At 44.1% G+C, this 57,671-nt stretch carries 57 protein-coding genes (2 of these 57 cut by a window edge); 13 read left to right on the top strand and 44 right to left on the bottom strand.

Features of this window, described 5'->3' with window-relative positions:
* Together IX95_RS09335 and IX95_RS09330 are read right to left on the bottom strand one after the other, a co-directional pair.
* Positions 1-661: the 5' portion of a glycerate kinase gene (locus IX95_RS09335; RefSeq protein WP_038159070.1), read on the bottom strand. 476 nt of this gene lie to the left of the window's left edge; the window shows 661 of its 1,137 coding nt (coding positions 1-661); it begins with the start codon at positions 659-661; the stop codon falls past the left edge of the window.
* A gap of 121 nt (positions 662-782) precedes the next feature.
* Positions 783-1,886, bottom strand: coding sequence for a sugar diacid recognition domain-containing protein (locus tag IX95_RS09330; RefSeq protein ID WP_038159068.1), 1,104 nt, complete (start codon positions 1,884-1,886; stop codon positions 783-785).
* A gap of 791 nt (positions 1,887-2,677) precedes the next feature.
* Between IX95_RS09330 and IX95_RS09325 the strand changes: the two genes are divergently transcribed.
* A complete protein-coding gene (locus IX95_RS09325) occupies positions 2,678-3,310 on the top strand; it encodes a winged helix-turn-helix domain-containing protein (protein WP_038159067.1) in 633 nt (210 codons plus the stop codon).
* A gap of 1 nt (position 3,311) precedes the next feature.
* The gene (locus IX95_RS09320) at positions 3,312-3,767 is read left to right on the top strand and encodes a hypothetical protein (protein ID WP_038159064.1); all 456 of its coding nucleotides are present in this window, start codon (positions 3,312-3,314) and stop codon (positions 3,765-3,767) included.
* 27 nt (positions 3,768-3,794) lie between these two features.
* Here IX95_RS09320 and IX95_RS09315 read toward each other — a convergent pair whose 3' ends face one another.
* Complete coding sequence (locus IX95_RS09315) at positions 3,795-4,721, bottom strand: LysR family transcriptional regulator (protein WP_038159061.1); 927 nt, start codon at positions 4,719-4,721, stop codon at positions 3,795-3,797.
* Between the two features lie 118 nt (positions 4,722-4,839).
* Between IX95_RS09315 and IX95_RS09310 the strand changes: the two genes are divergently transcribed.
* Positions 4,840-6,003 (top strand): MFS transporter, encoded by a 1,164-nt coding sequence (locus tag IX95_RS09310; RefSeq protein ID WP_038159059.1) that lies wholly within the window; start codon positions 4,840-4,842, stop codon positions 6,001-6,003.
* A gap of 35 nt (positions 6,004-6,038) precedes the next feature.
* On the opposite strand, the gene IX95_RS09305 is transcribed toward IX95_RS09310, so the two are convergent.
* From IX95_RS09305 to IX95_RS09250, 12 genes are all read right to left on the bottom strand, one after another.
* On the bottom strand, positions 6,039-7,445 hold the full coding sequence (locus IX95_RS09305; RefSeq protein ID WP_038159375.1) for a tryptophanase: 1,407 nt from the start codon (positions 7,443-7,445) through the stop codon (positions 6,039-6,041).
* Between the two features lie 273 nt (positions 7,446-7,718).
* Entirely contained in the window at positions 7,719-8,630 is a 912-nt protein-coding gene (locus IX95_RS09300) for a VirK/YbjX family protein (RefSeq protein ID WP_038159057.1), read from the bottom strand.
* 87 nt (positions 8,631-8,717) lie between these two features.
* Complete coding sequence (gene ompV / locus IX95_RS09295) at positions 8,718-9,494, bottom strand: outer membrane protein OmpV (RefSeq protein ID WP_038159055.1); 777 nt, start codon at positions 9,492-9,494, stop codon at positions 8,718-8,720.
* Between the two features lie 82 nt (positions 9,495-9,576).
* Positions 9,577-10,884, bottom strand: a complete 1,308-nt coding sequence (locus tag IX95_RS09290) for an ATP-binding protein (RefSeq protein ID WP_038159052.1) — start codon at positions 10,882-10,884, stop codon at positions 9,577-9,579.
* A gap of 22 nt (positions 10,885-10,906) precedes the next feature.
* Positions 10,907-11,623 (bottom strand): response regulator, encoded by a 717-nt coding sequence (locus tag IX95_RS09285; protein WP_038159049.1) that lies wholly within the window; start codon positions 11,621-11,623, stop codon positions 10,907-10,909.
* A 124-nt stretch (positions 11,624-11,747) separates the two neighbouring features.
* Positions 11,748-12,998 (bottom strand): aromatic amino acid transporter, encoded by a 1,251-nt coding sequence (locus IX95_RS09280; RefSeq protein WP_038159047.1) that lies wholly within the window; start codon positions 12,996-12,998, stop codon positions 11,748-11,750.
* Positions 12,999-13,133: 135 nt separating this feature from the next.
* A complete protein-coding gene (locus IX95_RS09275; protein WP_051912519.1) occupies positions 13,134-13,640 on the bottom strand; it encodes an outer membrane protein in 507 nt (168 codons plus the stop codon).
* 129 nt (positions 13,641-13,769) lie between these two features.
* Positions 13,770-14,390: an IbrB-like domain-containing protein gene (locus IX95_RS09270; protein ID WP_038159045.1), complete on the bottom strand. Its 621-nt coding sequence runs from the start codon at positions 14,388-14,390 to the stop codon at positions 13,770-13,772.
* Between the two features lie 12 nt (positions 14,391-14,402).
* Positions 14,403-15,632: a DUF3440 domain-containing protein gene (locus IX95_RS09265; protein WP_051912517.1), complete on the bottom strand. Its 1,230-nt coding sequence runs from the start codon at positions 15,630-15,632 to the stop codon at positions 14,403-14,405.
* Positions 15,633-16,003: 371 nt separating this feature from the next.
* A complete protein-coding gene (locus IX95_RS09260) occupies positions 16,004-17,218 on the bottom strand; it encodes a hypothetical protein (protein WP_038159042.1) in 1,215 nt (404 codons plus the stop codon).
* A 388-nt stretch (positions 17,219-17,606) separates the two neighbouring features.
* A complete protein-coding gene (locus IX95_RS09255) occupies positions 17,607-17,951 on the bottom strand; it encodes a DUF3316 domain-containing protein (protein ID WP_038159039.1) in 345 nt (114 codons plus the stop codon).
* A 231-nt stretch (positions 17,952-18,182) separates the two neighbouring features.
* Positions 18,183-19,106 carry a LysR family transcriptional regulator gene (locus IX95_RS09250; protein WP_038159036.1) on the bottom strand — a complete coding sequence of 308 codons (924 nt, stop codon included), beginning with the start codon at positions 19,104-19,106 and terminating at the stop codon, positions 18,183-18,185.
* Between the two features lie 373 nt (positions 19,107-19,479).
* Between IX95_RS09250 and IX95_RS09245 the strand changes: the two genes are divergently transcribed.
* Together IX95_RS09245 and IX95_RS09240 are read left to right on the top strand one after the other, a co-directional pair.
* Positions 19,480-20,391: an omptin family outer membrane protease gene (locus IX95_RS09245; RefSeq protein ID WP_038159033.1), complete on the top strand. Its 912-nt coding sequence runs from the start codon at positions 19,480-19,482 to the stop codon at positions 20,389-20,391.
* An 83-nt stretch (positions 20,392-20,474) separates the two neighbouring features.
* On the top strand, positions 20,475-21,281 hold the full coding sequence (locus IX95_RS09240) for a phytochelatin synthase family protein (RefSeq protein WP_038159030.1): 807 nt from the start codon (positions 20,475-20,477) through the stop codon (positions 21,279-21,281).
* 56 nt (positions 21,282-21,337) lie between these two features.
* Here the strand turns inward: IX95_RS09240 and msrQ are convergent, their stop codons facing one another.
* Positions 21,338-21,937, bottom strand: a complete 600-nt coding sequence (gene msrQ, locus IX95_RS09235; RefSeq protein ID WP_038159028.1) for a protein-methionine-sulfoxide reductase heme-binding subunit MsrQ — start codon at positions 21,935-21,937, stop codon at positions 21,338-21,340.
* Positions 21,937-22,944, bottom strand: a complete 1,008-nt coding sequence (gene msrP / locus IX95_RS09230) for a protein-methionine-sulfoxide reductase catalytic subunit MsrP (protein WP_038159024.1) — start codon at positions 22,942-22,944, stop codon at positions 21,937-21,939. The genes msrQ and msrP overlap by 1 nt, the downstream gene beginning before the upstream one ends.
* A gap of 177 nt (positions 22,945-23,121) precedes the next feature.
* On the opposite strand from msrP, the gene IX95_RS09225 reads away from it, so the two are divergent.
* Entirely contained in the window at positions 23,122-23,319 is a 198-nt protein-coding gene (locus IX95_RS09225) for a DUF2986 domain-containing protein (protein WP_006962417.1), read from the top strand.
* Here the strand turns inward: IX95_RS09225 and IX95_RS09220 are convergent.
* From IX95_RS09220 to nirB, 5 genes are all read right to left on the bottom strand, one after another.
* Complete coding sequence (locus IX95_RS09220) at positions 23,299-23,781, bottom strand: LabA-like NYN domain-containing protein (protein WP_006962420.1); 483 nt, start codon at positions 23,779-23,781, stop codon at positions 23,299-23,301. The genes IX95_RS09225 and IX95_RS09220 overlap by 21 nt on opposite strands.
* Positions 23,782-23,878: 97 nt before the next feature.
* On the bottom strand, positions 23,879-24,637 hold the full coding sequence (gene cobA / locus IX95_RS09215) for a uroporphyrinogen-III C-methyltransferase (protein WP_038159021.1): 759 nt from the start codon (positions 24,635-24,637) through the stop codon (positions 23,879-23,881).
* A 145-nt stretch (positions 24,638-24,782) separates the two neighbouring features.
* Positions 24,783-25,631, bottom strand: coding sequence for a formate/nitrite transporter family protein (locus IX95_RS09210; RefSeq protein WP_019276488.1), 849 nt, complete (start codon positions 25,629-25,631; stop codon positions 24,783-24,785).
* Positions 25,632-25,756: 125 nt separating this feature from the next.
* Positions 25,757-26,080, bottom strand: a complete 324-nt coding sequence (gene nirD, locus IX95_RS09205) for a nitrite reductase small subunit NirD (protein ID WP_021457103.1) — start codon at positions 26,078-26,080, stop codon at positions 25,757-25,759.
* Between the two features lie 12 nt (positions 26,081-26,092).
* The gene (gene nirB, locus IX95_RS09200; RefSeq protein ID WP_038159019.1) at positions 26,093-28,648 is read right to left on the bottom strand and encodes a nitrite reductase large subunit NirB; all 2,556 of its coding nucleotides are present in this window, start codon (positions 28,646-28,648) and stop codon (positions 26,093-26,095) included.
* A 532-nt stretch (positions 28,649-29,180) separates the two neighbouring features.
* Here nirB and IX95_RS09195 point away from each other — a divergent pair.
* Together IX95_RS09195 and IX95_RS09190 are read left to right on the top strand one after the other, a co-directional pair.
* Positions 29,181-30,725 (top strand): methyl-accepting chemotaxis protein, encoded by a 1,545-nt coding sequence (locus IX95_RS09195; protein ID WP_038159016.1) that lies wholly within the window; start codon positions 29,181-29,183, stop codon positions 30,723-30,725.
* A 448-nt stretch (positions 30,726-31,173) separates the two neighbouring features.
* On the top strand, positions 31,174-32,217 hold the full coding sequence (locus IX95_RS09190; protein WP_038159013.1) for a GGDEF domain-containing protein: 1,044 nt from the start codon (positions 31,174-31,176) through the stop codon (positions 32,215-32,217).
* Between the two features lie 19 nt (positions 32,218-32,236).
* Here IX95_RS09190 and IX95_RS09185 read toward each other — a convergent pair whose 3' ends face one another.
* From IX95_RS09185 to IX95_RS09165, 5 genes are all read right to left on the bottom strand, one after another.
* Positions 32,237-32,902 carry a DUF2726 domain-containing protein gene (locus IX95_RS09185; protein WP_019275108.1) on the bottom strand — a complete coding sequence of 222 codons (666 nt, stop codon included), beginning with the start codon at positions 32,900-32,902 and terminating at the stop codon, positions 32,237-32,239.
* A 97-nt stretch (positions 32,903-32,999) separates the two neighbouring features.
* A complete protein-coding gene (locus tag IX95_RS09180; RefSeq protein WP_038159010.1) occupies positions 33,000-33,806 on the bottom strand; it encodes a hypothetical protein in 807 nt (268 codons plus the stop codon).
* 36 nt (positions 33,807-33,842) lie between these two features.
* Positions 33,843-34,604 carry a substrate-binding periplasmic protein gene (locus IX95_RS09175; protein WP_006962436.1) on the bottom strand — a complete coding sequence of 254 codons (762 nt, stop codon included), beginning with the start codon at positions 34,602-34,604 and terminating at the stop codon, positions 33,843-33,845.
* Between the two features lie 107 nt (positions 34,605-34,711).
* Positions 34,712-35,392, bottom strand: coding sequence for a response regulator (locus IX95_RS09170; protein ID WP_006962438.1), 681 nt, complete (start codon positions 35,390-35,392; stop codon positions 34,712-34,714).
* Positions 35,389-37,008, bottom strand: a complete 1,620-nt coding sequence (locus IX95_RS09165) for a sensor histidine kinase (protein ID WP_038159007.1) — start codon at positions 37,006-37,008, stop codon at positions 35,389-35,391. The genes IX95_RS09170 and IX95_RS09165 overlap by 4 nt, the downstream gene beginning before the upstream one ends.
* A 347-nt stretch (positions 37,009-37,355) precedes the next feature.
* On the opposite strand from IX95_RS09165, the gene IX95_RS26825 reads away from it, so the two are divergent.
* Positions 37,356-37,580, top strand: a complete 225-nt coding sequence (locus tag IX95_RS26825; protein WP_019275111.1) for a hypothetical protein — start codon at positions 37,356-37,358, stop codon at positions 37,578-37,580.
* 46 nt (positions 37,581-37,626) lie between these two features.
* On the opposite strand, the gene IX95_RS09155 is transcribed toward IX95_RS26825, so the two are convergent.
* The 11 genes from IX95_RS09155 to IX95_RS09105 all read right to left on the bottom strand — a co-directional run bounded on the left by IX95_RS09155 (position 37,627) and on the right by IX95_RS09105 (position 48,988).
* The gene (locus IX95_RS09155; RefSeq protein ID WP_038159004.1) at positions 37,627-38,796 is read right to left on the bottom strand and encodes a tetratricopeptide repeat protein; all 1,170 of its coding nucleotides are present in this window, start codon (positions 38,794-38,796) and stop codon (positions 37,627-37,629) included.
* Positions 38,793-39,410 (bottom strand): energy transducer TonB, encoded by a 618-nt coding sequence (locus IX95_RS09150; protein WP_021457092.1) that lies wholly within the window; start codon positions 39,408-39,410, stop codon positions 38,793-38,795. The genes IX95_RS09155 and IX95_RS09150 overlap by 4 nt, the downstream gene beginning before the upstream one ends.
* Positions 39,410-39,814 (bottom strand): ExbD/TolR family protein, encoded by a 405-nt coding sequence (locus IX95_RS09145; protein ID WP_019275114.1) that lies wholly within the window; start codon positions 39,812-39,814, stop codon positions 39,410-39,412. The genes IX95_RS09150 and IX95_RS09145 overlap by 1 nt, the downstream gene beginning before the upstream one ends.
* A complete protein-coding gene (locus tag IX95_RS09140; protein WP_006962451.1) occupies positions 39,811-40,368 on the bottom strand; it encodes a MotA/TolQ/ExbB proton channel family protein in 558 nt (185 codons plus the stop codon). The genes IX95_RS09145 and IX95_RS09140 overlap by 4 nt, the downstream gene beginning before the upstream one ends.
* Positions 40,368-41,726, bottom strand: a complete 1,359-nt coding sequence (locus tag IX95_RS09135; protein WP_038158997.1) for a MotA/TolQ/ExbB proton channel family protein — start codon at positions 41,724-41,726, stop codon at positions 40,368-40,370. The genes IX95_RS09140 and IX95_RS09135 overlap by 1 nt, the downstream gene beginning before the upstream one ends.
* 1 nt (position 41,727) lies before the next feature.
* On the bottom strand, positions 41,728-42,492 hold the full coding sequence (locus IX95_RS09130; protein ID WP_006962454.1) for a DUF3450 domain-containing protein: 765 nt from the start codon (positions 42,490-42,492) through the stop codon (positions 41,728-41,730).
* 175 nt (positions 42,493-42,667) lie between these two features.
* Positions 42,668-44,764 (bottom strand): TonB-dependent siderophore receptor, encoded by a 2,097-nt coding sequence (locus IX95_RS09125; RefSeq protein WP_038158994.1) that lies wholly within the window; start codon positions 44,762-44,764, stop codon positions 42,668-42,670.
* 287 nt (positions 44,765-45,051) lie between these two features.
* Positions 45,052-46,440, bottom strand: a complete 1,389-nt coding sequence (locus IX95_RS09120; protein ID WP_038158991.1) for a histidine kinase sensor domain-containing protein — start codon at positions 46,438-46,440, stop codon at positions 45,052-45,054.
* A gap of 2 nt (positions 46,441-46,442) precedes the next feature.
* Positions 46,443-47,108, bottom strand: coding sequence for a response regulator transcription factor (locus IX95_RS09115; protein ID WP_038158988.1), 666 nt, complete (start codon positions 47,106-47,108; stop codon positions 46,443-46,445).
* A 116-nt stretch (positions 47,109-47,224) separates the two neighbouring features.
* The gene (locus IX95_RS09110) at positions 47,225-48,001 is read right to left on the bottom strand and encodes an MBL fold metallo-hydrolase (protein ID WP_006962462.1); all 777 of its coding nucleotides are present in this window, start codon (positions 47,999-48,001) and stop codon (positions 47,225-47,227) included.
* Positions 48,002-48,115: 114 nt separating this feature from the next.
* A complete protein-coding gene (locus tag IX95_RS09105; protein ID WP_038158984.1) occupies positions 48,116-48,988 on the bottom strand; it encodes a DMT family transporter in 873 nt (290 codons plus the stop codon).
* A 464-nt stretch (positions 48,989-49,452) separates the two neighbouring features.
* On the opposite strand from IX95_RS09105, the gene IX95_RS09100 reads away from it, so the two are divergent.
* Positions 49,453-49,848, top strand: a complete 396-nt coding sequence (locus tag IX95_RS09100) for a SulA-like leucine-rich domain-containing protein (protein WP_038158982.1) — start codon at positions 49,453-49,455, stop codon at positions 49,846-49,848.
* A 196-nt stretch (positions 49,849-50,044) separates the two neighbouring features.
* Positions 50,045-51,148, top strand: coding sequence for a phosphoribosylaminoimidazolesuccinocarboxamide synthase (locus IX95_RS09095; protein WP_038158979.1), 1,104 nt, complete (start codon positions 50,045-50,047; stop codon positions 51,146-51,148).
* 44 nt (positions 51,149-51,192) lie between these two features.
* On the opposite strand, the gene IX95_RS09090 is transcribed toward IX95_RS09095, so the two are convergent.
* Positions 51,193-51,534 (bottom strand): DUF7709 family protein, encoded by a 342-nt coding sequence (locus tag IX95_RS09090; RefSeq protein ID WP_038158976.1) that lies wholly within the window; start codon positions 51,532-51,534, stop codon positions 51,193-51,195.
* 567 nt (positions 51,535-52,101) lie between these two features.
* On the opposite strand from IX95_RS09090, the gene IX95_RS26820 reads away from it, so the two are divergent.
* Positions 52,102-52,401: a helix-turn-helix domain-containing protein gene (locus IX95_RS26820; protein WP_235202605.1), complete on the top strand. Its 300-nt coding sequence runs from the start codon at positions 52,102-52,104 to the stop codon at positions 52,399-52,401.
* Positions 52,402-52,464: 63 nt separating this feature from the next.
* Here IX95_RS26820 and IX95_RS09080 read toward each other — a convergent pair whose 3' ends face one another.
* A complete protein-coding gene (locus IX95_RS09080; protein WP_019275127.1) occupies positions 52,465-52,959 on the bottom strand; it encodes an EF-hand domain-containing protein in 495 nt (164 codons plus the stop codon).
* 47 nt (positions 52,960-53,006) lie between these two features.
* Positions 53,007-53,573: a nucleotidyltransferase family protein gene (locus IX95_RS09075; protein WP_038158972.1), complete on the bottom strand. Its 567-nt coding sequence runs from the start codon at positions 53,571-53,573 to the stop codon at positions 53,007-53,009.
* Positions 53,574-53,737: 164 nt separating this feature from the next.
* Between IX95_RS09075 and IX95_RS09070 the strand changes: the two genes are divergently transcribed.
* Positions 53,738-54,649 carry a LysR family transcriptional regulator gene (locus tag IX95_RS09070; protein ID WP_038158967.1) on the top strand — a complete coding sequence of 304 codons (912 nt, stop codon included), beginning with the start codon at positions 53,738-53,740 and terminating at the stop codon, positions 54,647-54,649.
* Here the strand turns inward: IX95_RS09070 and IX95_RS09065 are convergent.
* The 3 genes from IX95_RS09065 to IX95_RS09055 all read right to left on the bottom strand — a co-directional run.
* Entirely contained in the window at positions 54,646-55,515 is an 870-nt protein-coding gene (locus IX95_RS09065; protein WP_038158963.1) for a YjjW family glycine radical enzyme activase, read from the bottom strand. The genes IX95_RS09070 and IX95_RS09065 overlap by 4 nt on opposite strands.
* 9 nt (positions 55,516-55,524) lie before the next feature.
* On the bottom strand, positions 55,525-57,066 hold the full coding sequence (locus IX95_RS09060) for a YjjI family glycine radical enzyme (RefSeq protein ID WP_038158961.1): 1,542 nt from the start codon (positions 57,064-57,066) through the stop codon (positions 55,525-55,527).
* A 152-nt stretch (positions 57,067-57,218) separates the two neighbouring features.
* A protein-coding gene (locus tag IX95_RS09055) for a methyl-accepting chemotaxis protein (RefSeq protein ID WP_038158957.1) crosses the window boundary here: on the bottom strand, positions 57,219-57,671 show its end. Its footprint extends 1,431 nt past the window's final position; the window shows 453 of its 1,884 coding nt (coding positions 1,432-1,884); the start codon falls outside the window, past its right edge — the gene reads right to left on this strand; the stop codon is at positions 57,219-57,221.

Genomic DNA, 57,671 nt, shown 5'->3' with positions numbered 1-57,671 from the left:
CCACATCTTGCTCAGTTGCCCCTTTTTGTGGTCCAAATACAGCGGATGCACCTTTATCACCACAAAGAGGGTTATCTACATCACACGCGACGACCACTTCACATTGCTGCAGTCGCGGATCCAGCTTGGAAGTATCAACACTTCCTAGGTTTGCTAGGCTTGCACCGCCAACAGGCACAAACTCTTCGCCTGTTTTATCTAAGAAAGCAACACCTAATGCAGCAAGCATCCCAGCGCCAGCGTCATTAGTCGCGCTGCCCCCCAATCCAACAATCAGCTTGGTTACACCTTGATTTAACGCGTGCTTAATCAGCTCACCAGTTCCGAAGCTGGTTGTAATCTTAGGGTCTCGTTTTTCTGCTGTGGCAAGGTGTAAACCACTTGCTTCAGCCATTTCGATCACAGCGGTTTTGTTGTCACCCAACACGCCATAGAAAGCTTGCACTGGCTTACCTAATGGTCCAGTTACCTCAGTGAATACTTTTTGTCCTGAAGTGGCGTCAATTAAAGACTGAACCGTACCTTCACCACCATCTGCTACTGGCACTTTTAAAAACTCAGCATCAGGCCATACTCTTTCCAACCCCGCCTGGATTGATTGAGCGACTTCTATTGCGGACAAACTTTCTTTGAATGAGTCTGGAGCGATAACAATCTTCATACTGGCCTATTCCTTTCCACTGATGACTGTAGACATTATGGGACAAAAAAAGAGCCGCATCATTGTGCAAATTAACAAAATACAAGCTAAATAAAACTTAATTATGGTAAATATGCACAATCTAACTAAGCTTACCAAGCTGAATCGCCAGATAAAGCTGCGCCATATGAGAGAAATCTGTTGTCTCAAATCCTGTAATTTCAGTGATCTTGTCCAAACGGTATTTCAGAGTATTTCGGTGGATAAACAATTTGGAAGCCGTGTCATTTGCGCTGCCATTTGCATCAAAGTAGGCCTCCAAGGTCGCGATAAGCTGGCCTGATTTATCATGCTCGACCAAGGTCGCTGTCATTTGTGACAGTTGCTCTCCCTGCCAAGTACCATGTAATGGCGCTAACAAAACAGGCAATTGATAATCATCGAGAAGGTACACCGCATTCTTGGGACGTGCCGCCTTCCCTATTTTCATTACCTGAAGCGCCGAGTTGTAAGCGGTTTGCCACTCCTCAAGACTGCGGGCAAATTTTCCTGTTGAAACCTTTAGATTTCGACATGGTGTTTGCTCTAACCAGTGAAGCCACTCATTTACGCTATCTGCACTCAAGGGCTGTTCTGTCGGAACAAAAATGACTAAATGGCGTGCTGACAAATGAGCACAAAGGTGATGACCCGGTTTTTGGTAAAGACGTTCTGTGAGTGTTGCTGTGGAGCTATCTTGAGTAGGCATCTCGACCAGTAACAACTCCCATGAATCACTCGGATTCACTGAGATTTGTTCAGCACCATCTCGCATTTCGGAGGAAGACAAGCGCCCTGTTAGACAAGCTAAGATGAACTCATCTCTGTATCGTCTATCACGTTGAACTTTTTCCAATAAGTCGGCTTGGTCGATGATAAGCTCAGCCGTCATTGCCACAAGCTCAGCTACACCACGAATCTCATTAGGTTCACCAGTGATGCCAACCACACCTAGAATGGCATTTTTATGTTTGAGAAGAAGGTTAACACCAGGTTTGACGCCAGAGAGGAGTTTGCAGTCTTCTGAGGTCACTTCAACTGAAGCCTTTCTGCTTAATGCCAACAATGCCCCGTCGTGTGTCTGACCTATACGCGAGCTTTCTCCACTTGCGACCACAAGACCTGCATTGTTCATCACGTTAATGTTGTAGCCAATAATCGGCATTGTGCGATCAACAATTCGTTGAGCGAGTTGAGCATCTAGCATGATCGTCCCTGAACTCTTTGATTTCTTATACTTTAGAGAGTCTGACAGATCTCTAACCTTGCTCCTACAAGATTTTCATTGTTTTGCACAAAAGTGACAAACGGGTGTCTTGCGTATGTAGCCTGCTAGCATTGCTAATCACAATATCGATTCCTCACTTCCAGCATTGTCCTTTACTAATTAGTTAGTTTTTATCAACTTTAAAGTTATCTAATAGATAAATACAATATAAATTAATCATTTATTAGTAACAAAGACACCTATTAATTTTAATATATAAAACGTTAGTATTTAACTAGGTCAAAGATATTGAAAACTCTAATATGCCGTTCTACCCAATCATTTTTGGATATGTGTGATAACAAACTAGTTTCAGGCGCTAATGTTCACTGTACATTTAAATTATTAAAAGACGATGCAACATGGATGCAAGAATATTTAATTGAAAAAGGAGGAAAGAGACTTTCCGTAACATTGTTCCTACAAGATATTTAAGTTATTAAGATATATATCCCATTTTCCAGGGCTTCACTTCCTCCCCTACTTACCGAAGCCCTCTTTTTGATAATTTTTAACCTGATTGTCGTAAATACGTCAGAAATATTCTAAATGAGCTCTACATATCGTTACAAAACCCATCTCTGTAAGGCGCTATGATCGTGCTTCAGATCACTAAATAAGCATATAGTTATACTAATTTAGATATAAATTAGTCTTCATTTATCAAAATAATAATTACAACATCTAAATGATACAGATGAGTAATGCATGCTTTTGTAGAAGGAAAAAATATGACAAAACCACATATAGACAGTTTTAGTCTTCCTGTTGGTAATTGCATCCTATGTCGAAGCGATACGGGTGCGCAGATTGTGTTAGATGCAAATAAATCCTTTTCTATCACTATTCCAGAAAGTAGCGTGTTAAAGAAGCTAATAACCGAAAAAGATAGCGTCGTAAGCAAAGATGACTTAATTGTCGAAGCATGGGGAAGACCTGATATTATAGGTCCAAACTCCCTGCCTGTCGCCATAACAAATTTAAGAAAAGTTCTGGAAATGGACAATATAAAGATCGTCAACGTTCCAAGAAAAGGCTATAGGCTAGATTTCTCTGAACATGAACCGATACTAAAACCTGTTGAAAAGGAAAGTAATAATCTTGAGCCATTGGTTTTTGAGGCTAACCCTATTTCGGAGTCCATTTCAAAAGCCAAACTATACCTATGTTTTCTCACCATTATTATTACTCTTTATAGCGTTTTCTATATTGTTTTTTCATGGGTTAGCCTTGATTGCCATACATACAACAATAAAGCCACGGTATGTACTGTTAAGGGAGAAACATTCAACCCTAAAATAGTGAACGGTAAGTCAGGTCATTACTTTTACTCGTCACATAGCGGTCTTATGGAGGTAGAGTAAGATGGTAAAAAAACTCGTACCCATCTCTTTTATCACTGTTGGCGCGTTATTTCTGATTCTTACTTACGCCTTCTTGAATGGTTCTACCTGTCAGTATTCAATCAATCTTCATGTTCCTGATGACGAACGAGATGTATTCATGACCTGTTATCGCGGCAAAGTGGTAGCTCTGCAAACCAAGCAAGACCAACAAGGGAACTTCCTATCAAAATGGAAGGTTGAAGCCAGACAATTGAGAATTGGTGAGCAAACTGTTTATTTTGTCTATTCAAGGACAAAGCTCATCGATGACAACCAAGAAGATTCCAATGACCACTTCAACCAAATATCCTCAGGTTATCGCTTCCTGTTTTACCGATTGATACGCCAAGGCAATGATATTTATATATTTCAGTCTTTCCCACGCTTTTATATTCACAAAGGGCAGATAGAAGGAAAACTGGATATTTGGGAGTAGCTTTCACTTGCTAAGCAGGGTTGCTGATTACCCTGCTTCTTCACAAAAAACAGCGTTCAAATATTTCAGAAACAGCTTTAGACGTTTAGGCTGATACTTACGCTCGCGGTACACAACATAAAGCTCAGAATCGTTCATAGAGGTGATTGGTTTAAAGTCGACGCGAAAATCTGGTAGAAGAATTTGCAATGCCCCTGATCTAACATCGGCTTCAACATCTAACCTCGATTTAAGCGCAATTCCACTACCTTCCTTAGCCCAATGCCTTATCACTTCACCATCGTCAGAACAACGGAAGCTCAAAACCTCTTGGGATGAACTTGAACGAGATTCCCTGTGCTGGAAGTGCCAGAGCTTCATTTCTTGCTCATTCCTCAGCAAAGACAAACATTGGTGTGACTGAAGTTGTTCAGGTTCGTTTGGCAAACCGTACTTATCAATATAAGCAGGAGAGGCTACTAAAACACGCTCACTCACTGCTAGCTTTCTGGCAATCATGCCACTATCAGGAGGTGAGCCATAGCGAATCTGGAGATCGACGTTGCTTTCAGACAAGCTAAATAAGTCATCATGCAACAACAGATGAGGTACTACTTTGGGATAGAGCTGCTGAAAAGTATCGATAACTGGCATCACAAATTGCTTGCCAATGTCTTTGGGGGCTGAAATTCGTATTTGCCCTTCTATCTGAACCGTCGTGTTGTGCAGTTTTGCTTCCGCTTCACGGACACTTTCTAATATCTGCAGACAAGACTCATAATAATTGAGACCGGAATCTGTTAGCGCAATATGCCGCGTACTGCGGTTGAGAAGCTTCACTCCGTGCCTCTCTTCAAGCGCTTGAAGCCTTGATGTCACACTCGCTGGCGACAGACCAAGTTCCCTGCCAGCACTTGCCAACCCCTGATGCTTGACGATCAGAGTGAACAATTCCATATCCGCGAATTTATCCATTTTCTTTCTCTTTATCATTATTCAGATTGGTTGAATTATGATTTCAATTTTCACCCAATTATCAATAATGAGCAAATACATAAAATGAAATCATCAATTTCATTACCGAGATACAATTATGACGAATCAGAAAATGCCATTGCAGGTTTGGATACTCACTCTCTCTGCATTTGCTATTGGCACCGCAGAGTTTGTAATTGCCGGGATACTCACCCAAGTTTCCGGCTCTATGGGAATCACCGAAGGACAAGCAGGTTATCTTATCAGCGCCTACGCTCTTGCTATCGTGTTCGGCGGACCGATTCTTACTATCTATCTGGCTAAATTTAATAAAAAGCCCGTCTTGCTGTTTTTAATGTTGCTATTCATCGCAGGAAACTTAATTTCTGCTTTTGCGCCAAACTATACCGTGTTGATGGTGAGCAGAGTCATTACTGGATTGGTACAAGGGCCTTTTTACGGCATAGGTTCCGTTGTCGCAACTAGCCTGGTGGCAGAAAAAATGGCAGGTCGTGCTGTAGGTCAAATGTTCGCAGGTTTAACACTCGCGAATGTGCTTGGCGTTCCCGGAGGTACGTGGATAGGGCTTGAGCTTGGCTGGCACACAACATTTATTACGGTTTCAATACTCGGCATTGTTGCATTCTTGGCCATTGCTTTATTTATCAAGCCCGATCACGCTCAAGCTCAGTCTGACGTGAAAGATCAACTCATGGCTTTTAAGAATCCGATGCTGCTAATTAGCCTTTCTATTACTGTGCTTGCTTGGTCAGGTTTCATGACCTTTTACGGCTATATCGCCCCTATTGCTCAACATGTCGCAGGTTACTCTTACCATGCTGTAACTTGGATTTTGGTCGTCGTCGGTTTTGGCCTGATTGTCGGTAACCATCTTGGCGGGCGTTCATCAGATAAAGACTTAGCAAAGGCATCACTATTTTGGTCTGTTGCCATGGTTCTATCACTAATCGTTGTTGGTCTGGTATCAGAGAATCAATGGCTGTTCGTTGTCGCAAGTTTTATTTTCGGCATTGCTTCTTTCGCCAATGTACCAGCAATGCAACTGCGAGTCATGAAGCACGGTGGTAAAGGACAGGAACTAGCGGCAACTGCAAATATCTCTGCTTTTAACTTGGCTAACGCATTTGGAGGGTTTATTGGCGGAACTATTTTGGACAGTCAACTGGGAGCCAGTATGATCCCTTACGCAGCCATTATCGTCCCTCTGGTAGGCATATTACTTATTAATGCCGCAAATAAGCGTGACATGCTCGCCCAGTAACATAAAAAGCCGACTCATTGTCGGCTTTCCTCGTTTTATACAGGCTCGAATTCAGCATTAAAATGCCTCAGAACAGGTGGTTCATATGTAAACTTCAATCCCTCCATACCGGAAGCCTTTTCTTTCACTTCTTTGAAGGCATCAATCACATAATCGAGGTGTGCTTGAGTGTATGTTGCTCGTGGTACAGCAAGCCGAAGTAGCTCCGTCGGACAAGGTAATTGCTCTCCAGTTTCAGGATTTCTTCCTAACAATAACGAACCTATTTCAGCACCACGTATTCCTGCTATCTTGAAGAGTTCACACGCTAATACATGCCCGGGAAATTGCTCAGCGGGGATATGAGGCAAGATCTTACTTGCATTAATAAAGGCAGCATGGCCCCCAGCTTGCTGACACTCAACCCCCAGACTTTCCAGCCCATCAACGAGATAACGAATCTGCTGTAATCGAGAAGCTAGCCATTCTTCGCGCATACCATCATAAAGCCCAACAGCCAGCCGCTCCATTGCGCCGCCCTCGAGGCCTCCATAAGTCGGAAACCCCTCCTGTAGAACACATAAAGTCCGACATTCTTGAAAAACATCAGAAAGCTTATCGTCTTTAAAGCCCAGCAGTCCACCCATTGGAACCATCGCGTCTTTCTTTGCCGACATAGACAAGATGTCGGCATACTGGAACGATTCACGGGTAATCTCCGCGATTGTCCAATCTTTGAATTTCGGCTCTCGCTGCTTCACAAAGTAAGCGTTTTCTGCAAACCTAGCGCAGTCCATCACGACAGGTATGTCATAACTTTGCGCGATCTCATATACCTCTTTGAGATTTGCTACAGAGACGGGCTGCCCGCCCGCAGAGTTACAGGTAATAGTGCTCACAATATAAGGAACATTTTTGGCACCAATTTCCTCTATTGAATAGATGAGCTTTTCAATATCAAAGTTGCCTTTAAAGTTCGCCTCAACTGAGGTATCGAATGCTTCTTCCGTTGGAACATTTACTACTCGACAACCGTGTCGCTGCGTATGTCCTTGAGTAGTATCGAAAAAGTAGTTTGAGATCGCAGCCATATGTTGACGCTCTAAACCTTTTTCACGCTCACGCTTATTTATTAGCGCAGGTACGTAAAGCTGCTCCGCCCCCCGCCCTTGGTGAGTTGGAATAGTGTGTCGATATCCGAAAATATCCGCCACCGCTTCTTTTAAAACAAAATAGCTTCGACTTCCGCTGTATGCTTCATCACCTTTCAGTGTCGCCGCCTGCATGTTTTGGGTGACAGAGCCAGTCCCACTATCAGTGAGCAAGTCAATAAATACATAGTCGCTATCAAGCAAAAATGGATTATAGCCAACTCTTTTTAATGCTTCTTCTCGTTCTTGGCGCGTTGTTTTACGTACAGGCTCTACCACTCGGATTCGATATGGTTCCGGAATATAGTCCATACGTTTGTCGGTGCTATTAACACACTTAGCTTTACAAGATTCTGGTGGATTTGGCATAAAATTTACCTTCTGTTTTGTTTATGTTTTTAGTAAGCGTCTAAGTCGCATATGCTTCAGTCGCTAAGCCAAAACATAGGGTCGAAAGCTAAAACAGAAGATTAAGTTATGTGTAAATTATGCTTAAATCATTGGAATTACACTGCCAGACTGAAACTAATATCAGATATTAAAAAACCCGATAATCATCGGGCTATTTTAGTTAAATCTACTTAGTCAGCACAGCAGTTCACCAAGACGCTGACGAATTGTTGTCTGGGTATCTTCAAGCCAGGCGTAACGTTTTGTGTAAAGGCGTCGCTTCGCTTTTTTCAATGAGCTTGGATCTTTACGAGCAGGACAAAGAGGTATTTGATACAGATATTTTGATACCTCTACACCACCATATTCTGCCCACAATTCAGAATAGTTATACGTGATGCTTGAGCGCTTAGAGCCTGTATATCTTAGTGCTTGGTAGACATGGCCCTTATTAGTAATGCCATACACCGATTCAACACCCCACTCACGTGCAAGTATAAGCAATACCTCAAGCATGAGCGCTTTGGGGCGAAGCCCATGCATTCCGCGCGTCAGGCTTTTAATAATTTCACCACGACCAGTGATATGATCGCCCGGGCCTTGCAAGGCTCCAATGTGGATTTCGCGTTTTGGCGACGATGAGATATTGAAGGCTAAAGTGAATAAGTCCTGTTTGTTCTCATCGACCAACTTCAAAGCCAAAGACCCTTCCCTTTCAGGACCCGCACACAACATGAGTCTGCAATCCTGAATATCCATCAAGCACCAACCTTCTTCAGAATAAAAGTCGAGGAATGCGCGCCCGTACATTTGGTGTAGCGTCTGAAAGTGCTCATAGATTTTTGCAGCCCTTTGTTGAGGGCGCCACTTGAGACAAACGAATGGTTTTAGGGGCTTTTCAAACATCCTTGGGTTTGTCTCTTGGATCGGACGAAACTCCGGCTGATCAAACAACTGCTGCATTTGTTTCAACACATTAGGTTTGAACATTGACCACAAACAAAAACGGGCGTTATAGCGAAGCTTTTTCACCCCACGGATATCTGGGTAAACACTCTCAGCAACGCGAGGGAGGGATTTAACAAAATGGAAGTAGTTGGCAGACATAGATTCACTAACACTCAAACGCAGCGGTTAAAAATAGAAGGAGGAAAGCCTGACGGTCAGTCAGGCCTTGGGAGATAGTTGCTGAGATCAGAAACGGTATGCGACGGTCGCGCCAACGGTCCACTGGTTTGCGCTATCAACAATTGGAGAGTCCGCAATGTTGTCGCCAAGACGAGTGTAAGCCGTCGTCTGGGTAAGCTCCCAACTGTCATTAATTGGAAGGACAAGCTTGTAGCCTAAGTTGTAAGATACATCACCGCTTCCCTTGTACGCCTTGCGTGCTTGAGTCGCTTCTTTGTCTTTTACGCCAAAGTAGTAGTCCACGTAATCTTTGCTTTGATAAGTCAAACCAGCAAATGGGACTAGGTCCATGCTGCCAACACTCATTGGCAAGAAGTAAGTTACACCCGCTAGGTAGCCATCGTAAGTATCGGTAACATCATGCTGAGCGTAAGTAGAAATGGTGCCTTGAGATAAGTGGAAGTCAGCGTTGATACCAAGGTCCAGACTCGCTTTACGCTTGTCCATACCTTTCAGGAAATCTGAAGTGTCATGGTCATACATCAAGCCAGAGGAACCCAAGTAGGCACTCATGTTGAACATATCACCAGTATTACCAAGGAATCGGTAGTTGATCCCTTGCAGGCTCGCATTGAAATCTTCGCCTTGGTAACCAAAGTTACCAAGAAGCGTCGCGTTATGTTTCTGATCCTTGTAGAGATCGCTTACGCCTGCTCCACCTAGTTCAGCAATCCAGCTATTTTCTTTGGTATAAATGTTACCGTTTCGAATGTATGTATCACCGGCGGCATGTGCCGCTGTTGCCGCTACTAAAGTTGAAACTAGAATCGTTAGCTTTTTCATCGTTTTGTCCTTGTGTTAACTTGTTATGAACACTGTACAAAACGATTCACCCTGACAATATCTTTACTTTGTCACGCCTTTGTCACCGTTTGTCAGACTCATCTGACATACGTGGGATTTGTAGAGTAAATTTAGCTCCACCAAGTAAACTTGCACCCACTTCGGCGCGTCCTCCATGACGTTCAACGATCAATTTAACAATCGCCAGTCCTAACCCAAAGCCAGTGTTGGCTTTGTTCCTAGAGGGGTCTGCACTATAGAAAGGGTCAAAGATAAAGTTCCAGTGATCGGTGGGAATTCCTGGACCATCATCTTCAACAGTAAATAGGATGGTTTCATTTTCTAACTTCGCCGAAAGCTGGATTTTCTGATCCGCATAGCGCAACGCGTTAGAAAGCAGGTTATTGACTGCCCTTTTGAGCAGTGCGCTGTCTGCCTCGACAAACAAATTGTCTTGAACCTCTAACGACACCAAGTTCATTTTAGTGTCAGGCAGTTTGTTCGTCAGTCCGTGCATAAACGGGTCGAGCTCAATGGCTTCAATGTTAAGCGCTGAGTCTGGGCGCTCTACCTTGGCGAAATAGAGAAGCTCATCGACCATTTGCTCCATCTCTTCCGTATCTTCAATGATGCTGGCGATTTTATCGTGCTGATCCTTAGTTAGACTCTCATCCTGGAGCATTTCAGCCTGCCATTGAATGCGGAAAACGGGAGTTCTTAAATCGTGGGCAACGGAGTTGGTAAGTGAGCGGTTACTGGTAATAAGATCGGAAATCTTATCAGCCATGTAGTTAAAACTATCATTGAGAGAGCCTACACGATGTCTACTGCCCGTTGGCGCTCTAGAGTTGAAATCACCTTGCGCAAATTTTATGGTAACCTCTTCAAGAGTACGAACTCGCCTGCTTAAGAACCAAATAAGTCCCGAGGTGTAGATAAAGAAACCGCCCAGAATAAATCCCCAGAGAATATCGTCATCAAACTCTATGGCTTTGCGAAGGTCAGACTCGACGTCAGGTTGAACTCGGTAGATGGTGTCTGGTGACGATAACATGAACCAGAAATCACGCTCGTCGTCATAAAATGTGAATGGGTGAATACGGTCATTAGTGAAGTAGTTTTTCACTTCCTCCGGCACATCAGAGCTCGGAAAAGCCGTCAATGTTTTCGCAGTATTGGCGATAAACTCATTCAGAACTATCAAAGCTTGATCTTTACCCTGATGGTCTGAAATTGTCATTAGGACGTCCCTAAATGCGGCGCCCTCTAAGTCTTCTAGAACATAGTCATAGTCTGTATTAAGTTGATAAATAATGATTTCATACGCCACCAGACTCAGGGTGAACAACACCAACAACCCGAAAAATGCCTCAATGTAGATTCGGCGCATACCTCATTATCCTCAAAAATTTTTACCAACTATCTGGTACGAACAAATAACCTTTACCTCTGACAGTGATGATGCGTTTAGGTGTCGCGGAATTGTCACCCAGTTTTTTTCTCAAACTGACCACTTTGTTGTCGATCGTACGATCCAAACCATCGTATTCGATACCTCTCAACGTTTGGGTCAGAAAGTCGCGCGATAACACTTCATCCGGAGCGCTAGCCAGTATCCAAAGCAGATCAAAATCGCTGTCAGACATGCTGACCTGAGCACCATCAAGAACACACACTTTGCGCGCTTGATTCAGGCTTAGTTGGCCGTATGTCAGAGTATTCACTGGTTTGGAATCTACCTCAGCAGACTGTTCCCCAACTGGGCCTCGCCTTAATAGCATCCGCATGCGAGCGAGTAATACGCGTGGTTTTATCGGTTTGCTGACAAAATCATCGGCACCAATTTCAAGTGCTGCAACATGGTCAAAATCATCATCACTTGCCGTCAACATTAAGACTTTACCGGAGTATTTCGCTCGAATCTGTCTACAAATTGTCAGGCCATCCATTCCCGGCAGCATCAGATCAAGTAAAAGTAGATCCGGCTGTTGCTCAACAATAGCATCAACAGCACTGCTACCGTCTTCGAAAGTAGTGACTTCAAAATCTTGTTTAACGAAGTATTCTTCCAGCATTGAGCGAAGCTTTACGTCGTCTTCAACAATAAATAAGGATTGCAAAGAGCTCATCGACTATATAACCAGAGTTCTGAATTTGAGATTGAGTAATATTAGCTTAAAGCTATAAGGATTACCGTAACAAAGATGAGCCCAATAGATTTATTTTGAACACAGTTCAATTATGAGACGGACGTTAGCTCCCATAAGTTGGCAGTCCACCGAAAAAAGATACGATTTGAATAAAAATGATGAGCGCGCCAAAAATTGATACACAAATCAACACCCAGTCACCACCAATGACTCGATAAGATGAATTCGGGTTCTCACTCAGCACTGGATTTCTTAATCTGACTTTTCTGACTAACATCGCTGGAATAATGCACGCCCAAATGGCTGCTGCCGCAGAGGCATACCCAATTGCGACTAAAAAGCCAAATGGGAAAAGTATCGAAATGACCAATGGAGGAATAAATGTGGCGAGCCAAGTCTTTGTTCGTCCTATCTTGTTGTCTTCAAACTGCAAAGCATCCGCTAAGAAATCAAATACACCTAGCCCAACGCCAATGAAGCTCGACAGAATGGCGGCGGCTGAAAATGCACTGATAACCTTATACAAAGCTGCTGTAGACACTGATGTCTTTAGGTGCTGGAGTAATACATTGATATCTCCACCCTGAGCAATGATTTCTGGAAATTCGGTTCTAGATAGATTGCCGTAAACGCTAATAAGCCAAATTAGGTAAGTACAAAGCGCGATAAAAGTGCCACCTAAAATCGCCTTTTGAGCTCTACGCTCATCCAAATAATAGTCACGCATACTCGATACTGTGTGGTGGTAACCAAATGAGGCCAGCGCCACAGGCAATAAAGCAAATACGTATTGACCTTGAGCGAAATGGCTCTGGTTAACTAAGGTATAAATATCAATACTTTGAACTAACCCAGTAACAGAAAATACGAAACTAAACCCCATAAACAGCAGAAGTACGACCGAAATTCGATCAACCACTTCAGTCGAGTGCCAAACAAAAATAGAGAAGAATACGACAAATAATATAGAAGCCAACTTTGGTTCAATTCCAAAATATTCATGAATGATCAAGCCTGATGAAGTAATATAGGCGTAAAGCAGAATACCTCCGACAAAATAAATCATTACATTGTTGATAAAGCTAATACGCTTACCAAGTAAATCTTTAGTTACCGAAGAAAAAGACGACCTATAAGGGTAATCTTTGAGTGCTTCTAACAACAAACAACCACTCGCCGACATAATCAGCATTGTTATGCTCAACACAATAACAGACCACAAGGTCCATGCACCTGCTCCAGCAGCTGGCAACCCCAACATCCCTGCTCCAATACAAACACATGCAATGATGCAGGCTCCGCCGAAAATCGATGGTTTCTTTTGGCTTTGAACATTACTTTCAACATAATCCATATTTTCACCTTCTTTAATTATCTAACTTTTTATTCTGGTCATTTTTAAAAGGAAAAAGCGCCAGAGATGTAACTCTAGCGCTTGGATTTATGTTGCAATTAATAATTATTTATTAATTAAATATTAAATTAACAACTAGTCGAATCGATAATTTAACCCTAGATTGACGCTATCTTGGTCAATATTGATGTCATTATTGGTCAAGCCGAATGAATGTCGATAGCTCGTTTCTATCGCAAAGTTTTTATTAATGTTGTATCCCAGGTTAATCCCCGCTTCGGGCCCAAAGTCTGTTACTTTTAATAAATCACTGTTATATCTCGCGTAATTAACACCGGCTTCTGGAGCGATGTAAGCTTTTTGATCAAGAAGTGCAAACTTTTTATCAACAGCGAACGAATAGTTATCAAGCTCCTCACCATGATTAGACAAACTCGTGGCGCTTCCCTTGATACCAAAGTTTTCCATATCCGTCCCAGCCTGAGCATGCAGGCCATCCATGTTCTCACCGTAATGATTTAAGTTCACATGAGAATGGTCATAACTCATCCCAAAGTAGGTGGAGTAATTCCCCGAACTAGCAGCATTAACACTTAGTGGTGCGCAAACAGACATAACAATTAACAGTAGAGACTTCTTCATTTCTTTAACCTCATTACTTTCTAATTGCGCAATTTATAAAATAAAACACCATTCAATTACAGGATCATAATTGAAACAATATATTCAAGAAATGTAAGGATTCGTTCAATATTGTTGATGCAGAAGCAGTCACTCCCAAGACTGTGAAAAATGCTGATCTTTGAATTCAGCCGCTAATCCGCTGACTTGCTGCATTCTTAGTACTTCATCCTTATCCATGCCAAGCTCTCTACCTATACGTTCATTACTCCAATCAAGTTGTCGAAGTGTCATGACCAAACTGGAGGTGAGCTCAACCTGATGGACACCTCTCGCAATGTTGTGTCTGACCGATGTCGACATGCTGTTTTCTAATGTTTTGTTAAAAACAACACACGGAATATAGCCTGGAATAGGTTGAAGTTCTGGATGAGATTTCAATAGTTCAAAACGATGAAAGCCATCGATTAAAACGTAGTTACCTGCTCGTTCTATCCGATTAACGATAATTGGCATCGTTAATCCATCTATTGCAATAGAGTGTTTTAGGAGCTTCCCTTCAGGTCGAGCCATTTTATTGGGGTTATAACTATTGGATTCGATGAGATGGATAGCCAATAGTTGAACATTACATACTGGAGGTAGCGCAGGAATGGACTCAAAAAGGCAGGATGAAACACTATTGTAGAGCGCAACCCACGCTCCGATATTGTCAAGCTGTTGATTGAGGCGACTCACGTGATTGAAAAATGCTTTACTTTCGCTGGTCATCAGACTATCTCCCTAAAGCATCTCACGGACACTGCTATCAATACGCATAGTGTTAGCCGCTCGGGTATAACCAAAAGATAGACCTCTACACCAATAGTCATTTTTTATCAGTACCTTACATATCCTCCTCCAGCTCGGAACTTGTTTTTTTGACTCAAGTTTTCTGTCTGCTGCATCTGGAATGTAATGAATTCCTTTATCCGGACCATGTTTTCGCCACCACCACAAAAACTTGAATATTCTCTCACGGTAATGCCGCTCCAAGTGTGGGGGCATGGTTTTCAAGAGATACTTGCTGTATTCACGATAAGTAAAACCGTCTGGCAACTCAAAGCGATAGTAACCTAGTACTCTTCCCTGCTCTTTGGTATAACGAGCCCCAAAATTGCAACCTTCAACTCTTGAAAGCAATTTAATCCAGGTTTCAGGCTCAATCATCTGATATAACCACAAGCCTTTTCGTTGCTCATCCCCAAAAGGCTGACATAATCGCTGTTGAGAAAGTGGAACTCCTGCTTTTTGCATCGAATCGTAAACATGGTTGTAGTCCCAACTGAAACGTCCATTGGCAACCCAGATATCAGACACTTTCCAATCATAAATGGGATAAGCCATAAAAACGTCTTTCTGCATTTTTGTTGTCCATAAACGACTTTGGTACTTCTCTTTTTTTCGATTTTTGACTGTGTTAAAACGATTAAGTGATTCATCAGCTCTCAAACCGATGAGTACCGCGATTTTTTCTGCTTTACATTGTTGATACCAGCTAGCAAATTCGAATACAAAATCTTCAAACTCCATACCTGTATAAAAGAATGGCCAAGCTTGCTCGCTACTTATCACACCCATAGAGTTGGGAAGTTCTCTGATCCAACGGTGTTTGCTCTCGGGATCCCAGCATAACCATTTAGGCTCAAACTGCGAGACAGAGTTACGCAAACTTATAGGTAAACAAACCCAATATGGACGAATCTTGTTGGACTTAACCATGCGTTTAATAAACCTTTCCGTCTCAATGTACTGAGCTTCAAAGTCAACAATTAAAACATCAATAGGTAAGCGGCCTCTTCGTTCGCCTTCTTCAATAGCTAAATTAAGCAGAACTCCAGAGTCTTTACCTCCAGAAAAAGATACATAGAAGTGATTAAAATGGTCAAATATATAGGAAACCCTGCTTTTAGCAGCTTCAAATACATCCTCATCTAGCCATTGTTTTTTACGGCCTGTATTGAGCTTGGTCATTTCTTCAAATCCTCATAAACATGAGTGGCGAGAATTGTTTAGCGAGTAAACAGAAGTAAAAAAGTTTAATAGCTGGAAATTCGCTTCAACAATGCAATAAATATAACTAAGAACAATAATCCACGTAGCATATTGGCACTTATGAATTAATCATTATTTAATCCCTCAAAATTTCTTTAGAAAGATAAATAATCCTTAATAACTAATATATCGAGCTGTAGAAGCGTAAGCTTAACTTTCGTGGAGTAACGACAACTGCTCACTCCGGCGTCTTGTGGTTCGTCGTTACTTCCTTTCCGACAGAGCTAGTTTGGACAATTAGAAGTGATTAGCTGTGTGTTTTTGGGGTGACTCTTCTCACCCCACTTTTTTTATTGTGCTGGTGTGTCGAGTAATTCTGAAACACAGGTAGGCAGTGACTTTGTTGTCGGTAACAAACTCGTCACTTGACCTGTCTGCATATACACATGTCTTAAATGAAGACCTCCCTTATCTTGAGATCTAATATGTACATTTCCTGAAGCGTAGAAGCCTGTAACAGGCCAGTCATATGTTGAACCAATAGACATTTTTGACAACTCTATAAGCTCTGCCTCTGTGACTCTTCGCCAATTACTTCTGCCATTAAATTTGATAGTGGCCAAATCAGCACAATAGCGATCATATTGACCGTAGTCTCCTCCAACGATTGTCGACGTATCTTCCACTCTTTCGTCATACCCATCATTTCTCATTAAAGAAAATTGGTTAGTACCACTGCCCCCATCAACCATTATGCCTGAACGGGTATATCCCGAATTATAGGGTGTGTCATCAAAGCTATACCACATAAGACTCATAACACTTGCTCTGGGTGGCTCAGTAAACCACTTTCCATCAGCTTCACCTGAACTGCCTACGATAATGTGCAAGCACTTTTCTGTTCGGTGAGCCTTATCTGTATTGCCTTCCACTCCGCAAGTCTCCAGTTTTCTCGGTGTCTCGAATTGAATCACTGGGGTGAGTAAACCATTGTACTCTGCTTGAGCACTAAACTTACCTTTAGCACCAGCAATCAATCGGCCTTCAGAGCCGATGGTATAACAAGGCTCTCCATTGCACTCTTCTGAAATAGCATTCCACGTTACTTCAGCAGTAACATCTTGCAGCTTTAGGTCTTCGTTTAATGCATAAATCTCGACTTGAAAAGGACGTCCTGACAGTTCTTGATTTTGTCTTTGAACGTGAGGAGCAGAATTTGGTGGCAACTGTGGGCGCGTAAATTGATAATATAATTTTGAGGCATCCGTTGGAGCATCTGAATCCTCCGGACCACTGCCGCTAGATTCATTATCGCCCTGTTCTGCATCTGGAGTTTCTACACCATCGCCAGACTCTGAATTATCTTCAGAGTCAGATGTTTCGCTACCTTCTCCACCTTGCTCATTAGATGGTTCATCAGCTTCCGCGTCTTGATTTTCATCATTGTCTTGAATGGAATTGTTATCTTGGTTTTCGTCTGTGCCTGATGATGTACCTTGCGTTCCGCCGTCAGCTTCGCTTTGTGACAGCTCTCCACTATCACTGCAGCCTGACAGACCAATCATAAGACTCAAACTACACGCTAATAAAAATAAACTTGAACGATCTTTCTTGTATTTTATATTTATAATTAGAACTCATATTTAACCCTCACCTGTTAATTTAGATATTTACTTGTTCGAAACTGAGCAAGAGAGGTGAGAATATTTATTCCTATAAATTTAAACGAATAAATATATTTAATTTATAAAAATAAAAACCATAGCATCTTTGTTTAAGATACTAATTTATTGTTATTTATATAAATTATAGAGATTGAATTAAATGGCTGGCTGATTCAGAGAGACGAGAAGTTAATGACGTTATAGATTGATTTGCGGTTAAAAAGCATTCGGAACATAAGCCCTAGGGAGGTCCTTATCTCCTAGGCTTAAGGCAGTAAATAGACTCATATTAGTCTTTTTGTCTAGCTCTGTATTGGTAGTCGTAATTTACTATTGAGCTATATTTTGCTTCACCATGCTCAGTTGCAAACTCGTCAACTTTAACATCGAAATTAGCGAGGCTGACGTGACCTATAGTCGAATAGCCAATATTGGTCACTTCATTCTTCAGCTCGGCTTGAGATTTACCTTTAATCGAATCAGACAGCTGATGACCAGCTTCATAAGCGGCAGTTTTGCTATCAAACGTACCAGCAAGAATACTCTCTCCTTCGCTTACATTAAGCACTGATGAAGAAGCGAAAGCAGAAGTTGCTAGTAACATAGTTGAAGTAAGAGTAATTAAACGTTTCATAATTATTTCCTCACATTTTGTATTTATTAACATTGGTTAAACAGAATGTTTCTCCAATCAACAGAGCTCATTTTATATTGCACGACCGTGCTGTAAATAGGCATTCTGTCTATTCATTGTGGAAAATATTGCACCAATAGATGTCACCCCAATGTAACTAAATGGTTGGATTTTGTAGGTAGAGTGAAGAAAAAAAGAGCGCCTGATAGGCGCTCTAGATCGAACTGGGTATCAATGAAACCGTTGTTCCCAAATTGGCGGAGAACCTATGATTTCTTCAACAGCTTCAATGAAAAATTTAACCAAAGGCGGCTGATTTCGATGTGAATACATGGCGTAAATACCGCTCTGCGTGTAAATATCAGCATAGGGTAGCAGCTTCACCAACCCCATCTCATTGAGAGGTTCTGGCATCATAAAATCACAGATTAAACCATAGCCGATACCTGCTTTCATACCTTCTATCATCAGTTCGGCTTCGTTAACGAAGTACTTACCGTTCATTTCATATGAGGCGAGTTCATCTCCATTTGTCCCGCTAGGCATTTGGAATTGGTCTGCGGTCATGCTGCCATTGGTATACACAATAGCAGGTAGAGAAATGAGCTCCTCTGGCGTTTCTGGGTTGCCATGAAGTTCAACAAACTCTCGAGAAGCAAGAAGTGAAAAGTCATTCGGTGCGATTTTTTTGGCTACAAGGTTTGAATCCTGAAGTTTGCCGATGCGGAACACAACATCAAAACGCTCACCAATCACATCCACCCTACGATCATCCAAAATCAGTTCAATGGTGATTTGCGGATACTTAGCCATAAACTTTTCGATAGCAGGCTGAAGGTACATACGACCAAAAACTGTCGCACATGAAATTCTTAAGTGGCCCTTGGGCTCATTGTGGTAAGTATCTGCAATATTGCGGGTGTCAGCCAATAACTCTCTGACTTTTCTGGCTTGATGAACAATATCCTGCCCTGCTGATGTCAGCGCTAAAGAACGTGTCGAGCGATTGAGCAGACGCACACCCAGTGTCTCTTCCAGTTTTTTGATCTGCTTAGACAAGACAGAGCGATCCATATGTAAACGTTCAGCTGCTTTTGCAAATGACCCTGACTCCGAGACCTCAAGTAACATTTCCAGTCGATTTGCAAAGTCCATACTACCTCCAGTTTAAAGCTGCCTTTAAAAGCCAAGCTTACTTATTGATAAGGCAGATATATTAACTCAAAGAGTTACATAATGATTATAGACTTATTGTCTATAGTTCATTTCTTTAGTGTCCATAATTACTATTCGCGGCGAATTCTCCTTGATACAAAGGGGGTTGATGTAACACAAACTAGCTCTCTGATTTTTATTCCTCTGTATTGACCTCAATCTCAGGTAATCACCTGATATTTCGTTTTTCGTCCAATTTTTATACTCCACTCCAATTTCATGCTGATTAGTCAAGCTAGTAAGCCTCTGGAATTCACCACTATTTCAATCATTTGGCTAAACACTTGCCCATACCGGAGTATTTAAAACACTTATGAAACAGTTAACTTTGATGCTAATTCCGCTCGCTCTGGCTCCTAAAGCTATGGCAGCAAGCGATACGAATAATGTCACGCTAGAAGGATCTCTTGGCGTCTTGAATGGCTCATCAACGGAACTGGTTTACGACAGTACAGGAAGGAAGCTGAGTCAGCTTGACTGGGAGATCGATAATGTCCCGATCATCAAGCTAGGTGCTGCTTGGGATATTAATGAGAATTGGACGTTAAGGGGTAGCTTTTGGTCTGTGCTGACTGATGATGGCGACGCTCATATGGAGGACCGCGATTGGCTTAATGCTAATCAATCATCACCGACAGACATATCCATAAGCCCAGACACTAAGTTGCGAGATGCTCATGAGATTGACATCAATGCAACCTTCTGGCTGCTTAGCCAAAGCAATTACAAAGTCGGTGCTCTAGCGGGCTATCAATATAATCTCTTTAAGTGGGACGGCATTGGTGGCACTTATTCCTACAATAATGGGGCTGACGTAGGCTCATTCCCAAACGTTGTAGGCATAGACTATAAGCAGGAATTCAGCGTGCTATATCTTGGACTAGCTGGAGAATACAAGCTGGATAAATCGGACTTTGGTGCACAACTTAAATGGAGCCCATGGGTTGATGCGAAAGATGTAGACCATCACAACATGCGCGATCTGACCTTCTATGAGCAAAGCAACCGTAATTCTGATTTTATCTCGTTATCGCTCAACTATGGTTACCACTTTACGCCAAGCATGAAGCTATATGCCGAATATGTTTATACCAAATACTCTGAAGCGAAGGCAGATACCACCATCGTTGACAACAGCTCTGGTGACTCTGGAGTAGTACCCAATGGCGCTGGCTTGGATAACCACAACTCAACCGTTTCAGTTGGCCTGAAATACACATTCTAGTCACTTGAAAATGACTCAGAACGGTGCATTCGTTTGCGCCGTTCTTTTCTAAATTCCCCCAATCATCATCGGAATACAATCTCATGAAACACGCTATTAAATGGTCTCTGGCAGCTTTGATTATTAGCTGCAGCTTTAACGCACTGGCGGCAAAAATTGTCTATTGGGACGATGCTGAATCTTTTGAACGTTTGGTTTCGTCAGAAAACAAGACAGACTTTGCGCGACTCTCGGTTTACTACCAACCGCAAGAAAACAAAATGTTCTGTGGTGTCGCATCGGCTGCGATGGTGCTAAATGCACTGCGTGTTGATAGAACACCAGAGCAGATTCCACTTGATTCAAGTCAGTTCTCTACGTTGGAGTCCGGCTACCTGCCAACTGGCGGTGGCAATGTCGAGCACTCAGATAAATCCTATGTCAGCTGGTCTCCCCTATTTCACCGTTATACTCAAAACACCGTGTTAATCCACTCACCGAAATCCAGAATTGAAATCCTAGGCAAGCCCACGAAAGGCAGCCAGTTTAACGACTATGGGTTGCAACTTTCTCAATTCGTCGATCTGGTTAAATCCAATGGCGCTAAAGTCGTCAGTTACGAGCTACAAAACATTGACGATATCGACACAATTAAGGCCAATATGGTCACGGCACTGAGTCAGCCAGAACATTATTTGGTGGTTAACTACGCTCGAAAAGGTGTCGAGCAAAAAGGTGGTGGACATTACGCGCCAGTGGCGGCCTATGATGGAGATTCGGATTCATTTCTCATCTTAGATCCTAATAACGCTGACTACTTGTGGCATTGGGTCGATGCCACCAGCATGATTAAAGCGATGAATACAATCGATGTCGACAGATACCGCGGCTACGCCATTATCTCCGACTAATAAAAAGACCAGCAAACCGTTTGGTTGGCTGGCCTTTCAACATTTCGATTACACGATTAGCGAAGTAATCGCTGCTTAAGTGTTTTCCAGCGAATCGCAAGCAACACGAGAGCTATCAGAATATAGAACGTTGGTTCAGTGACCTCTGATTTTACCGACCAATAAAAGTGTATGGGTGCAAGCAGCAAGGCTAAATAAACCCAATTATGTAGCTTTTGCCATTTTGCTCCCAGTCTACGCTGCATCGCTTTGGTCGATGTTACAGACAGCGACAACAATATCAGCCACACAGCTCCACCAACGGTGAGGTAAGGACGCTTGATGATCTCCGAAGCCAGTAGACTCCAGTCCAAACCCAGATCCAGCGTCGCATAAGCGACTAAATGTAATACCGCCCAGAAAAAGCTATATAGCCCAACCAATCGTCTGACTCTGACTAACGCCCCTTGCTTAGTCCATTTCGCTAATGGTGAGACCAATAAAGAAACAAACAGCGTATTGAGTGCACTGATACCCGTGTAGTGGATAATGCCCTGTACTGGGTCTCCACCTAAACCACCCGCGAAAGCCTTGAGCACCAACAGCAGCAAGAAACTCAAAGACACACCATGGATAACTACCTTCAGCCATGTGATCGCCCTTGGAGACAACCTCATCAATAGAACTTCCTTAAGTCCATATTCTTGTAGAGATGAGCGACTTCTTCCTCATAGCCATTGAACATCAATGTAGGCTGTCGTCGGCTACTAAATAAATTACCTTCACCGATAAAACGTTCGCTCGCCTGACTCCATCGTGGATGATCGACCTGTGGGTTTACGTTGGCATAAAACCCATATTCATGGGGTGCTAGTCTATTCCAAGTGGTTGGTGGCTCTTGATCTGTCAAACGAATGCGCACTATAGACTTGATACTCTTGAAGCCATATTTCCATGGCACAACTAAACGCAAAGGTGCGCCATTTTGGGGAGCTAAGGTTTTGCCATACAAACCTACTGAGATAAGCGTTAACGGGTTCATCGCTTCATCCAGTCTCAGGCCTTCAACATAGGGGTAATCGATACTGCCACCCCAAGAGTTTTGCCCGGGGAACTGTTCAGGGTCGTAGAGTGTTTCAAAAGCAACGTATTTCGCTTCACTCTTCGGGTTAGCCATTTTGATGATGTCAGACAACGGAAAGCCAATCCAAGGTATATTCATTGACCATGCTTCTACGCATCTTAGGCGATAGATGCGCTCTTCAAGAGTAAACTTGTTGAAAATGTCTTCATAATTCAACGTTATCGGATTACCAACTAACCCATCAACTTTGACGCTCCAAGGATCGGAAACAAAACCACCTGATTTTTCCGCAGGATCAGACTTCCCTGTTCCAAATTCATAAAAGTTATTGTACTTCAGTACTTTGTCTTCAGGTGTTAATGAAAGGTCAGCTTGATACTTATCCGGCTTTGAGGCAGATAAATCAATACGGCGGTCTTGAGCAGGCTCCTCTTTTGAGGAGAACAGATCCAAAACACCCGCCTGAGAGTTCGCCGCCAACGGCACACCGACAACAGCAATACCCAGTTTTTTTAAAATGTCTCTTCGCTCTTTATACACCGACTCTGGTGTTGCCTCGTTTTCAGATAACGCCCAGCGATGATTTTTCTTTATCCACATAGTCTTCCCCTGATACGACTTACTCACTGAGCAAGAAACAAATCGATTGTTCAATGATTTAACCAGACCGTGCTAACACCAGATCTCTTTCATCAAAAACGCAGATAATCTTGTTAAGGTGAAGTGTGGTACAAAGTCTGTTACTATGCGCGCCCCTCTGAATACTGGGCGACAACGATGAACCGTAAGAAGAAAATTAACCAGATCCTAAAAGCGAAGCAGAAAAAGCAAAACGCTAAGCTACATAAAAGCAACAAGCCTCGCTACATTTCAAAAGCGGAAAGAGCAAAGCTTGAAGCAGAAGAGCAAGAACAGCAAACCGCTGCACAAGCGGAAAATGAAGAAAGCTTAGACTCAGGTTCGTCTGAGCAATAATTCCTCTTCAATCGGGATGAACTTATCGCACACGTCGATTAGTGACTGTGCGCTAAGGCCCGGCACACCAAATACATCCACTTTGGTGCCAAACCTTTCCTGGACTCGTTTGACTAACACGTCAAAGTCGCCATCTCCAGATAACAGAATAACTCGGTCAACCTTGCTGGCAGCTTCGTACACATCCAAAGCAATACCCACATCCCAATCGCCTTTGGCACTGCCATCTTGTCGTTGAATAAATGGCTTCAGTTTAACGTTAAAGCCAATACCGCGAAGGATATGATGAAACTGCCTCTGTTTCGGGTCATGTGAAGCAATCGCATACGCATGAGCCTCGGTGACGTCTCGACCTTCCGTTGCAACGTACCAAAACTCATTGTAGTCAAAGTTTGCGCGGTACTTTTCTCGTGTTGTGTAGTAGATGTTCTGGACATCAACGAAAATGGCGACTTTTTCCATCAGGAATCCTGTTTAATCAATAACGCAGGCATAGTAACAGTTATTGAACTCAAGCTGTTGGTTTTCTATGGATTCTGATGCGAAAGGCAAAGACTCTTTAATTAAACCATTTAAGCTTATCGTGCAGCGAGGTCACGCTACCAACAACAATAAGAGCAGGGCTGACTGCTCCCTCTGCCAACTTGGGTAAGTCTTTTAGTGGCCCAGTGAATACACGCTGTTCGCTGCGTGTTCCGTTTTCAATAATGGCGCAAGATATCTGTTCATCCAGACCATTTTCGATAAGCTTGGTAGTAATTCGCTGGCTCTGCTTTAGACCCATATAAAATACCAGTGTGTTGTTAGATTGGGCCAGTGATTGCCATTCAATTTCCCGACCATCTTTCTGCACATGACCAGTAATAAACTGAACGCTCTGAGCGTGGTCACGGTGTGTCAACGGAATACCTGCGTATGCAGTTGCGCCAGCAGCCGCTGTTATGCCCGGTACCACTTCAAAGTGAATTCCATGGGCAGCCAACTCTTCCAGCTCTTCACCACCACGACCAAAAATAAATGAGTCCCCACCCTTGAGCCGAACAACACGCTTTCCTGCCAGTGCTTTTTCCACCAAAATCTGGTTGATTTTATCCTGAGGCACGCAATGAAAATCAAGCTTCTTGCCGACATAAACCATCTCAGCTTGAGGATTGGCTAACGCCAATATTTCTTTAGAAACAAGGCGGTCATAAACGATCACTTCTGCTTGCTGTATCACTCGGTAACCTTTCAAGGTTAGTAAATCTGGATCACCGGGACCAGCGCCAACAAGAGAAACAAAACCACGTTTTGGAGAAGAGTTAGGGTGAGCACTCATAGCCGTACCTGCTGATTCAAATTTGGATATAAAAAGTAGCGCTCAATCAAAGTACTCATCGAATCACGACTTTTTATCGCCAAACCTTTAACCATTTAAAAGGACTCTGCGAAGGCCCCATGCTGCGCTATGGGGCCACATCAATTTATTTCGCCATTGCAGGCTTAGCTTTAACTTCCTGCTCAGAATCAATTGATGGAGCAGTTTTCGCGTGAGTCAGGTAAAGAGGAATACAAGTGAACAACAAGCCACCAACGATGTTACCCAGAATCGTTGGAATAAGGTTGAAGTTCAGCCAAGTTGCAATACCGAAATCGGCACCAAGAATCATACCCAGTGGGAACAAGAACATGTTCACAACCGTATGCTCAAACACCAAGGCAAAGAAGATGAAAATCGGTAGCCACATTGCGGCGATCTTGCCAGCTACACTTCGGGCAGTCATGTTACCAATCACACCAAGGCAGACCATCAGGTTACAGAAAATGCCACGCACAAAACAGGTAATCCATCCGTCCATTCCCATGTTTTCAAAACCAACGGTACGCGCTGTTGATACCGCGATAAATTTCTTAACTACGGCATTTGGGTCCAATGAGAAATTGCCCGTCAAGGAGATAGCAACCAGGTAAGCAACGATCAGTGAGCCAATCAAGTTGCCAAGTCCAACTAATCCCCAGCAACGGAAAATGCGGTTCCAGGTGATACCTGGTCGGTTATCAAACTTGGCAAGAGGTGCGAGACCAAAAACACCGGTGACCAGATCGTAGCCCATCAGACTTAGGATACAAAAGCCGACTGGAAACACTAAAGCACCCACGATGCCGATGCCTGTCTGTACGATAGTCGTAATGGCGACTACAACAGCCAAAGATAAGATGATACCCGCCATTGTGCCGCGCAAAATCAAGTCACGCGTACTTGTTTTTGTTTTCGCTTCGCCGACATCGATCATGGTTTGTACGAATTCGGCAGGTTTTAATGCTGAAGACATAGCTACGTCCTTTTTAAAATTGAAAGTTAAAAGTTGAAATTGAATAGTGAAAGGCTCGTTGCTTCACCTGCTCCCCTATGGAAAGCAACAAGCCTTTAAGCTATTAAATCTCTTCAAACACCCGGTTAAGCAGAAACTTCAACCTGACCTTTAATAACGCGTGTTTTGTATGCTTTGACACTGAAGTTTTCGTCTTCCATACATACACCCGTTGATAGGTTAAAACGCTGTTTTTTCAGAGGACTAGCGACCCACAACTCCTGCTTGTGTTCAACGATCAATCCACGGGAAAGGACATTTGACTGGTAGAACGGATCAGTGTTGCTGATAGCCATCACTTCTTCAGCGTGAGAAGGGCGAAAAATGGCAACCTGCTCCCCAGAAACCAACGCACACACGCCAGTACCCGGGGTGATATCTTCAATACTGCATACTTTTGTAAATGCCATGATGTTGTCTCCCTAAACTAACTCGACGTGAAGGATGTCACCCTTCTCTTCTGGATGTTTTTCTGTGTACGTCGCCGGACGATGCTGTTCACGCTCTTGGACAAAGACAACATTGCTATCGCGTTCATCTGAGTTTATGAAATGTGCGAAACGTTTTAGCTGAGCTTCGTCGTTGATAGTATCAGTCCATTCACAACGGAACTCTTCTACTAACTTGGCTACATCGGCTTCCAGTTGTGCATTGATACCGAGTTTGTCGTTGACGATGACTTCTCTCAGGTAATCAACACCACCTTCCAGATTTTCCATCCACACAGAAGTGCGTTGCAGTGGCGCTGCCGTACGAATGTAGAACATCATGAAACGATCGATGTATTTGATGAGGGTGTCCTTATCGAGGTCGCTCGCTAGAAGGTCAGCATGTCTTGGCTTCATTCCGCCATTACCACACACGTACATATTCCAGCCTGCGTCTGTCGCTATGATACCTAAGTCTTTACCTTGTGCTTCTGCACATTCACGCGTACAACCCGATACACCGAATTTCATCTTATGCGGGGTACGGATGCCCTTGTAGCGGTTTTCGATCATCACACCAAGGCCAACAGAATCTTGGACGCCATAACGACACCAAGTTGAGCCTACACAAGTCTTTGCCATGCGAAGCGCTTTGGCATAGGCCTGCCCTGTTTCATAGCCTGCAGCGATCAGCTTCTTCCAAATTGCAGGTAGGTCGTCTTTCTGAGCGCCAAACAGACCAATGCGCTGAGCACCAGTAACTTTGGTGTAAAGGTTGTACTCGGCAGCAACTTCAGCCAATACCTTAAGTGCCTGAGGCGTCACTTCACCACCAGCCATACGAGGAATCACAGAGTAGGTTCCGTCTTTTTGCATGTTACCGAGGAAGTTGTCGTTAGTATCGTGAAGTTTGACCAATTCAGGTTTTAGAATGTGCTCACCCCAGCAAGATGCGAGGATTGAGCCTGCTAGTGGCTTACACACTTCACAGCCGTATCCCTTACCGTATTTTTCCAACAGCTCATCAAATGTTTTGATTTCTTCAATACGGATAAGGTGGAACAGCTCCTGGCGAGAGTAAGCAAAATGCTCACACACATCATTTTTTACTTCGACACCTGCTTTGGCTAATTCAGCGTTTAGCACGGATGTCACCAGTGGAATACAACCACCACAACCCGTTCCAGCGCCAGTTACCGCTTTGATTTCACCAATAGTGTGATGGCCTTGAGCCACGGCTTCAGCAATCTTGCCTTTTGTAACATCAAAGCAAGAACAAATAACCGCTGATTCAGGAAGCGCATCAGCCCCTAGCGTTGGCTTTTCTGCCCCAGCATGAGCCGGAAGAATTAGCGTATCTGGATGTTCTGGAAGCTCGATCTCATTGAGTTTAAGCTGCAGCAAATCACCGTAATCAGATGTGTCACCTACCATCACCGCACCAAGCAACTTCTTACCGTCTTCAGAAACGATGATTCGCTTGTACACTTCCTGCTCTTCGTTTTGGTAAACGTAGCTCTTACATCCCGGTGTACGTCCGTTTGCATCACCGATTGAGCCTACTTTGACACCAAGCAGCTTCAGTTTCGCAGACATGTCCGCGCCTTCAAACTTGCTGTCGTTACCTAACAAGTGATCAACGGCGACTGTCGCCATCTTGTAACCCGGTGCCACAAGGCCATAAAACGTGCGATTCCAAGATGCACATTCACCGATAGCATAAACATTTTCATCAGTTGTCTGACAGCAATCATTAATCTCTACACCACCACGTGGTGCTATGCCTAATCCCATTTGGCGAGCAAGTTTGTCTTGAGGGCGGATGCCGGCAGAAAAAACAATAAAGTCCGTCTCTAACTCGCTACCATCAGCGAATCGCATTACGTTTCTTGCTGTTTTGCCTTCCGGTGCAATCTCTAGGGTGTTTTTGCTAACGTGTACCGTCACGCCCATACGTTCAATTTTCTGACGTAATTGATCACCACCAGCCTGATCTAACTGCTCAGCCATCAATTTCGGAGCAAACTCTACTACATGAGTTTGCACACCTAATGCTTTCAGTGCACCTGCAGCTTCAAGGCCAAGTAAGCCACCACCAATAACGACGCCAACTTTGCTGTTCTTGGCACATGCTTCGATCGCTTTAAGATCTTCGATTGTACGGTAGACAAAACAGTCTTTGCTCTCGTGGCCCTTAATTGGTGGAACAAAAGGAAAGGACCCCGTGGCCATGACAAGTTTGTCATACTGAATTTCACGTCCAGTGCTTGAATAAACGGTCTGCTTTTCACGATTGATGTTGATAGCGCGTTCGCCCATCAAGATGTTGATATTATGCTTTTCGTAAAAGCCTTCCTTTACAAGCGAAAGCTCATCTGCAGTATGATGGGAAAAGTAAGAAGAGAGATGGACACGGTCATAAGCGACACGAGGTTCTTCACAGAAGACAGATATTTCATATTGAGAAACATCCGTCTTCTCAACGAGGTCTTCTATGTAACGGTGCCCGACCATGCCGTTACCTATAATGACCAGCTTCAACTTGCTCATAGTACTTCCTAAGGGTTAGGTTCTTATCACTATGTGCATTGTTAAATGTGAAAGAAAATTAATATATGATGTAAATCAATTACGAAATTGAACTACCCTAAAGGGGTAGGAGCAAGATTTAATCAGCCTATTTATGTATTAAAATTACAATAATGAATTCCTAGTCCTCTATAAGACTTAGTAATGTTTACTTTATGTAAACACTTCTTCACAGGAGCTCTGAACGATAAAGCTCGGGTTAACAAATTGAATACAATTGCAATCAAGCACATATGAATAATTGGAATTAATATCTCAACAAAAAGAAACAACATGTAACAAGGTTATTTTTGCAGCAATTATTTGCGAACAGTCAAACTTCGCTGAGCAGTTTGTGAATAGTTAACTCAAATTGATTTAGGTCATTTATAGAACTTTTGCCCTAGGGATAGCATGGCGCGGTAAGTCAAGGAAAAACCAGAAGTAATTTAGCAAATGGTAATAGACCGCTAGCTGAAATACGCCGCCATACTATTTGAGATAACCAATAAAAATGAACAATCAACAGCTCAACAAAGACTATTGCGCTAATGCCAATCTAATATCTACCACGGATCGATCCAGCCTTATAACTCATGCCAATCAAGACTTCTGTGATATTGCAGGCTATTCAACTGACGAATTAGTGGGCAACCCCCACAATATGGTTCGTCATGGTGACATGCCCAAGCAAGCATTCGAACAGATGTGGACCTACCTTAAACAAGGGAAAAGTTGGATGGGTCTAGTAAAAAATCAATGTAAAGATGAAGCTCACTATTGGGTATCCGCCTTTGTAACTCCGATTAAAAACCCTGAAGGTGACATCGTTGAATATCAGTCGGTTCGTTCTAAACCCGATTCAGAACAAGTTGAGAGAGCTGAAGCGCTTTATCGTCGGCTACAACAAAATAAATCTACAACAAAACCTAGGCTGCCACTGCACAAACTCACATTAGGCTCTTCTACGTTACTGGCATTATTGTCGCTTTTAATGCTGGGTACGACCCAGAGTGTTCTCAGTGCTGCAATTACCTTAGTTGCGGCAATGATGACATTTGGCCTCGCGTACCAGTACCGACGTAGTAAAAGCATGGCAGCTCTGGCCCAGCAAGCCTATAGCAACCCATTGATGGAAAAGCCCTATACTAACCATTTCGATGATTACTCTCAGGTCGAATTAGCGCTGAAAATGAAGCAAGCCGAACTGCGGGCAGTGACCGCTAGGGCAACGGAAACGTCCGGAGAAATCCTGATTTCAGCAGAAGACGAATTTGGCACGATTCAATCAATCGGACAAAGCCTAGACCAACAATGTCATGAAACGGAGCAAGTTGCCGCAGCTGTTGAGCAACTCACCCACTCTATCAATGAAGTCGCAAGCGGCGCATCTGCGGCTTCAATGCTCGCTGAAGAAGCCGATCAAGAATCTGAAAAAGGGCTAAGCAGCATACATTCCACCATTGCGGAAGTGACTGCTCTTGAAGCTGAGCTGGCGCAAGCACAGACAATCATTAATCGGCTATCTCAAGACAGCCAAAAGATAGACAGCATTTTAGAGGTCATCACTGCTATTTCAGAACAAACGAATCTACTTGCCCTGAATGCCGCTATCGAAGCAGCGCGAGCGGGAGAAGCTGGCCGCGGATTTGCTGTAGTCGCGGATGAAGTGCGAAATCTGGCGTCAAAAACCGGTTCCTCTGCAAGTGAAATTCATACCATGATTCGCCAGCTTCAGGAAACGGCCGAAAGTGCAGTAGGTGCAATGGAAAAAGGTATTGCTCTTTCAAGCCGCTGCAAGCACCGTGCGGATGAAACGGGTGATGTTCTCAGCACGATTTCAGACAAATTGAATCAAGTCACCGACAGCAGCATCCAAATCGCCACTGCGGTCGAGCAACAGGCGAGCGTTACGCAAGAGATCAACCGCAACATCATCAACATCAAACAACTCGCCGATGACACGTCCCAAACGTCACAATCTTCAATCGAACGAACCAGTCATTTGGTTAACAACCTAGAAGGTCTGGAACGTTTAATGAAACAGTTCCAGAAATAATTGGAGAGCCTTCGGGCTCTTTTCCCTCTCCATCACCAAGCCCTGATAACTACAAAAAGATCACTAAAATAGGGTCAAATCTGTTTAACAATCTTATCAATGATACAGGCTTAGACCTATTAGGGCTCATAAGTGGTATTTCTCTACATTTTGTCGCATTTTTGTGACTTTAAATACGAATTCAAAACCATTAACAAAAGTGATACTAGTTCCACTATTTGATAATTTTCTGATTAAGTATAGACTGGTAAAAAGATGATATAAATTGACTATTTCTTATACATTACATTAACTTGCGCACATAATACCTGTATAGTTTTAATACGCTGTATCATTTATAGTCTTTAAAGTGTGATCCTTGTTCAGTCTTATGCTTGATTCCCCATACGAAAAGCATACTATTGTCTGATATTCATACTTAGGCATATTCCTACAAAGGCTACTCAAGATGGAGCTTGACATATTTAACCCTTCCAGACAGTTACGTCGAGCAGTCTTGTTCTGGCTAAGTATGCTTCTTGCCCTGATGTCATTGATTATTGCCACTCTTAATGTGTTTTTTGGCGTTTATCACCTCTTGGCGATCATTCAGAGTCTTTTTTGTAGCTTTTCTCTCTATGTCGCTTTCAATAGCTACCGAAGCACTGCTTCCCTTTTACTCTCAAACTGCTACGTCTATAGCATCATAGGTTTGGTTTATTTCACGACGCTGACATACCCGATAGAAAATGGTTTGTTCCTCTGGAGTTTTCTCTACCCGGTTCTGTTTTACCTTATTCTGGGTAAACGGTATGGATTTGTTGCGACCATGATGGGCTTCATTAGCCAGCTATTCCTTGTGGTTGATAAATCGTTCGTCGATGGTGTTGTTAGCTATTTTGAGCTCATCGTTAATTTTGCTCTCGCCTATCTGAGTGTCTGGCTCGCCAGCCACATTCTCGAGGTCAAGCGTAAGACATCAGAGGCATCACTGGGGCAGCTTGCTTCACGTGATGCTCTCACTAGTGTCTATAACCGCCACGCCTTAATTCATAACTTTGACCGCTACCGACAAGAAAGTGAAACACTACCTTTGTCGCTTCTGGTTTTGGACTTGGATTACTTTAAACAAGTCAATGACGAATTCGGCCATGACATTGGTGATAAGGTGCTCGTTCAGACAGCAGCACTCATTGATGGATTAAGCGATGAACACTTGGTGTATCGCATTGGTGGAGAAGAGTTCTGCATCGCTCTACATAACACTAATATTCAACATGCCATGATTAAGGCTGAACAAATCCGAATGGCGATTGAACGCTACCGATTCAACAACAATGAGCAGCCAATATCTCTCACGGCGAGTATTGGGATTTATCAGTGTGATCTCTACAATGATCTCGAAAGCGTACTGAAAGAAGCAGATAAAGAGCTGTATAAGGCCAAGAAGAACGGGCGTAACCAAGTCATGGTATGCAATCAAAAAGAGCAGGCCATAATGACCTGCTCTTGATAACAGTTACTTTTAGTAATTAGCCTTCTGAGTCATCTTCATCAAACACAACATTGTAGTTTTCTGTATAGGTACACTGAGGTTGGCGGCTACAGGTAAAGAAACGACGACCTTTGAACTCCCCTTGAGAAGCAGTCTTAATCACCATAGGGCTGCCACAACGCTTACAGAAACGTATCTCTTTCTCTGGTTCGATCAAATCGATATGAGACGCCAGAAGACGACGCAACTTGCCAACCTGATAGCTGTGTTTAACGGAAGTGCCGATTAAGGGAATGCCTGACGACTTACACACGTGCATTAATAGCTTTTGGCGTTCTATTTTGCCTTTATCGAGTGTCCTGCCATCATCCAATTCGATTGCTACACGAACCTGAAGTGTGCGCGGGTCGCAAACCACGTAATCAAAGTAACTCTTAGCAATGCGGTTATTGGCGATAAACCACTGCTTTTTATCAGTAGCCAGAGGGGCAACAATATTTGCCATGTTTACTTTAGCCATGACAATGCCATGCTGGCCTACAGCAGTCATCAGAGCATTGTAAAATGCCGATTCCTGCATATTCATCAAGGGGCCTTTTTTCTTATAGGCACTGTCTTTTAACTCATCTTGTTTCAAATAACGTTTTTGCACAAAGACAAAAAATAAAACCAACAAAACGACAACGATGAAAACACTTTCCATTTCGCTTTATCTACTCCACCACTTAGGAAATGTATGAAACTCTTAAAGAATTTATACGCTAACTTAGGGGATATGTCAGTGTTTATGTAGGAATGGCTTATTGTTTGTGGGATCCAGCCTCGGGTAAAGCCAGATTGATCACCACCCGATCATCGGGTTTAATTTGTTCATACGTCTGCTGCCAGTACTTACGTACCAATCGATCTATCAGGCCACTGTTTTTGGCTTGCTTTAACGCTTGCTCCAAAATCTGGCGATAACCCGCAGCTTCATCTGATAGATAGAAATAAAAGTCTTTCTCGTAATTTAAAAGTAGGCGTTGTTCTATCGCTAGGTGGGGGTTTTGTGCTGCTTCTCCTAGAATTTCGGTCATCCCTCTCGGAAAGTAGTTCACATCGCCTTTTGGAGTGAGTTTGGAGTAAAGTGCCCTCCACTCACCATCTTCTAAATGCACTGGCAGTTGATTAGCCTGCCAAATCGCCACATCGTACCATTGCATTCCCATCCCTGCGATCAGACCTGAATCCTGCAAGTCTTTCAAGTTCCTGATAGTGTTAAACTCATTCTGCAATTGAGGTGGAATGAGCAACACACGTTTACCAATCAGACCATTGGTTAGCGGTACCTTGACTGGTACATACTGCTGATTTCTTTCTTCTGTCTCAATCAGCCAAGTTAAAGACAGCTGATTACTTTCAACCATTTTAGTCGCACGCTTTTGAGGAATATGATCTTGAGGAACTGATATTGTGACCTTGTAACCTGCATCGCCTAATGCTCTGTAAAGCAACTCATGATAGAAGACATGACCGCCATCCATCTGAGATGGCAAAGTAAGTTCAATTTCATTTTTTGCAAAAACGTGCTGGCACATCATGCACAGCAAAATGACGATTATACGCATACCGCCGCTTCCTGATTTGATTTCAACCAAAGTGCTTTAGCGATAGGTATCAACAATCTCCTGATACTTAGACATACCCGCTTCACCGATGGTATTTTTCATTTCATCGATACCGCGTTGTAGCTTCTCAGTTAATTTTTCATCTACCGCTAAATTAAAAGCATAGTAGAGTTCCCCTTCTCTGAGCACAAACACTGCCTCAAAATCGCTGGTGTCGTATCCGATTTGCTTGATCCACCACTTAGCGACGTTTTCTTCATATGCCCAAAGATCAATACGCCCTTTAGCCAGTTGCTGAGCTAAAGTCTCAGCTACAGAGTTCTCCTGCATTGAATCTCTCGGCACGCCAAGCTCTAACATCAGCTGTTCACCCACGTCGTCCCGAATGACTCCAATCCGATATTGAGCAAAGTCGATTGTGTTCTCGATACTGATTTGACGGGACTTTTTCGCCATAACGACGATCCGCGTTTCACTCAAAGGTCCCACCCATTGGAACAGGTGTTCACGCAACCTTGTCCTAGTAGTCGAAAACAGTACCGCATCAGGCTTAATCAGTGTGGTTCGGTATGCCCTAGCCCACGGCTGAACCTTGATATCTTCTTTCTTGATTTCTATCCCCTCAGATTTAGCAGCAGCAATCAGCAAATCGATCGAAATGCCTTTTGTTTCACCATCTTGGGTAAAGTTGTATGGTGGGTATTCTTCGGTCAAAAACTGAAGTTCATTGAGCTCTATCGCTCCAATCGGAAATGAAAACAACAAGAGCGATAGAGACAGGCTGAGTAAAGATTTCATAGCCGCCTCTAACAGTAAATAGTGTCACATCTATCAATAAACTTTAGAGGCGGATGCAAAATACGTCTAGGTAATTTGGGCGAGAATTTTCTAATCGAAAGTTGTAGTTACGATCGCTTATAGCAGCGTTCGGGTCTCCCGACCGTGCCGTAGTTAAGATCAGCCACTAGTTCACCAGAGCTGATAAGGTATTCTAGATAGCGTCTAGCTGTTGTACGGCTCGCACCAATGCGTTCTCCTGCTTCATCTGCTGTGATACTTTCTGCACCAGAAAACAACGCACGTATTTTGTCGAGAGTGACACTGTCGATACCCTTAGGCAACCTTTGAACACTGGATTCTGCAGTAGATGGGCTCTGTAGCATCTTGTCCACCAAATTTTGGTCAAGATCCGAAGCGCTCGTGAACTGATGCTTTTGTACTACGTATTTCTTCAATGCTGCTTCCAGCCTTGGGAATACAACAGGCTTAAGTAGATAGTCGACAACACCACCACGCATCGCCTGTTGCAGTGTATCGACATCACGAGCTGCGGTAATAAGAATGACATCGCAGCTTTGGTTGCGGGCACGCAGTTCCTGTAAAAGCTCCAACCCTGTTCCATCCGGAAGATACACATCAAGTAACAAGAGATCTGGGTTCAACACATCAAGCTGTATCTCAGCTTCGACTTTCGTAGTGGCAATCCCGATAACCTCATAGCCTTCCATCTGTTCCAGATAACGTTGATGTAATTGAGCAATGTTGAGATCGTCTTCAATAATCATCACTCGTGTTACGGATGTCATACCTGCTCTTCCTTCGGTAAATACACTGTCATTCTAGCTCCATGCTGTTCGTTATTCGTGATTTCCAGCGCGCCGTGATAGCGCACTGCTAATTCATTCACCAAGTAGAGGCCCACTCCTCTGGTCGACTTGTCTTTGGTTGACACACCCCGTTCAACCAAATGCTCTACTGAAAGATCTTCGGGTAAACCACAACCTTGATCCGTGACTTCGAGAATGATTTCATTCCCGAAATCACCAATGGAAACTTCAATTTGTCTTCGTACTGGGGCAAACATGGCATCCAAAGTAATCGCGCTGCGCGTGGCATCAAAAGCGTTATCAATAAGGTTGCCCAAAATAGTCACAAGATCTTCTGCATTAATCCGCTCAGGCAGAGGCTCAAGTCGGGAGCCCTCTTCGACGATAAGTTCAAGCCCAAGCTCTCGAGCACGCTCCGTCTTGCCCAGCAGCATGCCTGCGATCAATGGCTCTTTGACGGTTTCACGTAAGAACTCAATCAAAGATTGGTAATGCGCGGTTTCCTGGCCAATCAGATGCTGAACCGCGTCCAGCTCACCCATTTGAACCATACCACTAATAGTGTTCAACTTATTGCGATGTTCATGAGTCTGAGAGCGAAGCATCTCTGCGTACTCTTTGGTTTTCGCTAGCTGCTCAGAAAGTTCATTTAACTCATCCCTCAAGCGAAAGCTCGATACGGCCCCCACCACTTTTCCTTCAACAATAATCGGGCTGCGGTTTGCAATTAATCTTTGCTTATTGAGATAAAGATTTATGTCGTGATCGGTGTGAGCTGTCGTCAGAACAGTATGAAGGTCACTCTCAGGCAATACTTCCTTTAACGGCTTATTCAGGCATTGAGACTTTTCCAAACCCAATATGTGGCACGCACTCTTGTTAATTGAACGCAGCTTGCCTGACTGATCGATGCTCAAAATGCCTTCTTTAAGCGTTTCCATCGTCACGTCTAGCTCAACGTACAAACGACCGATTTCTTCAGGTTCAAAGCCAAGGATCGCTTTCTGGAAACGCCGAGATGCATAGCTTGAGACAATAGCATTCGCTGCAACCACCAATAACGCCATTAAAATCAAAAATATCAGAAAAGGTTCAAGTCGATCCTGAAGGCGGTCAATGAGATAGCCAACCGACACCACACCTATGATATTGCCATCCGAATCAAAAACGGCCGCTTTCCCTCGAACGGAGTAACCCAACGAGCCTTGGGCGAAAGAAACGTATTTCTTACCTTCAATCAGAGCACGATCGTTATCGCCCCCTTTCATTGGTTTGCCAATGCGTTCATCAATAGGATGGATGATGCGAATACCGTCCTTATCGCCAATAACAATAAACGCAGCGCCAATTAACTCGGTAAGATTACGATATCGAAGCTGATATTCTGAGCCACCACCATCTTCTATCATTTTTACGACGAAGGGAGAGTTTGCCAAAAATGAGGCGACACCAAGCGCTTGCTTCCCCATCTTTTCTTCCTGCTCTTGCTTAACGTAGAAGAAGCCTGCGGCAGCAAGCAACAACAATTCAATCAAGCCAGAAAGCGTCATGATAATCAGCATTCGCTTGCGAAAGCTGATACTACTCCATTTCATAAACTCTCCCATTTAACCTAGCGAGGCTAACATCCAATTAACATTTATACGAGTTACTGGGCGCTATTTTGTGAGGCCTATTATCCTAACCATTCCCTCCTGTTATTGAGTCACTCCCAACAATTCGTCTTATGTGTTGTTTGATAGTTTTAAACACACTTTGATATAAAACCAGTGGAATAATTGATTTTGATCACAAGAGTTTTAGAACATTTTTTGTACTACTTACTTATTTAGACTGTATAATTATTGAGCATGAAAAATGTAGGAACGCTAGAAGTGGGCAGTGAGTACTAATAAAAACACGATAAATAACCGTCCACAATACAATGTCAGAGGGAAAGACGATGAAACGGGATATGTTTGGTATCTGCCTGTCAAAATCTATGCTGTCACGTAATCTGTCCAGCACCTTTACTCACGTAAGGGCCTATGAAAAGTCCGACTTAGATAACGACGTGAAGGTTCTGCATGCCTTTCCGCAATTATCCGGTCAGGAACTGTTGACGACGATTCAATCCTCCAAGCAATTACTATGGCGAGCGGAATATGTCTGCTTCAATCAAAAGTAAGCGACAACAAAAAAGGGAAGCAAATTGCTTCCCTTTTTTAAATCTACTACCCTGTCGCCTCTTGAGCGGCAGCCCTGAGTTGAGACAAGTATTTAATCCAACTCTTCGCCTGACTTGATGGTTCGATATTGTTAGCTCTTTTCGCTTGCACCAGCGCTTTCTCAAGCAGGTTCAATTTGTACAAAGCTCGCGTTTTGGCTAGCGCCACGTCTGCTTCACGGCCTTTCACTTTATCTAGCACCGACAAAGAATCTTTGTAATAGCCTTGCTGAACCATGAGTTGAGCGACACTCCAGTTATACTTAGCATCTTTCTCGGCTGCTAGCTTCCAAATAGATAGAGATTTATCCCACTCTTTCGCCAACTGCCAGTATGTTGCCTGTTCTGACAGCAACTGAACATCCGTTTGCGCTCCATCCAGCTCACTTATTTCAATCGCTGCCCTTTCTGGGATACCACGTTTGGCATACATCTGGGCCAGCATACGTCTGTCGCTCTGGCTCAGCGGTAACCCATTGATTTTGGCCAGAGCCAAGGTATCGAGCGCCTCTTTGTCCTTGCCGACTTTCATTTGCAAGCCAACCAGTTGGCGCCACCAGCTCAGTTTCTCCGGCTGGATACTGATGAGTAACTCAAGGGTCGGAATAGCTGCGCTCCAGTGTTTCAGCTCCAGTTGAGCACCCAGCTTGAGTGATAGCGGTTGAAGAATCTCTTTTTTCTCGACCTTTAGGTACTTATCGATCGCAGGTACTACTTTATCCCATTGCTCTAGTTGATAGTGCGACTGTGCAATTCGCAACCACAAATCCTGAGCTTTTTGGTTTTCAGGAACCGACTTAACTAACTGGTAATAGTGCTTAAGCGCCTTAGAAAACTGCTGGTCATTAAGGTACAGATCAGCCAGCATACGTTGGCTGATCCACGCCTGTTCATCACGCAGTAGACCACTTTCAACCGCATACTCCATTTTCAAAATGGCTTGCTTGGTGTTGCCGTCTTGCCAGTAGAACACTGCCAACATACGAGCGACAAATGCCTTGTCGTAGTCGCGCGAGGTGTCGATTTCTTTAAGTAAAGTAATCGCCTCTTTCAGCTGTTCTTCCTGAGCGAGTGCATTTGCTTTCTGAACACGAACCGCAGTGTATTGAGTCAGCTCCTGAGCCGCGGTTAATGGCGAAGCCAGAAGCAAAGCGATAAGGGCTAATCGTTTCATCATTTGGCTAACTTAAACTCCAGTCTGACAGTTTGGTTTTCCTGAGATACAGCGGTTCCATCCACCACTTTAGGCTGATACTTCCACTTCTGAAGCGCCTGTATTGCATTGCGTTCAAACATGCGCTTTGGATTGGCTTCGACGATATCGATATCTCGCGGCTTACCCGTAGGATCGATAGTGAATTTCAGGATTACATAGCCTTCTGCTTTACGCTTTAGGGCTTTGGCTGGATAACGAGGCTCGACTCGATATAAAGGCATTACTTGTTGGTTGACGCCAAAGTCACCAAACGTTGGTGCGCTGATCGCCAAACCTTCAATGCTGGTATTCAGACCAAGCGACGGCTGAGAAATCGGTGAAATCTGCGACAATTCAGTATTGGCTTGAGAAGTTGGCATCTGCTCTGGCACTTCTGGTGCTTTCGGTTGCTCTGGCACCGTTCGCTGGCGACGTTGAACATCCTGCTCATTTTCCACCATCACCATATTAAAGCTCAGCGACTCGCTTGGCTCAGGAGCTCTGCGATGACCGCTGTCCACCATCCATGCCATAAAGCTGAAAATAGCTAACGCACATGCGGCAGCCAGTGGCGTTGCAATTAACAAACGTCCCACTACTTCTTCTCCGCTGCCAGCGCTATGTTCTTAACACCTGCACCTTTCGCCGCATCCATTACTTTCACTACAGTACCGCTGTAGGCATGTTCATCGGCCTGAATAACCAGCGAAGCGTCAGGTTTATCCAGCAACAAATGCTCTAGTGTCGCTTGTACACGTTCAATATCAACGTTTCGCTTATCAATATAAATGTCGTTTGCAGAAGTGACCGCGACAAAAATGCCAGCGTCCTTCTGACTCACCACATTAGATGCCTGAGGGCGATTCACTTCAACACCAGATTCACGTACAAACGAGCTGGTAACGATGAAGAAGATCAACATGATAAAAACGATATCAAGCATAGAAGTAAGGTCAATCTGAGCTTCATCTTGTTTATGGTGACGTCGACCGAGTCTCATCGCTGACTCCTTAAAGATTTTTCTAATTTAATTTCTCTCAACTGGCAGGCTTTCACTAATCGCGCATAGAAAAACATGCCTGTTAATGCGCCCACCATACCTGCCATTGTTGGTAATGTGGCGAGTGAGATGCCTGAAGCCATCAATTTAGGGTTACTGCTACCTTGGTTAGCCATGACATCAAAAACGGAGATCATACCCGTCACTGTGCCCAGCAAACCCAACATTGGACAAATGGCAACCAGAACCTTAATGATGTTCAGGTTTTGATATAACTGGCTGTGCGCTTGTGATAACCACCCTTCACGGATAGAGCGAGCATACCAAGAAGTTTGGTCGCTCCGTTCACGCCAAGCGTCGACCCAATTTGCTTTATGCTTTGGAAACTCGACAAACAGATAAATGATGCGCTCTAGAATTAATAACCAGCATAACGCTACCACACCAGACAGCCACCACAGCACCTGACCACCCTGCTGCATAAAGTTTTGCAACGAGAGTAGCCAGTCACTGCCAGCTAATGCTTCAGGTAACAATGCAAATATTGCATCCATTAGGCAATATTCCCTAGCGCTTCCTGAGATGGCTTGAGATCTTTCTCCGCTTGTTCAGCGACTAGAGAGATTCCCTGTTTCTCAAGGATGTTGCGAATCGTTTCGGCTTGCGAGCTCAGAATATTGTGAGCCAGAAGAAGAGGCATAGCGGCAACAAGACCAAGTACGGTGGTCACAAGTGCCATCGAAATACCACCTGCCATGACTTTAGGATCACCATTGCCAAACTGAGTGATGACCTGGAACGTTTCAATCATACCCGTAACCGTACCCAGAAGACCCAGCATTGGTGCCAAAGCAGCCAACAGTTTGAGCATGGACAATCCTTTTTCCAGCGTTGCTTGCTCATCAACGACAGCTTCAAGCAAACGTAATTCAAGCGCTTCAACACTGAGGTTTTTCTCTTTGCCGTAAACGGATAACACACGGCCAAGTGGGTTATTACCCGGATTTTGAGGTGACTTCAGTTGAGCACGAATCTTCTGGCGAGCAATAGACAAACTCACGCCACGTACTACAGCTATGATCAAGCCAATCGCAAGCAGACCAAGAATGATCTTACCTACCACACCACCAGCTTGTAGTCTGTCCATCAGGCTTGGGCTGTGCGCCAGTTGCTCCAGCATCACACCACGAGAAGGATCAAGAACAATGTTCTCAACCTGCCCATTTGTTAAAGGAGAAAGAGATGAAATGGTTGGCGCTTGCTCAGGTTGCTTAATATAAGCCTGAGCTTCACCTTTTGCGGCATTCCAGTTTAAGTAGCCCTGCGCTCCAACTAAGCCAATCGAACCAAGTCGAAGGGCTGATTCGCTTTGAGCCACCCCGTCACCGTTAACAAAACGGACTTCAGTTGATGCCACTTCACCACTGGCTTTGATCTGCTCTTCCAACGCTTTCCAAAGACCATTAAGTTGATACATAGAAGGCAGTTTTGTCGCTGCGACAATCTCATTAACCACACTGGCATGAGTTTGTGCATCTGCTGAGGTCACTGAGTACTGCAGTTCAGACTCCAACTCTTTGGCGTTTTGACGCACAACGCCAAATACTTCACCTAGGCTTCCTGTCTCTAAGCGAAGTTTTTCTTCTAGGCGAGCCAAGGTATTTTCGTTGTCACTGAACTTTGCCGCTAGTTTGTCATTTTGCGTTTGCAAATCGTCACGCTGCTTGATCAGTTGTGCTTTGAGCGCTTTAAGTTCTTTTTCAGTCTGCTTAAAACCTGACTCGCGAGCGACGTTATGTTTCGCTTGCTGTTGGTTTTCAGCCTGAGCTTTGTTGGCCAACTCAGAAGAAGCTTGAGTGTTAAACGACAGGCCAGCAAGAGCGATAAGGGAAGCAATTAACGTACGTTTCATATTATTTCGCCTCCGCAACGTTTAGAGAAACTGGGAGAGTAATCAAGCTTGGCGCCGCTTGCTTCGCTGCGATGTTAAACGCTTTGTCTAACTCTGATTTCATCGAGCTATCGACACTCTGCCACTGTTTATCTGACTGGTTCCATGACCAGAATTTCGTGCCGTTCAGGCTGCGAGCTACCAGTGAAACGCGACCAAGATGAAGGATGTCGACTTCACGCGAGCCCTCACTTACCGCAATCTGGTCTTGATACAAACCAAGTTTGGTACCGTAATCAAGCTCTATCTGATACGCCTCTAGAATACGACGATACTTCTCTGCATCGCTCACATCAGCGCGAGTCATCATTTTTTCCAACTTCGCGACACGCTCTTGGCGCTGCTCTTGTTTGATCGGCATATCATCAGCAATCGACGCTTTTAGACCGGCGATCATCTGATACATCAGTGGAACTACACCCTGACGAGTGGTTTTTATCTCATCAATTTGATTTTCAAGATTACCCGCTTCCTGCTCTTGGCTTTTAACTAACGCCGTCAGGTGAGAGCGATAAACCTCAAGGTTTTTTACTTCTTCCTGAAGTTGTTCAATTTCAGCTTGAAGGCTAAGTGTATTTTCAGCACTGACATCAATACGTTTCTGACTCGCAGCGGATGAGGAATTGGTTTTACTTTGAATGGATTGAGCGCTATCAAGGCTCGAGGCCGTTGCACTGAAGCCTGCTGTCGCAACCATCAACGCCAAACTGGTTTTAAATAGATTCATAACGTGTAATTTTCAATGATGTCAAACTGATTAGTGAGAAGCAATCTCATTTTCACTCGCACGACATAGTAACGCGATTACATAAAATTTCAATCAACCATATGCTCAATATGCATTTAGGGGAAAGACCATGCCTTTCCCCTAATGTATCAAAGTTGATTAACCGTATTGTGTTTTAGTATTTGATTTGTAGAGTTGCCATATAGTTTCGACCTTCACCAATCACGACGTCTTCTGCATAAGCGTGTTTTGAAGATGTTGAACCACCACCAGCAAGGTAATCTGTATCAAACACGTTTTCGACCGTCAGGCGAGCCACCATATCAAGGTTTTCATCGTATTTGAGCGTATAGGCCATACCCATATCGACACGTGTGTAAGCATCTTTCTTGAACGTGTTCGCATCGTCACCGTAGCGAGAACCTTCGTAAATCACACCGACATTGAGATCAACTTCGTTGGTTGCCGCGTAGCTGGACCAAACGCTCGCCGCAAACTCAGGTACATCCACAGGGCGGTTCCCTGCATAAGTCTCGTGTTGTGTGATTTCAGCATCTAAGTACATAGCCGAACCCGTTAGCGATAAACGCTCTGTCACAAAGCCTTGTGCTGACAATTCCGCGCCGCGGTGTTCTTGCTGACCGTTTTGAGTCTTGATGTAATTCCCTGTTGCTGTGTCTTCAACATCCATCGAGATGTTTTCCTGAGTGATATCAAATACAGCACCAGAAACAAACAGACGATTATCCAGCAGCTCCCACTTAGTCCCTAGCTCATAGGAAACGCCTGTTTTCGCATCCAGCAAAGCACCATCGTTGAGGTAAGTACGGCTTCCGCTTGATACCTGACCTTGAGGCTCAAAGCTTTCTGAGTAAGACAGGTAAACACTACCATTGTCAGCTGGGTGGTAAATCACACCCAATTTTGGAGCGACGTGTTCTTCTGCAACACCATTTGCGACTTTACGGTCAAAACGCAGGCCTGCAATAACCTGCCATTGTTCGTTCAGCGTCACCATATCCTGAGCATAGAAACCCCAAGTATCGTAAGCGCTGTGGCTCACTTTATCGCTCCCGCTAAATGTTGGAACAGATGCGGATTCGCCTGGCGCCACATCCTGACTATTGAACCCTTTCTGGTTGCGATCATAACTGTAACCTAACCAGTTAGACCCCATTAGGAATTGGTGCTCGACACCGAACATCTCAGTGTTCGCAACTAGGTCAACATAAGCGGTGCGGAATCGCCACTTATCATGACGGTTGCTACCACCATGAGATACAGTGCCTGTTCCATCAGAATTTAGGTTAGAGAATCCCGGGTAGCTTTCAATATCTACACGCTCAAAATCCTGATAGTTGTAACCTGTTTTCAGGCTCCATACATCCGTCAGCGTTGCGTTGACGTTGAAACCAATGTTTTCTACGTCATTTTCAATCTCAGACCATTGTGCATCCCAGATGTGCTCTTTGCTGCCAACCAGTTGGCCGTCCAGCGTATAAACTGCACCCGAGTCAACGCTGCCTTTATCGTTGGTTTTGTCGTAGTGAACAGAAACTGTGATATCGTCATTTACGTCGTAATCAACGAACAGACCAGCGACAAGTCGCTCAGTTTGAGGTTTTGAGCCATCACCATACGTGCGCCATGAACTGTAGCTCTCTTTCGATACAATAGTTCTAGCTCGCAGCGTCTGAGCGTCATTGAGTGACCCGCTCACATCTACCATGGTACGAGACTGGTCATCTGAACCGATATCTTGGCTGACTTGAACCTGAGTATCGTATGTTGGCTTCTTTGCCACCATGTTGATTAAGCCACCCGGAGCTGAAATGCCGTAAAGAAGACCAGACGGCCCTTTTAGTACTTCTACTCGTTCCAGCAATTCGACAGGCTGGCGGTAGTGAGACCAGTGTTGGTGGCCATCACGAAGGAAACCAGAAGAACTTTGAACGTCAAAGCCGCGCAGTGAGAAGCGCTCACGGTTACGTCCTGTGCCACCCGCGCTCACGCTAGCGTCGTTTTTCAGAACATCTCCAAGAGTCGTTGCACGCTGTTCTTCTATCACCTGACTATCAATGACGGTAACTTGACCAGCCGTTTCCAACTGGCTCATTTCCATACGCATTGATGTCGAGTTTGTGTCAGCCTTATAACCATACTCACGGCCTTCAACAACCATGTGCTCATCAGTCTGAGTGGTTTGCGCGCTAACTGAAGGTGCAGCTAATACAGCACCGATGACCAGTGCTAACTGACTCTTAGTAAACATATTCATCTCCGAATTAAATGACGACCCCAAAAGCCGCCTGACTAATTATTTCGGCGAGAATATAAGTGATAACCAATATCATTTGCATTAAATTTACATTCTTTGCATTCGTAAATTTATCGATACATAAATATTAAGTTCACCGGTGAATGAAAGCCTCTACAGGTGTGCGGAATAATAATTTTGTTCTGAGAGCAGTCAAACTTACCGCAACATCGGCAACACTCTCTTGCTTACAAGGGTATAAATACAGAAAACACTGACATCCATAATGAAAAGCACAGCCATTAAGGCTGTGCTTTTGTTGGAAAATAGAGCTGAATACTCAGGCCATGAGGCGAACGATTCTGCGCCCTGACCTCGCCTTTCATCAAAGTCATGGCTTCTTTGACAATTGCCAATCCTAAACCGTAGCCCCCTGACTGCTTGTCGCGTGCCGACTCCATCCGAGTAAATGGGCTGAAGATATCCTCTAACGCAGCTTCAGGAATACCCGGCCCATCATCCGCGACGTCAAACACTAAATACTGATTGCCGTGTTCAGAAGAGGCTTTAATCGACACCTCGATGTGTGCATCCAACCCTGCATATTTCATTGAGTTTGATATTAGATTGCTAAGACAGCGCAAAATTAAACGTTCGTCAGCATGTAACATAGGAAGAGAGGGCGCTACATTGAGAACCAGTTTTTGCTCCGCTCCCAGCTGAAGTCGACTTTGGTTTACTTGCTTATTCGCAATACTTTCTGGGCAGACAGGCTGAACGTCAGTCACGTAACGAGAGTTCTCTAATCGGCTGAACTCTAAGATCTCACCGACCAACTTATCCATTTCATCGACCTCTTTTTCTAGTCGCTCAACCAAAGCTTGCTCTTCTTCGCCCGCTTTTCTGCGTAGTAGATGCAGCGCTAAGTTTTGCCTAGCTAAAGGCGTTCTCAGCTCATGAGACACGTCTCGAATCAACCTTCTCTGCTTCTCAGCCAGTGAATGAATCTCTTGGGTCATGCCATCAAAATCATGGGCGAGCTGGTTAAACTCGGTAATATTGGAGTTCAGCTCACTAACGACATTGACTCGAAAATTGCCCTGAGAAAGCTTGTTACTTGCTTCACGTAATCGATCAAGAGGCCTTTGTAACTTGCGCGCCAATATCTGAGAAAAAAGAATCAGCATGATAATGGCGATGATAATTTTGCTCACCGTCAGATAAACAATAAAACGGTGAGCCGGATGCACCTCACTAGGCAGCTGAATAACCAAAGTGTTTCTTTCTCTAAGCGGGATACCTATCAGGGGTTTGCTGACTTGATCATTGAGTGATCCATCGAGCTCACGCAAGAAACGCAGCTTGAATTCAAAATGTGGGTGCATCTGACGATGAGAAAGCGGCTTGTTCTCTTCATTCAAAACGAACAGATAAAAGGGTTGCGCATTTGCCCAATCGGCTAAGTCGTCCATGTCCCCTTCTTCGATCAGTACATTAGCCTCTTCAGCTAACGTTAACATCTGCGCTTTCAGGGCTGGCGGCACTTTTAGTACCGCTTTCATTAACGCTTGCTCCGCGACAGCTTGAAGAAGCAAAATTGAAATGATAACAGCGGACATGTAGCTGAATAATTGAAAGACCAGTGCATCCTTACGCGTTGCAATGGCCTCAGGGCATCGAAGAGAAAACACGGCTAGCCCCTGACAGAGTCGACAAAGCTATAGCCTTTGCCACGCACTGTTTTGATGTGTTGTTTCGACAAACCCGCTTCAACCAACTTGCGGCGAACATTGCTGATATGCATATCCAGATTTCGGTCAAAGGGGCTGAGTTCTTTTTTCAGTACTTCAATCTGAAGCTCTGCTTTGGACACAACCACTCCATCATTACGCATAAGATAGTTGAGTAGATCGGATTCTGTACCCGTCAGTGGTACACCGGACAGGTGTTCAGCAAAACCTACACTGCTCTGACAGCCTGATTGGCGCTGTTTTTCCAATCCAACTCGACGGAAAATTGCTTTAATGCGGGTCAGTAACTCAGGTACTTTAAAAGGTTTAGCAATGTACTGGTCTGCACCTGCCTGATAACCGTCAAGCATAGACGCTTCATCGTTCAGTGCCGTTAGCATCAATATCGGCGTGGCAAATCGTTGGCAGATACGCTTGGCGACCTGCATGCCGTTGAGTTTAGGTAACATCACGTCAAGGAGGACGAGATCAACAGGCTTTTTCTCAATGTATTGCAGCGCGCTCTCACCACAATGAACACTCTCTACTTGATAACCTTCCGCAGAGAGTACATCCACCAGCAGTGCACACAGTTCAATATCATCATCAACGACTAGAATTCGGGACATCTTGTTATATTGCAAATGAAAAGATTTCGCATTCTAATCTGCATTATTATCAGTGACAATACCGTTCTGTATCCACTCCCATTGTTATGCTATTTCTTGTTCAAATCCGCTGTCATTCAGCGCTTTTTCTTCACTCCAAATGCCCACAACGCACCAAGTAAACCACGTAACTTCACTTTCGTTGCTCGCCAATGGGTGGCAGGAGTGCGCGGCGCGACTTTGAGTAAATGATCATAAGCGCTTTGATCAAACTGGACCTCGCCTCCGTGAGCGAGTAGCAAAGTTTTAGGTTCCATTTCGTAGACACGATGGAGGGAATGGCGGTACTTGTTCGGATGAAAAATAGGAAAAGGGGCGATCAGTCGTTTCTTCACTTCAACCATTAAGTCGGCGACATAAAGGATATCTTGCTGCTCATGATGAAGAGATAGATCTCGATCAGTATGACCTGGGGTCTCTAGCACTTTCCAATCTTCAAAGCAGGGAATGGCTTGCCCATCGGTGAGCTTAATATCAGGGTGCAGGTTTCGTGAATACCATAATTTTCGCTTAGGACGCTTCATTCTCCCTGCGACCCAACGAGCCAAAGCCAGATCCGTCAAGTGCATTAATATACCATCCCATCCACCGTACCATTGCTTGTCTTTCTCAGCTGATACAATTTTGCAGCCCGTCAGCTCTCTCAGCTTGTGAGCGGCTCCGGCGTGATCTGGATGCATGTGGGTCACCACCACCACCTTAAGGGAATGAAAAGGCTTCCCGAGCGTTTCAGTGATGTAGCGCTCTAAATATGGAACATCTGCCCTACTCGCCCCATCCAGTAGCATCAGCTTATCTGGATACTCGGCTAAGTACATTTTCTGAATATAACCATCAATGGTATGAAGCTTCATTCGAACTGCCAATTTAACAATGTATTTACATTTTCCAATTTAGCAATAAGCCAATAAATGAACAGAGCAAATACTCCATGATGTGACATCGGACCAGTTAGTCAAATATGAGGATTAGCGTTTGAGTCTCAAGAGACGTCCATCTGTGCGGTAGAAAATCAGAGCGAGTAAAATCAAACTACACCCTAGCAGTTTGTTGGCCGAGAGCTGTTCGCCATACCAAAGGATACTGAGTATCACGGTCCAGATCGGTTCAAGTAGCATGATAAGGGCTGCATTTCCTGGATTGCTGTGTTTCTGGCCAAGCGTCTGCATCACGTATCGCAAGCTGGTCGCAAGAACGGCACTGGCGGCAAACCAGCCCCAAATGCTGGCATCCACACTAACAGGTACTGTCTCAAATAAAGCGGAAGCCACTAAAGCAATAACGCCAGTAACAAATAGCTGAATACAAGTCAGTGTCAGTACCGGTAGGTTTTGTGCTAGTCGGCTATTCACATTGAAATGCAAAGCAAGTAGGCAGGCGTTGGCTAAGAACCAGAGTTGCCCAGCTGAACTGTTCCACTCTCCTTGTAAAGAAAGAAATGCCAGACCGGATACCGCAATCGGCATCGCAATCCAGAACGCACGCTTTGGCCGCTCCTTGTACAGCGCCCAAGCAACAATAGGAACAATAATCATAGATAAGCTAACAATAAACGCCCCTTCACCAAGGGTTTCACTGACTGCGATAGCATGTACCCAAGCAAGGAGCGCAAGCGCCAGAATACAACCGCCACCCATTGCTTGAGCAAGCTGTTTTAGGCTGAGTTGTTTGAGTGATTTGAAACAGAAAGGAAGTAAACATATTGAAGCGACCACAAAGCGTAAACCGACAAAGCCAAATGGCGGTAAACCTTGAATCGTTTCTTTGGAAAAAATCCACCCTAAACCGGCCAATGCGGTAGTGGCAACAAGAATCCAAGCGGCTTTGCTTTCTGAGTTCAATACAAATTCTCTTTAATTATTATTCTGTTAATTCGGGAATTTCCGATAGTCTCAGATTTGTTCAAGAATTACCAAGAAAAGTCTAATCCTATTTTCGTGACCAATATTATATATGCAGAGAATATGGTGGCACTTGATGAAAAGAATCCCCGATACAAAGGTCACATGATACTCAACATGTGCATTTCTTTACTTTCCGCATCACTAGACGTTATTCAAGCGCCTCGAAAACCACTGTATAACACTGTATGAAAAATAGTGTTTTAGATCACATTTCCTCATACTTCTATCTCATCACATCGCTACAACCGGAATGAAAAATAACAATTAAAAACAAACAGTTAAATAACAAGCCTCAGGTGCCACACAAAATAAACGTACAAAAAGACAACAAATATTGCTTGATCAACTGGCACAATCAAACTACTGTATAGGCATACAGCATGTATGTAAGGACAGTAATAATGTTTCAGGTACACACTACAAATCGCTCAGTTTCTAAATTCAATGTATTGGCTCAACCAACGCAACCAATGAACATTGCAGACTCGACGCTCAGCCGTTTAGCAGGGTTGTCTAACCAGAAACAATGGATCTTGTTCACTGCCGAATGCCCTCGTCCAGATTACGAACAGTTCTCTTCGTACAATGTCAGTTGTAAAAAGATCATTCAGATGAAATCTTCGCAAACACAGTCCGAGTTTGAAATCGTAGTCAAAGCAATTAAATCCGGTAATGCCAGCGCCGTTGTCGCATCAGATAATATTCAACTCGTAGAACAATCATTGCTTGGTGATCTCGCTAGCCAATTCCATTGCGAAGTCTTCTTTGTCGAAAGCCAGTTCAATCAATTCCACTAATTTCATTTGCACTGTCTTCAGCCTCTCTTTTCGAGAGGCTTTTTTGTTTTTAACTAATTTCTAATTCCTAAAGAACATTTATAAGCAAACGTTTGCTTTTTCTCTGGAAGGTTAATTTAGTTCTGGTATGATTCTCTGCAAATCGATTGCCTCTCACGGGCAACCTTCCATTTTTGACAAAGATAGGAATGTCTAAATGAGTCTCGCTGATCAAGTTCTTGCTGTTAATGATGATCTTCCCATTCGTACCAACAAACCCGTTCATAGTGGAAAAGTGCGCTCTGTATACTGGCTAACAGAGGAAGACAGCCAACGTCTGATTAAGGAAAAAGGCTACGATGTTGCGGAAGATGCACCGCTTGCCATCATGGTCATCAGCGACCGCATCTCTGCATTCGACTGTATCTGGCACGGGCAAGGCGGATTAAAGGGCGTTCCCGGTAAAGGGGCGGCACTCAACGCGATTTCCAATCACTGGTTTAAGCTCTTCAAAGAGAACGGTCTGGCGGACAGCCATATCTTGGATATTCCTCACCCTTTAGTTTGGATCGTGCAGAAAGCGAAACCAATCATGATTGAAGCGATTTGTCGTCAGTACATTACTGGCTCAATGTGGCGCGCTTACGACAAAGGCGAGCGTGACTTCTGCGGAATCCAGCTGCCAGAAGGGTTGAAGAAAGACACCGCGTTACCTGAACTTTTGATGACACCGTCAACTAAAGGCATTCTGAAAGGCATTCCCGGTGTCCCTGAAGCTGACGATGTGAATATCACGCGTCAGAACATCGAAGATAACTTTGCTGCGTTCAACTTCTCTAGCGCGAACGATATCAGCCTGTATGAAAAACTGCTGAGCGAAGGGTTTGCTGTGATCAGTAATGCTCTGTCTCAAGTTGAGCAAATCTTCGTTGATACCAAGTTTGAATTTGGTTATGTGCACGATGCCTCAGGCAATGAAAAGCTGATTTACATGGATGAAGTGGGCACACCAGACTCTTCTCGTATTTGGGATGAGCAAGAATACAAAAACGGCCATATTGTTGAAAACTCTAAAGAAGGCTTCCGCCAGTTCTTACTTAACCACTTCCCTGACCCTGATATTCTGCTTAACAAAGAGCGCATGCCCGAACGTGAAGCTTTAGCTCGCGATAACGAGCTTCCGCTTGAGGCGCTGATGGACATTTCACAGACCTATACAGGCATCGCAGAGAAGATCACCGGGCAACCGATCAAACTGAGTGCCAATCCGAAACAAGAAATTATCGATGTACTGAGCAGAGAATACGGTTTGGTTGACTAATCAATGACGCCCAAGTCATCACTTGGGCGTCTTTCTCTAACTTACTATCCCTTAAAACCTTCTACGGTTCCCTGTTCAATGTAAGCCTGAGCCAAACGCCCTACAAAGCAACGGCCCGGATTATCCCCTAGGATCCATTCTTCTGGCGTAAACAATTCAAACAACCCAAAGCTTGCCAATGCTGGAATGGCTAATTTTAAATCCTGCACAACTTCGCCACGCTCCCCTTCGTTGTATCTGATTATATTGTGTAGCATCGCCCCAACGGTTCCGGTTGGAATCTTAGTGCCATCTTTCAATGTTACGATCGGCAGTACCTGACCTTCAGCAACTATTTTGTGGTTAACCGCCGAAAGCTGCTGCGCTAGAGATGTATTCTTATCCATTTTTCAATCCTCTTTTAACTACTGTTACGTGAGGTTGCCAAGTCATAACGCTTGAAACCTCAAACACAGGGATAGAATAACGGCTAACGAGCAGGCATAATTTCTTTAAATAGACATAATATTTACTTATTACGCCATATGAATTGCATTGAATTATTGAAGATTCATCACCCAGCGGCATCCGAAACCGAATGGCACCAGCATGAGTATGCGCAGCTTTACTGGTTGAACAAGGGTATATTTACGATTGAAACAAGTGATCAGCAATGGACGATTACTCCCGCATGCCTAGGCTGGATTCCTCCCCATTTACAACACAGATCTGATGTTGTGGCTGACATAGAAGCAGTCATGATCTAAGTACCTTTAACTTGGCTCAATGCCTTTCCGCAACAAGCGAAGGTCATTCAATCCAACACCCTTATTCAAGCTCTCATTGAGCGAATTACCCATTTCGACTTATCAGCGATGACAGCGCCTCAACAGCGACAGTTTCAAGTCCTGCTGGATGAGATTCACCTTGCTCCTGCGAGTAATCTCTATTTACCTCTACCCAAGGAGGCAAAAATGCGCCAAATCGCCGATACCCTATTAGCAGCACCAGATGACGCCCGCTCGCAAACAGAATTGGCGCATGATTTTGGTACCAGCACACGAACTTTGAGTCGGCTGTTCAAGAAAGAAACTGGGATGGCTTTTGGCTTCTGGCGGCAACAAGCCAGACTCGTCAGCTCATTGCCTATGTTGGAAAAAGGCTTAAGTATCACTTGTGTCGCACTGTCTTGTGGCTACAGTAATACCAGCAGCTTTATCACTGCTTTTAAAGCGCGTTTTGGCGTCACTCCCAGTGTGTATTTTAATCAATGAGCCTTAATATCTGGGAGAACACCGCACAAGCAAATACTAGCAAGTGCGATGTTCTATATGTCTTCACTTGTCTTTGCCTTTACCGCCTTTGTTGCCCCCTTTATCACTTCCTCCTTTGTTACCACCACCTTTATTTCCGCCGCTATTTCCTTTCCCGCCACTGTTGCCCTTGCCATTGCTGCTGTTACTTCTAGCTTCAGATTCACCGCTATCAGGCTTATTTTTTAGTTCGCCTGTGCCATTACCTGGATTCGAATATTTTGCATGGGCGGCAAGTTCACTTTCTGAAACAAAGCCATCTCTGTTTTTGTCGAACGATGAAAAGGCACTTAAACCGCTTTCATTCTCAGACTCCTCTTCATCTTCAGAACCTTCCGGTTTACGAAATTGGTCGAACTCTTCTTTAGATATCTGGCCGTCTTCATTGGTATCCATAGACGAAAATTCAGGTGGTGACTTCGTCGCATTACTCTCCTCTTGCTGCGCATCTTCATCCGATAACGCTAATGGAGATATGAACAGTAAAGGCACCAATAAAATGTTCAAATAACGCTGCATGATAAACTCCTAGAACAGTAAACCTCTCATATAAGAGTTTAGTGCAGCTATTGATCATTAGTGTTTGTTATATCAATTATGAGGTTAGGCCATATCGTAAGCCAGTTTTTAGATTGAAGTCTGCGCTTAAAAATTGCTATATCCCTGCTTGAGTTATGCGACACTTTCAGTTCAAACAAGCTATCAAAACCAAATGATGAAAGGCACTGGTATTCTCCACGCGCAAGCTGTCTAATTGCCACCGCGGTTTCTTTTTCCGGCCAGAAACTCATGGCATCAATCAAATCCGTATACGCGCGATCACCATTGCGCTCATGCATCATGGCTTGGTTTCTAACCTGCCAGTTCGCGTCCGGCATCAACTCCTGAAGCTCCAATTCGTAGGCCTTGTATCGTTCTGGGTCAGATTCATTCAAATCAAAATAGATGACATCAAGGTCATTGAGTGGTGTCGGGGTTTCTTTGTGGTGTAGCGCATCCCACACTAGGTTTCTGACAAATCCTGCGGCTAAAAAAGCATGGGGGATCTCAGATTCAGCAACACACGCTAAAGCGCGCATCCGAAAACTGTCTTTTTCAATCCACTGGATTATCTTGTCGCTGTAGTTTTCCATTTTATCCTTCGGAATTTCTCACTCTGCCTAATCCTAGCATGGCGTGGTTAAACGGTTCTTAGATAAATCGACCACTTACAACTGACAGAATTTTTGATCAGGCTCGTATCTAATTTAAGCCATCAAAGGTATAACTTGCCCGTCTTTCTTTTCTGGCCTTTTCAATGGATTATGTTGCCCTTTCTCGAATCAGCTTAAAGCACCTGACGGTATTGCATGTACTATTAAGTACGCACAGTGTCAGTGGAACCGCTCAAGTTTTATGTGTTACCCCATCAAGCGTCAGTAAAACACTCAGCCAGCTTAGAGAACAACTTAAGGATGAACTTTTTTATCGAGAAGGAACGTCATTGGTCCCCACCCCCTTTGCGCTGTCCGTTGCCAAAGACGTACACAAGATCCTTGCTTGTATGAACGGAATCCTCCACCAAGGGGAGTTTGAACCGAAGAATTTTTCCGGAACGGTATCGCTATCGATGCGCGAGAGTACCTTCGAGCTTTTTTCCGAACGAATTACCGAAATCGGTCGTGAGTTAACGTCAGCTAACATCCAGATTTTCGCTAAGGAACAACTTAGCTTTGATGCCCTGCTGCGTGGACAAGTTGATTTTATGATTTTGCCACACGACATCAGCCAACCGCCAACACGCAGTCGCGACCTAGTCTGGGAGCAAATTCAGGAGGATGAAATGGTCTGTTTGATGGGCCCAACGCACCCTCTGGCTAACCAATCGATGAACACTGAACAGTATCTCACTTACCAACACATCGGCATTTTGGATAAGGATTTGTCCGCCCCGTACTTTGAGCAAAAACTTACCCAGCAGTACACGTCGAGAAACATCGCTATCTCCGTCGCTGATTTTGGCTCTGCGGCGGTTATCTGTCACCAGACTGAGTTGTTACTGACTTGTTCGAAAATGTGGGCAGAGAGATCGCTGCAGGCAGAAACTCTGATCCAAAAGCCTCTTCCTTTTTCCTATGGAAAGGTTGCTTACAGCTTGGTCTGGAACCAAGCGAGCCTAAACGACCCAGCTCTGAAGTGGTTGCACTCTCTACTGATTAAACCAGTTTAGACATAAACACTAGGTAGCTGGATGTTTTGGTGAATCAGTGGCCGCAAAGCATCATGAAACTGCAACATTTGCGATTCTGTACATTTCGGCCACTCTAGCGCTTCACCCATCACGCCATGATGCTGAAACGCATTTAGCCTCACATTAACATTGTCAGGCAGCGTATTAATAAGGCGTGCAACTTCTGTGACTTCTTTGTCCAAATCACTTCTGTTCGGTATATGTAGTAAGCGAAGCTCATGCAACTTCTGCTCATCTGCCAAATAGCGTATTGAGTGAACCACCTTGTGATTATCACGCCCAACCAACCAGTGATGTGTCTCTTCCTGCCAAGACTTAAGGTCAATCATTACACCGTCAAGATAAGGCAGAACCTTATCCCAACCAGACTCACCTAGGTAGCCATTGCTGTCAATGAAACAAGTAAGATGGCAAAGCTCTTTGTCTGATTTGATGCGTTTAAATAACTCGATAATAAAAGGCAGCTGCATTGTCGCTTCGCCACCGGATATCGTGACACCGCTGATAAACCACTTTTGTTCACTTATCAGCTCGACAATTTCTGATATCGAGTAGTGACGCACTTTAGGGCTAGAACGATATGTGCAAACATCAATGCACTGATCACAATGCGTACATTTGCTCTCATCCCATACGACTTTCTGGTTTGTGTCGAATGACAGCGCATTTTCTGGGCACCCTTCGACACAATCCCCACAGTGATTACAATAATTAATCGTATGGGGGTTGTGGCAGTTAATGCAGTTAAAATTGCACCCCTGTAGGAAAAGGACCAGTCGATTACCTGGTCCATCCACGCACGAGAACTTGAGGATACGGCTAACAATGGCCTGCCTTTCGCTCATATGCTTACCCTATTTGTAAACCGGCTGACTTTCCATACTCACAACTCGCGGAGCTCTATCCAAAATCCCTGTATTGTTAGCCGCTTCAGCGCCAAGGAAAGTCGTATTTTTGCGCGAACCTTGCTCTGAGAACTTATCTATATCTGACAGTTTGATCATATAGCCAGTAACTCGCACCAAATCATTTGAAGCAACATTGGCCGTGAACTCTCTATACCCTGAATTCAGCGCCCCCTTACACAAATTAAACATCGCTTCCGGGTTTGACTTCACCGTTTCATCTATCGTCAGGATGTCGCTAATACCGGAGGTGTAATGCTGATGGTGCTTGGCGGTCGCTTGTACATAAGCGACTGGGTCTGGCTCGGTGCCATAAGGAATGCGGACTCCCGGAGTCACTCCTTCATCAAGGCTGATGCCCCCTTGAGCATGCAAAAGCGCTCTGCCTTCAAGGCCGTATTTCACCTCTGAACCTTGCACAATTTCAGCCAGTTTCTCAGAAATTAGGTGGCCTAGCTCGTTCGCTTCTAGATCATGCCCATAGCAACCCTTTTCTCCCGACTTCTCCATAAGAAGATTAACCGCTTCAGCCATACCGTAGATGCCAAACATTGGCGCAAAACGCGCTTCGTCAATCAAACCTTCTTTGGTTAAGAAGCCTTTAAAGAAATTTGACTTCTCATGCAAATGTGAACTTCGTGAGTCCATCAGCTCGACCATTAATTCACTGTAATAAGGCAGCAGTTGATTGAGAAAGTCTTCAGTGTCTGATGCTAGATTCGCCAACAACTTAAGATTCATTCGGACCAGGGTGTTCGACCCACCGGCCAAAGGTAGAGAGTTATAGCAACTCACAATACCAAATCGCTTTTCGCCGTAGCTACTCGCGTGCATTGGATAGTTAGCAATATGAGGTTTACTACATTCACAAATGTTGTTGGTGGCCTGACGTAACAAATCATCCGGTGTCACGGTCGGGTCATACATGAAAGTGAGATTTGGCGCAATTTGCTTGAGCTCAGCGTCTATTTTTAAGATCGTTCGACAAATGATGTTATCCGAAGGACCAATATTAACGTGCATAAAAGCATCAGGCAGTGTTCGGTCTAGCATGATCCAGAATCGCTTGAGCTTAAGATAAATCGCCTGCTCACTTAACTCACCCACATAGGGAAGCAATACGTCATCAAGCTGCCCTAGATATACTGGAATATTAGTCACTGACGGCACATGATGATAAATGATTGTCAGCAGGTTAATAGCATCGTCAAAATCACTCGCTGGCTCTAGCTCTAGATACTCAGAACCTTGTTGAAGAAACTTGGCATAATCAGGCAAGACATATCGCGGTTTAAATGGTGCATGACCTTCAAACATATCGCATAAAATGCCTTCTTCCATTGCAAGACGAACAGGCTCTGAGACAGGCATATAAGGGAGGCTAGCCTCCGCTTCTAAGGCTAAGAATTGATTCTTCTGTTTAGGGTTTAATTTGGCATCAGTGACAATTTCTTGTACGCGTTGTTGGAAAGAGTTGAGAGCTTCAGACATTGTATATTCCTTATTGTTTTTAAGGATTTTAGACCTGGGCTCTCCTTGTCGACAATTGAAATATATTTAAACCCTCTTTTCCAATTTGGAAATACAAAGAAAATAAAAAAGGCTCGGTAGTATTCCGAGCCTTTCGTCATTTAATTAGACACTTACAGTTTAAAGCGGCCAATTTCCTGTTCTAGTTCGTGAGACAGCTCTGAAAGCTGAGCGGCTTGTGCTGCAGCATCATGAGCTTCATCAGCAAGCTCGTTTGATACATCGCGAATACCAACCGTATTACGAGTGATCTCAGAGGTTACCGAGGCTTGTTCTTCCGCGGCAGAAGCAATCTGTGTCGCCATATCGCTGATTTGCTCAACCGCTGATTGAATCTGAGTTAAGCTGACCGCTGCTGAGTCCGCATCGGTAACACTGGTGTCTGCAAGCTGACGGCTATCGCCCATAATGCTCACCGCTTTACCCGTTGTGCTTTGCAATGTTTCGATCATTTGCTGAATCTCTTGCGTCGACGCATGGGTGCGTTGGCTAAGAACACGAACTTCATCAGCAACAACCGCGAAACCGCGACCTTGTTCGCCAGCACGTGCCGCCTCAATCGCAGC

Source organism: Vibrio sp. B183 (genome assembly GCF_000740665.1).
GTDB lineage: Bacteria > Pseudomonadota > Gammaproteobacteria > Enterobacterales > Vibrionaceae > Vibrio > Vibrio coralliilyticus.
Note: the sequence above shows the minus strand (reverse complement) of the source record. Positions and strands in the feature narration are given on the sequence as shown.

Bases quoted from the DNA above. Each gene is read 5' to 3' on its own strand.
- IX95_RS09255 (WP_038159039.1), bottom strand. From the start codon at position 17,951: ATGAAACGTTTAATTACTCTTACTTCAACTATGTTACTAGCAACTTCT.
- IX95_RS09100 (WP_038158982.1), top strand. From the start codon at position 49,453: ATGTTTCAGGTACACACTACAAATCGCTCAGTTTCTAAATTCAATGTA.
- IX95_RS09260 (WP_038159042.1), bottom strand. From the start codon at position 17,218: ATGATTGGTCTGTCAGGCTGCAGTGATAGTGGAGAGCTGTCACAAAGC.
- ompV (WP_038159055.1), bottom strand. From the start codon at position 9,494: ATGAAAAAGCTAACGATTCTAGTTTCAACTTTAGTAGCGGCAACAGCG.
- msrQ (WP_038159028.1), bottom strand. From the start codon at position 21,937: ATGAGGTTGTCTCCAAGGGCGATCACATGGCTGAAGGTAGTTATCCAT.
- IX95_RS09090 (WP_038158976.1), bottom strand. From the start codon at position 51,534: ATGGATAAGAATACATCTCTAGCGCAGCAGCTTTCGGCGGTTAACCAC.
- IX95_RS09300 (WP_038159057.1), bottom strand. From the start codon at position 8,630: ATGTCTGCCAACTACTTCCATTTTGTTAAATCCCTCCCTCGCGTTGCT.
- IX95_RS09210 (WP_019276488.1), bottom strand. From the start codon at position 25,631: ATGTCTTCAGCATTAAAACCTGCCGAATTCGTACAAACCATGATCGAT.
- IX95_RS09185 (WP_019275108.1), bottom strand. From the start codon at position 32,902: ATGGAAAGTGTTTTCATCGTTGTCGTTTTGTTGGTTTTATTTTTTGTC.
- IX95_RS09275 (WP_051912519.1), bottom strand. From the start codon at position 13,640: ATGAAGAAGTCTCTACTGTTAATTGTTATGTCTGTTTGCGCACCACTA.
- IX95_RS09170 (WP_006962438.1), bottom strand. From the start codon at position 35,392: ATGACATCCGTAACACGAGTGATGATTATTGAAGACGATCTCAACATT.
- IX95_RS26825 (WP_019275111.1), top strand. From the start codon at position 37,356: ATGAAACGGGATATGTTTGGTATCTGCCTGTCAAAATCTATGCTGTCA.
- IX95_RS09265 (WP_051912517.1), bottom strand. From the start codon at position 15,632: ATGACCAAGCTCAATACAGGCCGTAAAAAACAATGGCTAGATGAGGAT.
- IX95_RS09315 (WP_038159061.1), bottom strand. From the start codon at position 4,721: ATGGATAAATTCGCGGATATGGAATTGTTCACTCTGATCGTCAAGCAT.
- IX95_RS09140 (WP_006962451.1), bottom strand. From the start codon at position 40,368: ATGGATGCAATATTTGCATTGTTACCTGAAGCATTAGCTGGCAGTGAC.
- IX95_RS09195 (WP_038159016.1), top strand. From the start codon at position 29,181: ATGAACAATCAACAGCTCAACAAAGACTATTGCGCTAATGCCAATCTA.
- IX95_RS09110 (WP_006962462.1), bottom strand. From the start codon at position 48,001: ATGAAGCTTCATACCATTGATGGTTATATTCAGAAAATGTACTTAGCC.
- IX95_RS09135 (WP_038158997.1), bottom strand. From the start codon at position 41,726: ATGAAACGTACGTTAATTGCTTCCCTTATCGCTCTTGCTGGCCTGTCG.
- IX95_RS09305 (WP_038159375.1), bottom strand. From the start codon at position 7,445: ATGGACTATATTCCGGAACCATATCGAATCCGAGTGGTAGAGCCTGTA.
- nirD (WP_021457103.1), bottom strand. From the start codon at position 26,080: ATGGCATTTACAAAAGTATGCAGTATTGAAGATATCACCCCGGGTACT.
- IX95_RS09330 (WP_038159068.1), bottom strand. From the start codon at position 1,886: ATGCTAGATGCTCAACTCGCTCAACGAATTGTTGATCGCACAATGCCG.
- nirB (WP_038159019.1), bottom strand. From the start codon at position 28,648: ATGAGCAAGTTGAAGCTGGTCATTATAGGTAACGGCATGGTCGGGCAC.
- IX95_RS09130 (WP_006962454.1), bottom strand. From the start codon at position 42,492: ATGAATCTATTTAAAACCAGTTTGGCGTTGATGGTTGCGACAGCAGGC.
- IX95_RS09080 (WP_019275127.1), bottom strand. From the start codon at position 52,959: ATGCAGCGTTATTTGAACATTTTATTGGTGCCTTTACTGTTCATATCT.
- IX95_RS09310 (WP_038159059.1), top strand. From the start codon at position 4,840: ATGACGAATCAGAAAATGCCATTGCAGGTTTGGATACTCACTCTCTCT.
- IX95_RS09240 (WP_038159030.1), top strand. From the start codon at position 20,475: ATGAAACACGCTATTAAATGGTCTCTGGCAGCTTTGATTATTAGCTGC.
- IX95_RS09325 (WP_038159067.1), top strand. From the start codon at position 2,678: ATGACAAAACCACATATAGACAGTTTTAGTCTTCCTGTTGGTAATTGC.
- IX95_RS09155 (WP_038159004.1), bottom strand. From the start codon at position 38,796: ATGATGAAACGATTAGCCCTTATCGCTTTGCTTCTGGCTTCGCCATTA.
- IX95_RS09225 (WP_006962417.1), top strand. From the start codon at position 23,122: ATGAACCGTAAGAAGAAAATTAACCAGATCCTAAAAGCGAAGCAGAAA.
- IX95_RS09285 (WP_038159049.1), bottom strand. From the start codon at position 11,623: ATGAGCTCTTTGCAATCCTTATTTATTGTTGAAGACGACGTAAAGCTT.
- IX95_RS09270 (WP_038159045.1), bottom strand. From the start codon at position 14,390: ATGACCAGCGAAAGTAAAGCATTTTTCAATCACGTGAGTCGCCTCAAT.
- IX95_RS09190 (WP_038159013.1), top strand. From the start codon at position 31,174: ATGGAGCTTGACATATTTAACCCTTCCAGACAGTTACGTCGAGCAGTC.
- IX95_RS09145 (WP_019275114.1), bottom strand. From the start codon at position 39,814: ATGAGACTCGGTCGACGTCACCATAAACAAGATGAAGCTCAGATTGAC.
- msrP (WP_038159024.1), bottom strand. From the start codon at position 22,944: ATGTGGATAAAGAAAAATCATCGCTGGGCGTTATCTGAAAACGAGGCA.
- IX95_RS09095 (WP_038158979.1), top strand. From the start codon at position 50,045: ATGAGTCTCGCTGATCAAGTTCTTGCTGTTAATGATGATCTTCCCATT.
- IX95_RS26820 (WP_235202605.1), top strand. From the start codon at position 52,102: ATGCGCCAAATCGCCGATACCCTATTAGCAGCACCAGATGACGCCCGC.
- IX95_RS09320 (WP_038159064.1), top strand. From the start codon at position 3,312: ATGGTAAAAAAACTCGTACCCATCTCTTTTATCACTGTTGGCGCGTTA.
- IX95_RS09245 (WP_038159033.1), top strand. From the start codon at position 19,480: ATGAAACAGTTAACTTTGATGCTAATTCCGCTCGCTCTGGCTCCTAAA.
- IX95_RS09180 (WP_038159010.1), bottom strand. From the start codon at position 33,806: ATGCGTATAATCGTCATTTTGCTGTGCATGATGTGCCAGCACGTTTTT.
- cobA (WP_038159021.1), bottom strand. From the start codon at position 24,637: ATGAGTGCTCACCCTAACTCTTCTCCAAAACGTGGTTTTGTTTCTCTT.
- IX95_RS09115 (WP_038158988.1), bottom strand. From the start codon at position 47,108: ATGTCCCGAATTCTAGTCGTTGATGATGATATTGAACTGTGTGCACTG.
- IX95_RS09065 (WP_038158963.1), bottom strand. From the start codon at position 55,515: ATGAGCGAAAGGCAGGCCATTGTTAGCCGTATCCTCAAGTTCTCGTGC.
- IX95_RS09070 (WP_038158967.1), top strand. From the start codon at position 53,738: ATGGATTATGTTGCCCTTTCTCGAATCAGCTTAAAGCACCTGACGGTA.
- IX95_RS09060 (WP_038158961.1), bottom strand. From the start codon at position 57,066: ATGTCTGAAGCTCTCAACTCTTTCCAACAACGCGTACAAGAAATTGTC.
- IX95_RS09075 (WP_038158972.1), bottom strand. From the start codon at position 53,573: ATGGAAAACTACAGCGACAAGATAATCCAGTGGATTGAAAAAGACAGT.
- IX95_RS09175 (WP_006962436.1), bottom strand. From the start codon at position 34,604: ATGAAATCTTTACTCAGCCTGTCTCTATCGCTCTTGTTGTTTTCATTT.
- IX95_RS09165 (WP_038159007.1), bottom strand. From the start codon at position 37,008: ATGAAATGGAGTAGTATCAGCTTTCGCAAGCGAATGCTGATTATCATG.
- IX95_RS09280 (WP_038159047.1), bottom strand. From the start codon at position 12,998: ATGGATTATGTTGAAAGTAATGTTCAAAGCCAAAAGAAACCATCGATT.
- IX95_RS09250 (WP_038159036.1), bottom strand. From the start codon at position 19,106: ATGGACTTTGCAAATCGACTGGAAATGTTACTTGAGGTCTCGGAGTCA.
- IX95_RS09220 (WP_006962420.1), bottom strand. From the start codon at position 23,781: ATGGAAAAAGTCGCCATTTTCGTTGATGTCCAGAACATCTACTACACA.
- IX95_RS09125 (WP_038158994.1), bottom strand. From the start codon at position 44,764: ATGTTTACTAAGAGTCAGTTAGCACTGGTCATCGGTGCTGTATTAGCT.
- IX95_RS09290 (WP_038159052.1), bottom strand. From the start codon at position 10,884: ATGCGCCGAATCTACATTGAGGCATTTTTCGGGTTGTTGGTGTTGTTC.